Annotated in this window: 37 protein-coding genes and 1 pseudogene; 6 read left to right on the top strand and 32 right to left on the bottom strand. The window is 41.9% G+C overall.

What is annotated here, in order from left to right:
- On the bottom strand, positions 1 to 1,130 hold a 1,130-nt coding region (locus tag RHS_RS19445), incomplete at its 3' end, for an alkaline phosphatase (RefSeq protein WP_047834103.1).
- Positions 1,131 to 1,496: 366 nt separating this feature from the next.
- Here RHS_RS19445 and RHS_RS19440 point away from each other — a divergent pair.
- A complete protein-coding gene (locus RHS_RS19440; RefSeq protein WP_047834102.1) occupies positions 1,497 to 2,564 on the top strand; it encodes an iron-containing alcohol dehydrogenase family protein in 1,068 nt (355 codons plus the stop codon).
- Between the two features lie 172 nt (positions 2,565 to 2,736).
- Here RHS_RS19440 and RHS_RS19435 read toward each other — a convergent pair whose 3' ends face one another.
- The 6 genes from RHS_RS19435 to RHS_RS19410 all read right to left on the bottom strand — a co-directional run bounded on the left by RHS_RS19435 (position 2,737) and on the right by RHS_RS19410 (position 7,529).
- The gene (locus RHS_RS19435; RefSeq protein ID WP_395023020.1) at positions 2,737 to 3,387 is read right to left on the bottom strand and encodes a hypothetical protein; all 651 of its coding nucleotides are present in this window, start codon (positions 3,385 to 3,387) and stop codon (positions 2,737 to 2,739) included.
- A gap of 208 nt (positions 3,388 to 3,595) precedes the next feature.
- Positions 3,596 to 4,360 (bottom strand): ABC transporter permease, encoded by a 765-nt coding sequence (locus RHS_RS19430; RefSeq protein WP_047834101.1) that lies wholly within the window; start codon positions 4,358 to 4,360, stop codon positions 3,596 to 3,598.
- The gene (locus RHS_RS19425; RefSeq protein ID WP_047834100.1) at positions 4,357 to 5,274 is read right to left on the bottom strand and encodes an ABC transporter ATP-binding protein; all 918 of its coding nucleotides are present in this window, start codon (positions 5,272 to 5,274) and stop codon (positions 4,357 to 4,359) included. Before RHS_RS19425 ends, RHS_RS19430 begins: the two co-directional genes overlap by 4 nt.
- The gene (locus tag RHS_RS19420) at positions 5,274 to 5,474 is read right to left on the bottom strand and encodes a PLD nuclease N-terminal domain-containing protein (RefSeq protein ID WP_027295910.1); all 201 of its coding nucleotides are present in this window, start codon (positions 5,472 to 5,474) and stop codon (positions 5,274 to 5,276) included. The genes RHS_RS19425 and RHS_RS19420 overlap by 1 nt, the downstream gene beginning before the upstream one ends.
- 64 nt (positions 5,475 to 5,538) lie before the next feature.
- Positions 5,539 to 6,657 (bottom strand): helix-turn-helix domain-containing protein, encoded by a 1,119-nt coding sequence (locus tag RHS_RS19415; RefSeq protein WP_047834099.1) that lies wholly within the window; start codon positions 6,655 to 6,657, stop codon positions 5,539 to 5,541.
- A gap of 80 nt (positions 6,658 to 6,737) precedes the next feature.
- Positions 6,738 to 7,529, bottom strand: coding sequence for an IclR family transcriptional regulator C-terminal domain-containing protein (locus tag RHS_RS19410; protein ID WP_047834098.1), 792 nt, complete (start codon positions 7,527 to 7,529; stop codon positions 6,738 to 6,740).
- A gap of 359 nt (positions 7,530 to 7,888) precedes the next feature.
- Between RHS_RS19410 and RHS_RS19405 the strand changes: the two genes are divergently transcribed.
- Positions 7,889 to 8,932, top strand: coding sequence for a sugar kinase (locus RHS_RS19405; protein ID WP_047834097.1), 1,044 nt, complete (start codon positions 7,889 to 7,891; stop codon positions 8,930 to 8,932).
- Here the strand turns inward: RHS_RS19405 and RHS_RS19400 are convergent.
- The 11 genes from RHS_RS19400 to RHS_RS19350 form a co-directional block, all read right to left on the bottom strand.
- Positions 8,929 to 10,296: an MATE family efflux transporter gene (locus tag RHS_RS19400; RefSeq protein WP_330373638.1), complete on the bottom strand. Its 1,368-nt coding sequence runs from the start codon at positions 10,294 to 10,296 to the stop codon at positions 8,929 to 8,931. The genes RHS_RS19405 and RHS_RS19400 overlap by 4 nt on opposite strands.
- 61 nt (positions 10,297 to 10,357) lie before the next feature.
- The gene (locus RHS_RS19395) at positions 10,358 to 10,942 is read right to left on the bottom strand and encodes a DUF2284 domain-containing protein (RefSeq protein WP_047834096.1); all 585 of its coding nucleotides are present in this window, start codon (positions 10,940 to 10,942) and stop codon (positions 10,358 to 10,360) included.
- A gap of 92 nt (positions 10,943 to 11,034) precedes the next feature.
- A complete protein-coding gene (locus RHS_RS19390; protein WP_027295905.1) occupies positions 11,035 to 11,601 on the bottom strand; it encodes a nucleoside triphosphate pyrophosphatase in 567 nt (188 codons plus the stop codon).
- A gap of 27 nt (positions 11,602 to 11,628) precedes the next feature.
- Positions 11,629 to 11,973 carry a phenylpyruvate tautomerase MIF-related protein gene (locus tag RHS_RS19385; protein ID WP_027295904.1) on the bottom strand — a complete coding sequence of 115 codons (345 nt, stop codon included), beginning with the start codon at positions 11,971 to 11,973 and terminating at the stop codon, positions 11,629 to 11,631.
- 49 nt (positions 11,974 to 12,022) lie between these two features.
- The gene (locus RHS_RS19380; RefSeq protein WP_044289640.1) at positions 12,023 to 12,565 is read right to left on the bottom strand and encodes a nucleoside-triphosphatase; all 543 of its coding nucleotides are present in this window, start codon (positions 12,563 to 12,565) and stop codon (positions 12,023 to 12,025) included.
- A complete protein-coding gene (locus tag RHS_RS19375) occupies positions 12,555 to 14,552 on the bottom strand; it encodes an FUSC family protein (RefSeq protein WP_052377967.1) in 1,998 nt (665 codons plus the stop codon). Before RHS_RS19375 ends, RHS_RS19380 begins: the two co-directional genes overlap by 11 nt.
- A gap of 66 nt (positions 14,553 to 14,618) precedes the next feature.
- Positions 14,619 to 15,260: an NAD(P)H-dependent oxidoreductase gene (locus tag RHS_RS19370; protein ID WP_047834095.1), complete on the bottom strand. Its 642-nt coding sequence runs from the start codon at positions 15,258 to 15,260 to the stop codon at positions 14,619 to 14,621.
- Position 15,261: 1 nt separating this feature from the next.
- Entirely contained in the window at positions 15,262 to 15,759 is a 498-nt protein-coding gene (locus RHS_RS19365) for a hypothetical protein (protein ID WP_047834094.1), read from the bottom strand.
- 132 nt (positions 15,760 to 15,891) lie between these two features.
- The gene (locus tag RHS_RS19360; RefSeq protein ID WP_044293609.1) at positions 15,892 to 16,749 is read right to left on the bottom strand and encodes a MerR family transcriptional regulator; all 858 of its coding nucleotides are present in this window, start codon (positions 16,747 to 16,749) and stop codon (positions 15,892 to 15,894) included.
- 88 nt (positions 16,750 to 16,837) lie between these two features.
- Complete coding sequence (locus RHS_RS19355) at positions 16,838 to 18,325, bottom strand: tagaturonate reductase (RefSeq protein ID WP_047834093.1); 1,488 nt, start codon at positions 18,323 to 18,325, stop codon at positions 16,838 to 16,840.
- A 112-nt stretch (positions 18,326 to 18,437) separates the two neighbouring features.
- Positions 18,438 to 19,919, bottom strand: coding sequence for a UxaA family hydrolase (locus RHS_RS19350; protein ID WP_047834092.1), 1,482 nt, complete (start codon positions 19,917 to 19,919; stop codon positions 18,438 to 18,440).
- 228 nt (positions 19,920 to 20,147) lie between these two features.
- Here RHS_RS19350 and RHS_RS19345 point away from each other — a divergent pair, with 228 nt between their 5' ends.
- The 3 genes from RHS_RS19345 (at position 20,148) to RHS_RS19335 (ending at position 23,874) form a co-directional block, all read left to right on the top strand.
- A complete protein-coding gene (locus RHS_RS19345) occupies positions 20,148 to 21,155 on the top strand; it encodes a LacI family DNA-binding transcriptional regulator (RefSeq protein ID WP_047834091.1) in 1,008 nt (335 codons plus the stop codon).
- A 27-nt stretch (positions 21,156 to 21,182) separates the two neighbouring features.
- Positions 21,183 to 22,607, top strand: coding sequence for a glucuronate isomerase (gene uxaC, locus RHS_RS19340; protein ID WP_047834090.1), 1,425 nt, complete (start codon positions 21,183 to 21,185; stop codon positions 22,605 to 22,607).
- A gap of 157 nt (positions 22,608 to 22,764) precedes the next feature.
- Positions 22,765 to 23,874: a DUF362 domain-containing protein gene (locus RHS_RS19335; RefSeq protein WP_027295896.1), complete on the top strand. Its 1,110-nt coding sequence runs from the start codon at positions 22,765 to 22,767 to the stop codon at positions 23,872 to 23,874.
- A gap of 155 nt (positions 23,875 to 24,029) precedes the next feature.
- Here RHS_RS19335 and RHS_RS31400 read toward each other — a convergent pair whose 3' ends face one another.
- From RHS_RS31400 to RHS_RS19290, 10 genes and pseudogenes are all read right to left on the bottom strand, one after another.
- Positions 24,030 to 24,410: a hypothetical protein gene (locus RHS_RS31400; RefSeq protein ID WP_052377965.1), complete on the bottom strand. Its 381-nt coding sequence runs from the start codon at positions 24,408 to 24,410 to the stop codon at positions 24,030 to 24,032.
- Positions 24,411 to 24,492: 82 nt separating this feature from the next.
- Positions 24,493 to 27,492: a glycosyl hydrolase gene (locus RHS_RS19325; RefSeq protein ID WP_047834089.1), complete on the bottom strand. Its 3,000-nt coding sequence runs from the start codon at positions 27,490 to 27,492 to the stop codon at positions 24,493 to 24,495.
- A 20-nt stretch (positions 27,493 to 27,512) separates the two neighbouring features.
- The gene (locus tag RHS_RS19320) at positions 27,513 to 28,364 is read right to left on the bottom strand and encodes a carbohydrate ABC transporter permease (protein WP_052377964.1); all 852 of its coding nucleotides are present in this window, start codon (positions 28,362 to 28,364) and stop codon (positions 27,513 to 27,515) included.
- A 10-nt stretch (positions 28,365 to 28,374) separates the two neighbouring features.
- The gene (locus RHS_RS19315; RefSeq protein WP_044293600.1) at positions 28,375 to 29,283 is read right to left on the bottom strand and encodes a carbohydrate ABC transporter permease; all 909 of its coding nucleotides are present in this window, start codon (positions 29,281 to 29,283) and stop codon (positions 28,375 to 28,377) included.
- Positions 29,284 to 29,395: 112 nt separating this feature from the next.
- Positions 29,396 to 29,548: pseudogene (locus RHS_RS31395) on the bottom strand (DUF6783 domain-containing protein); the annotation flags it as partial.
- A gap of 27 nt (positions 29,549 to 29,575) precedes the next feature.
- Complete coding sequence (locus RHS_RS19310) at positions 29,576 to 30,946, bottom strand: ABC transporter substrate-binding protein (protein WP_027295893.1); 1,371 nt, start codon at positions 30,944 to 30,946, stop codon at positions 29,576 to 29,578.
- Between the two features lie 167 nt (positions 30,947 to 31,113).
- Entirely contained in the window at positions 31,114 to 32,628 is a 1,515-nt protein-coding gene (locus RHS_RS19305; protein WP_047834088.1) for a response regulator, read from the bottom strand.
- Positions 32,609 to 34,336, bottom strand: a complete 1,728-nt coding sequence (locus RHS_RS19300; protein WP_027295891.1) for a sensor histidine kinase — start codon at positions 34,334 to 34,336, stop codon at positions 32,609 to 32,611. The genes RHS_RS19305 and RHS_RS19300 overlap by 20 nt, the downstream gene beginning before the upstream one ends.
- Positions 34,337 to 34,500: 164 nt before the next feature.
- Positions 34,501 to 35,424 (bottom strand): YitT family protein, encoded by a 924-nt coding sequence (locus RHS_RS19295; protein WP_044289637.1) that lies wholly within the window; start codon positions 35,422 to 35,424, stop codon positions 34,501 to 34,503.
- Between the two features lie 89 nt (positions 35,425 to 35,513).
- Positions 35,514 to 36,908, bottom strand: coding sequence for a glycoside hydrolase family 140 protein (locus tag RHS_RS19290; RefSeq protein WP_047834087.1), 1,395 nt, complete (start codon positions 36,906 to 36,908; stop codon positions 35,514 to 35,516).
- Between the two features lie 189 nt (positions 36,909 to 37,097).
- On the opposite strand from RHS_RS19290, the gene RHS_RS19285 reads away from it, so the two are divergent.
- The gene (locus RHS_RS19285; RefSeq protein WP_395023010.1) at positions 37,098 to 37,907 is read left to right on the top strand and encodes a glycoside hydrolase family 43 protein; all 810 of its coding nucleotides are present in this window, start codon (positions 37,098 to 37,100) and stop codon (positions 37,905 to 37,907) included.
- Between the two features lie 19 nt (positions 37,908 to 37,926).
- Here RHS_RS19285 and RHS_RS19280 read toward each other — a convergent pair whose 3' ends face one another.
- The 4 genes from RHS_RS19280 to RHS_RS31390 form a co-directional block, all read right to left on the bottom strand.
- The gene (locus tag RHS_RS19280; protein WP_027295890.1) at positions 37,927 to 38,262 is read right to left on the bottom strand and encodes an AraC family transcriptional regulator; all 336 of its coding nucleotides are present in this window, start codon (positions 38,260 to 38,262) and stop codon (positions 37,927 to 37,929) included.
- A complete protein-coding gene (locus tag RHS_RS19275) occupies positions 38,263 to 39,336 on the bottom strand; it encodes a Gfo/Idh/MocA family protein (RefSeq protein WP_395023007.1) in 1,074 nt (357 codons plus the stop codon).
- 570 nt (positions 39,337 to 39,906) lie between these two features.
- On the bottom strand, positions 39,907 to 49,026 hold the full coding sequence (locus tag RHS_RS19270) for a family 43 glycosylhydrolase (protein ID WP_047834086.1): 9,120 nt from the start codon (positions 49,024 to 49,026) through the stop codon (positions 39,907 to 39,909).
- A 97-nt stretch (positions 49,027 to 49,123) separates the two neighbouring features.
- Positions 49,124 to 54,337: a family 43 glycosylhydrolase gene (locus RHS_RS31390; RefSeq protein ID WP_395023003.1), complete on the bottom strand. Its 5,214-nt coding sequence runs from the start codon at positions 54,335 to 54,337 to the stop codon at positions 49,124 to 49,126.
- Positions 54,338 to 55,272: the final 935 nt, after the last annotated feature.

Raw genomic sequence — 55,272 nt, 5'->3', positions numbered from 1 at the left:
GATATTTTCTGGTTTGTCAGGTTTGTCAGATAAGTATCGTAATCTGTTCCTGCATATCCGATTGTTAATCCACCGGTTTCATGGTCACCGGTTACCAGAATGAGTGTATCGTCCGGATGTTTCTTATAAAATTCTACTGCTGCTTCCACCGAGTCACTTAAGGCTTCTGTATCGTTGATGGCAGATCCTGCATCATTTGCATGACATGCCCAGTCAATCTTACCACCTTCAACCATCATAAAGAATCCAGTATCATTGTTCAGAACGTCAATTCCTTTCTGCACATAGTCTTTTAATGAAAGTTCGTCTTTTACTGCATCCAGATCATAAGACATTGCATCTGCATCTGCCAGATGTTCTGCTATTACAAGTGATTTACCATCTTCTGCTTTTAACTTCTTTACTTCTTCCTGGGTTTTAATTACCTTATAACCTGCGTCTTCTGCCAGTTTATAAGCATCTGTCTGATCTTCTTTTTCTCCTGTCGGGTCAAGAAGTGCCCCTCCTGCAAAATAATCAAAGTTACTGTCTACCAGCTCTTTTGCAATATCATAATAGCTGTTTCTGGAAGCCTGATGAGCATAAAAAGCTGCCGGAGTAGCATGGTTTAAATTAACCGTCGTTACAATACCTACCTTATAATCCTTTTGCTTTTTTAATTTTTCAGAAATCGCCTCAAACTTCTTTGTCATGGTTGTATCCATGTTAATGGTTCCGCTGTAGGTTTTATTTCCCGTGGAAATAGAAGTAGCTGTTGACGCAGAATCCGGAGCAAAAGAAGTGCTGTCATAGGTCTGTGCTGTCCCAGCTACCGGAAAATTCATAAATGACAATGCTTTTGCCTCAATTTCGCCTTTATTTTCTGTCGTTCCCAGATAATCTGCCGTTGCCTGGATTTGAGGATAACTCATACCATCGCCTATAAATAAGAAAATGTACTTTGGTGTCTTAATCTCTGCATTCTCTGCTGCCTTACTGTCTGCTTTCGTTTCAGATTCAGCTGCCTTTGTCTCTTTCTCTGTCTGTGCCGTTGTTTCGGTAGCATGTCCTGTTACCGAAGGAACTGCCGTAATTGTTGGGACTGCCAATGCCATAGCTAACATCACTGCACTGATTTTCTTCAATTTCATAATCTTTTTCTCCTCTTTTTGCTTGATTATTTACTTACATGAATAATCTATCAGAGAAGTGTAAGGAGCGGTTTTGTGCCTTGTAAAGAATTGGTAAAAATAAAGCGGGCTTTGTAAAATTGATTTAACAGTGTTTATACTGCGGCAAAGAGTTTGTTAAGGGATTACTATTACGAATATATTGGGGGGTAAGTGAGAAAGGAACGCTTTGTAGATAGATGCCGTGCGTGGAAAGAGAAGGGGGTGGACCATGACAGGCGTTTGGAAGGCTTACTGCAATGTTTAAAAATTCATTACCGCAGATCCTGTTCGTAATGATATATTTGTGATAGAATAAAAATTATTGTACCATAGGAGGATCAGGAAATGTATTTTTATATGCCAACAAAAATTTATTGTGAAAGTAATTGTGTCCGGAACCATGCTAAGGATTTGTCTACCCTCGGCAAAAAAGCTCTTATTGTAACCGGAAGACGCTCTTCAAAAGAAAACGGATCCCTGGCTGATATTCAGGATGCTCTCTCAAAGGAAGGAATATCTTATGAGATATTTGACCGTATTGAAGAAAATCCTTCCATTGAAACCGTTATGGAAGCACGGGACTTCGGAAATGAGTCTGGTGCTGACTTTGTCATTGGAATAGGCGGCGGTTCACCGCTGGACGCAGCCAAAGCTATTTCCCTTATGATGAAACAAATAGATAAAACAGAAGATTATCTGTATGAGAAAGGCTCAGATGATGCTTATCCCGTGGTATCTGTTCCTACTACATGTGGTACGGGATCAGAAGCGACTCCTTATGCCATACTAACCATTCACAGGAAGCGTACAAAATCCAGCATATCTCATCGTATCTTCCCGGTTTTGGCTCTGTGCGATCCTAACTATTTAAAGAACCTTCCACCTTCCGTACTTGCATCTACATCAATCGATGCTTTGGGACATTTTATGGAAAGCTATATCAATAACAATGCAACTTTCTACAGTAAAATGCTTTGTAAAGAAGGGATGCATCTCTGGTCTTCTGTTAAAGATGTCCTTCTGGGTAAGCCGGCATGTGATGCTGACTATGAATCACTGTTAAATGCTTCTACACTTGCAGGCATGGCAATTTCCCATACCGGAACTTCACTTCCCCACGGACTCAGTTACTATCCAACCTATGAGACAGGCGTACCTCACGGAAAAGCCGTTGGCTCCTTCCTCCCTGCTTACTTAAGGGCTGCAAAAAATTATCAAAGCGAAATCCTGTCACTTTTAAATTTCCCGGACACAGACGCATTTACTTCTTATGTCAATCAAGTTTTAGGCAGCGTTATGATCAGCGATGACCTCAAAAAAGCCGCCGTGAATGGCATGTTATCCAATCAGGGGAAACTGGCAAATTGCCCATTTCCTGTAGACGAAGATGTTATGTGGGGGATGTTTGAGTAAATCATACTTATGTATATCTATGGTATATTATTACTTACTATCACGAATAGATAAAATAAAACGACAAGTATTCTGTGTGTACCGAATGCTTGCCTTTTTATTTTTATATATTCAGCCATGTTCCTACCCTTTCGTAAGATTGTCGGAAGTAAGGTTGTATCTTTGACATCCCCTACTTCCCCTTCCTTCCCTTACCCACAGCAATCCACACCAGATGAATCAGAAATCCCCCCAGTATAATTGCTGCCATATAAACCACAATCACAAGTGAATTTGGCAAAAAACCTTCCAGATCTCGAAATACAACCTGGGAAAATTGCCTGTATGGATTGATATAAAACATGTCGATCTCATTTGTGAACAGTTTCGATACTACTGTATTGATTATTTCAGCAATAACTGCAGTGATGACGAATATTTTTATAACGCCAAAATAGTCACGCACTGTCAATTTTGAAGAATATCGAATTCCTGTGTAAATGCCCAGTGTAATTAATGCCAGATGCCAGCAGATGGAGTGCAGTGTCAGTATGAAAAGGGGATAGCACATGCCGGAGGTGTCTGCAAATGCAAATATGCCTCCCAACAGATTGATATCCATTAAAAAATGGATGTATGCTTTTTTATTTTTGAGAAAGGGCAGAATCAGGCATAAATACATAGGCAGGCTGCATAACTGAAACGGGAAATACCGCCAGCTGTAGCTTCCATCATTTATTACGCTTATCAGCAAAATCTGTTTGATGCACTCTGAAATGAAGAAACAGACACCAAACCAGAAGATGATTTTGCAGCTTTGATCAAACTTCTTCTTTATCTGCATTCTATCACCCCGCCTTATATCTTCCATCCCTTAATTCTATTAATCGGTTGACAAGATTATTATACTCTCTATCTGATTCCTGGTCTACGTCATGAATCGACAATATTTTTAACAATTCCGTAAAAAAAGAGCAAAGACGGAAAATCATCTTTGCTCTAAAACGTTCCTCATACACTATTAAGATAAATTACAAGAGGCTCTCTTTCACTTAAATCCTCTTTTTACGAAATATCATCACAGCTCCACCTAAAAATACAATGCTTAATCCTGCTGTAACTCCCACCGCTGCCATTGCATCTGCAATCTGGTATTCTGAAACAAGCATTCCAACATTATTTGAAATCAGGAGTATCGGATTATATTTTTGTAGAACCGGCAGCATATTTAACATAAATAAGATTACAACAACTGCACCTACCCCCAAAAGGCTGGTATAACTGTTCTTGCCTACTGTAGAAATCAGGAGCAGGAGTGTCAGCAGAAATATACCAAACAGCCATAAACACAAAACTGCAAACCAAAGATGATAAATATCATTCTGTTGAAATAAATACTTCGTATATCCATACGTTGTGACAAAACAAAGTGCCAGGCATATCGTCCAGATGAACGCCGCGGATGTGAATTTTGCCATAATGACAGCATTTCTGGAAAGGCCTTTGGTAAGGATATTGATCAATGTTCCTTTCGACAGTTCACTGGATAGAATCCCGCTGAATACCAATATCAGAGCAATGAGTCCCATAGAGGTATTATTTTTGAAAAACTGCATATACGAATCCATTGCCGTTGGATCCGGCATTGTAATCTTCATGCCTTCAACAGCAAAATTTTCTAACAGCAGCGGTGTCAGTTTCGCAGTCAGGGGATTCATCATTCCAAATATAAAAAATACGATTATGAGGATGAAAAGACGATAGGTTCTAAGCTGCTCCAACCACTCTTTTTTCAGAAAAGCTATATATCCTTTCATTTCACCACCTCCATAAATAAGGTTTCCAGATTTGGTTCCTGCACCTCGTATTTCAGAACCTGTATCTGCTCTTTTAAAATCAGGGCTAATATTTGAAATCCACTCTTCTGCACATCCTGTACCCGAATTGTTAAGGATAGACGGGACCGGTTAACATCCATGATTCCTTCTGTCAGCCTAAGCATGCCCTGAACCTTTTTGGCATCTTCCTCATTCATTAATTCCAGAATCATTTCATCTCTCTTATGGCCGGATTTTAATTCTTCCAGACCTCCGCAAAGAGCCAGCTCTCCGTCATGCAAAACTGCAACCCGGTCACAGATGCGCTCTACATCAGATAAAATATGTGTGGAGAACACCACCGTCATCTGGGATTTAACTACCGATAATATATCCAGTATTTCTTTTCTCCCAACGGGATCCAATGCCGACGTAGGTTCATCACACAGCAGCAGTTTAGGGTCATTTAATAATGCCTGCGCAATTCCCAGACGCTGTTTCATCCCCCTGGAATAACCGCCGATTTTCTGCTTTACATCTTTTAATCCTACGATTTCCAATAATTCCCCGCTCTTCTCCAGAATCTTCTTGGCCGGCATTCCTGACACTTCGCCGCAGAGTTTCAGATATTCTTTTGCCCTCATATAATTATAAAACTCCGGTACATCAGGCAGATAACCGATCATGCGGTTTGTTTTTGTTTCTCCATAGGAAACCCGGTTTCCGGCTATCCGTATCTCTCCTGCATCCGGCTGCAGCAGTCCCAGAATCATTTTCATTGTGGTTGTTTTCCCGGCACCATTTTCCCCAAGGAATCCAAACACACTATGCTCGGGTACCTGAAAGCTGAGATCCCTGATGACTGCATGGCCGTTAAAACTTTTCTTTAAGTTTTTAACCTCTAAAATGTCCATTATTCTTCACCTCTGCCTATGGTAAAATACAATATTGGTCCGATAAACTGAACAATTAGTACAACAACTGCCCATATGACCTTATTTCCAAAACGGTAGTGGGGATGTCGCAGCACATGGATAAGCGCTGTGATTGCCAGTGCCAGCTCTGCTATAATTACCGGTATCAAAAACGGCAGAAACTCCATTAATTCTTTCATGTTATTCTCCTCCTGACCGGAGCATTCCTGATACGGCTCCGGATATTGCGTAAAGATAAACTAGTTACGATTGTTTTAAAAGCTTTAATCTCAGCTGATGAACAATATGTTTAAATTCATCTGTTTCAAAAAGAGGTGCAAGCCGGGGATTCTTTTCTACTGATTCCATCAGACTGTCCTTTACTACAGACTCACACCTTGGCATATTCGTACCCAGCCCCAGCATATCAAACCAATTTTCCATCTGATCAAAATACTTGTTTCCCTGAAGCTTCAGCGGAAATATATCTCCGGTGAAAATATCCGTGTATTTCTGAAGCATAACCAGTGCTTTCTGCTCCTGTCCATGGGATGCATATGCTTCTGCAGCCAGAAGATACATCGGTGCCAGACCTCCCGGGTGCATCTCCAGAAGCCCCATTGATTCTGCAATCTGAGTAAAACTATGCATCCACATATCCACCTTTTCTTCACGGTCTGCATATTCGATTATCAGATTTCCAAATCCTGCAAGCGCCAGCAGAATATTCTGATATATCATCGTTTGAAGTACTTCTATTGCCTTATCCTTTTTCCCCAGGCGATCCAATGCAGATGCCAGGATGACTTCCGGTGAAGCCTTTGGCCGGTTGCAGTCTTCTAATAAAATCATTGCTGCACTTGGGTTATCTAAGTACAATTCACAGCCTGCCTCCATATAAACAGATACTCCGAGCAGATACTCATCATTGGTTTCTTCTCTTACATGAATCATAAGATCTCTTACCATTACCAGTACCTCCCGGCTTTTTTCCGGTGAGTCCGCCAACATATTATGATTGACCAGCAAACTCCCCATCTCCACCAGAAGGGCAGGGCAGGCATAGTATTTTTTAATAATCTTTTCACACTCTGCTAACACTTTATCAAATGGCTTTTCTGAAAAATCCTTGCATAACTTTACATACAATCTGCGTATATCCTCCTTCACCATCTGGGGTTTATAGTCAATCAGGTCATCTATACTAATATTAAAATAAGCGGCTAAAAGGGGAAGTAATGTAATATCCGGATAACTCTGTCCGGTTTCCCATTTTGATATGGCTGCTTTTGACACGCCCAAATATCCTGCAAGCTCATCCTGGGTGATTCCTTTTTCCTTTCTTTTCCCAACCAGGATAGACGCGATATTAATTTCTCTCATAAAAATCACCTCCATACACGTAGTATAATGGAGGTGATTCAAAATTACAATGGATATGAAGTTGTCAAATTTTTCATTAGTCAACCATTAGTTGACTCCCGATAGCCAAACTCCCGTGATAACTGTTCCCTTACTCCCAAAACCTTTTCCGCCAGCTCGTCAATTCTGGCATCTGTCATTTTTATGGCTGGTGCCGAAATACTAAATGCATTCTTAACTTTTCCCCGGTAGTCGAAAATGCAGGCCGCAATACAGCGCACACCGATTTCATTTTCCTCATTATCCAGGGCATATCCCCGTTCACGGATTTTCTTTAATTCTTCCATGAGATCTTCTAATGAAATAATGGTATATTCTGTCTTCTTTTCAATGATACTGTTTTCCCATATAAACTTCACTTCCTCTTCCGGAAGCTGCGCTAAAATGGCTTTTCCCACCCCGGAGGAATACATTGGCCTGGATAACCCTATCTGAGATGCCATCCGGATCGCACTGTCATTCCGTATGATAGGTGTCACCTTATCTATATACACGACCTCGCAGCCTCTGCACTCTACCAGATGCACCGTCTCCCTGCACTCATTTGCCAGCTTCTCCAGATAAGGGTGTGCAATTGTCACCTCGTCCATGCCGGCAAGGGCCCTGCTGGATATTTCCATTAATTTATAAGTAAGGCGGTATTTATTATTCTCATCCTGGGCTACGTATCCCATGCAAATCAAAGACAACAACAATCTGTGGACCGTACTCTTATGAAGTCCGATACGGGTACTCAAATCAACCAGTCCAATTGGCCCCGTTCCGGCTAACGTTTCCATCACCATAAATATCCGGTCCGCTGACTGTATAGGGTTTTTCTGTTCTTCACTCATGATATCCTCCATTCGCTGCAGGCATACTGCAGATACTATAAATGTTTATATTAAATCTTTACTTCAAGATTCAGACTTTATGGACTACTTGAGCGTGTCTTAAAATTCATTTCATCATTAAGCACTCCCTAAAAAACGGATCGTACCTCTTGATAAAATCAATTTTAAAACACGCTCTAATATATTTTAACATTAATGATATGGGTTCGCAATATAAAAGTTATTTACCTATTGACATTTCAAGTGATTCTGGCTAAAATTATTCTAACGGTTTTATTTTGTAAAACTATGTTTTACATTATGAAACATTGTAGTTTAAATAGAAAATATATGATAAATTTAGCAAGGGGGATTACAAGATGTTATGTGAGAATTTTTCTGAAGTAAAAAAAGATTTTGATTTACTGGCACTGGGTGAGCTGCTGCTGAGACTTTCGCCGCTTGGAAATGAACGCCTTTCCAGAGGTGATACGTTTTTAAAACAAATGGGAGGCGCAGAATTAAATGTGGTTTCAGGGGCATCTCTTCTGGGGCTTCGAACAGGAATTATATCAAAGCTCCCCTCAAACACCATTGGTTCCTTTGCTAAGAATCACGTTCGTTTCTGCGGAGTCAGTGATGATTATCTGACTTATGACGAAAGCAGAGATGCCAGACTTGGTATTTATTATTATGAATACGGGGCATACCCACGCAAGCCGGGTATTGTTTACGACAGGATGAACACCTCTATAAATAAAATTTCCATTGATGATTATCCGGATTCTTTATATCAGTCCACCCGTTGCTTTCACACCAGCGGGATCACTCTGGCACTTAGCGAAGGTACCTGCCGTACTGCCATTGAAATGATGAAGCGGTTCAAAGCAGCCGGCTCTCTGATCTCTTTTGATGTGAATTTCCGTGCCAACCTGTGGAGTGGTTCCCAGGCCAGAGACTGTATAGAACAGATCCTGCCATACGTTGATATTTTTTTTTGTTCGGAGGATACTGCCAAGCTTACATTTTTAAAAGAAGGTTCCATCAGGGATATTATGAAATCCTTTACCAGGGACTATCCAATTTCCATTGTCGCATCTACCCAGCGTATTGTACACAGTCCGAAGATTCACACTTTTGGATCTGTGATCTATAACGCTAAGGACGATGCATATTACGAAGAAAAACCTTATGAAAACATTGAGGTTGTAGACAGAATTGGCAGTGGCGATGCTTATATCTCCGGTGTACTTTATGGACTTTTAGCCCACAGCTTCGACTGCCGGGCTGCTCTTGAATACGGAAATGCTACCAGCTCCACCAAAAATACGATTCCAGGCGATCTTCCATCTTCTGACCTGGCTGAGATAGAACGAATTATTCAGGGACATCATTCCTCCATCCAGACGGAAATGGATCGCTAGAGCGTATTCGAAACACCCTGTTCCGGAAGCCATTTTCCCTTCCAGGCGTACAAGATTACTCCGAGCATGGCAAAGACCCAGGAAACCGGATATCCCCAGAGTACTGTTTCCAGATCCGGATAAAATAAAACCATGATATTTACCCACAACATCCTGATTCCTACCATACTTCCTACCATCAGAAGCATAGATGTTACTGCTTTGCCTGCTCCCCGAAACACGCCTGTCATTACCTGTGCTACGGTCAGTGTTACGTAAAAAGGTGCCACCGTCCGCAGCATCAGGTAACCATTCTGGTTTACCGCTACATCTGATGAAAATACCCGAAGGGGAATTTGCCCGAATAACAATAGCAGTATTGTGACAGCCACGGTGTATGTGAGACCGATCATCAGCGTATTTGCTGCACCTTTTTTCACACGTTCCCGTTTACCGGCGCCTACATTCTGCCCGGTAAAGGTCATTGCCGCCATTCCAAAGCTCATGATTGGAAGTATTACAAAACCATCTATTTTCATATAAGAACTGCAGCCTGCCATTGCATCTGCTCCGAAGCTGTTAATATTCGCCTGAACAACTACATTGGAGAAAGATATAATGGCATTTTGTATACCACTAGGAATTCCCATCATTAACACGCGTTTCAGCATGATTCTGCTGATACCAAGTTTCTTCAGATGCAGGCGGTAGATATCATCATCCCGCATTAAAGCACGAACAACCATAAATGCAGATACAACCTGGGATATAACAGTTGCCCAAGCAGTTCCTGCAACTCCCATATGAAATACCACTACAAAAATAATATCCAGGATAATATTGACTACCGATGAAACACACAAATAATATAAGGGACGTTTTGAATCCCCCACACCTCTTAAAATACCCGCCCCCATATTGTAAAGTATGTTAAATACGGAACCACAGAAGAAAATGCGCAGATATGTGATTGATTTGTCCATGACCTCCTGCGGGGTTCCCATAGCAACTAATATCTGAGGGGATAAAACGACTCCCACTCCGGTCAGAACGATTCCGCCAATGATACTGATGGTAATAGAAGTATGTACGGCCTCCTGCATTCCCTTTTCCGCCCTTGCCCCATAGTACTGGGAGATTACTACTCCGGCACCCGTTGCGATTCCCATAAATAACCCCACAATCAAATTGATTAAAGAATTGCTGGAACCAACTGCTGCAAGCGCTTCTTTCCCAATGAAATTCCCCGCGATGATAGAATCCACTGTATTATATAACTGCTGAAACAGATTCCCAATTAGAAGCGGAATGGAAAACAGAAGAATTCCTTTTATAATTTTTCCCTCTGTCATATCTTGTTTACTGGATTTTATTGCACTTTTCAATTTTCAAACTCCCTTCCCATAAAAAAACTACCGCGTAAGCAGCAGTTTTTCGCCATTTTATCTAGGAAACATTTATCTTTTCACCAAGGTCTTCAGTAGTAAGCAGACCATTTACCAAAATAAAATGCTCCGGCATTCTGCCTTCTGTCATCCATTTCAATTCCAGCCCCAGCAAATCTTTTGTTGTCTTACCCACATTCCCTCCCAGAGATTCTATAGAATAGCGCATTTGACCGGGCTTACAGCAAGGTTCCCCTTTTAAGCGGAGGCATTCTTTGCAGTAATCACAGTTCCCTGCTGAAAGACTTTTACTTCCAGGGTATTTATCTTCCAGGCTGTGCATCATTATTGACAGTTTCTTTTTTTCGCTGCTCAATTCATTCTTTAGGAACCCTTTTAATGTTTCCTGGGTATGGGAACACTTTGTCTCCTCTTCCGGTATGATGATTCTGGTACCAATTACATATAGATAATTAAATTTATTCCAGTAATCCTTCACATCAAAGTCGTATGGGGGACATGACCACTTTTTCCCGTAGTCCGGACAGGCCTTGCAGCATTCTAAAAACTTTTCAATGTCCACATAATCCCTCAGATATTCCTGTACCGTTATCCTGTTGGACAACTGCTCCGTCGTATAATTCATCTTCCATCCTCCCTTTCACTGCTATATCATGGGTGGTTAAATTCCCGGACATTTCCTGCCTGCTATTTTATACCCGGGGATTCCTTACCTGGTTATTTACTTTTCAATTCCTGATAAAGTCGCGCTATAGGAAGTCCCACAACGTTGTTATAATCTCCGTCAATTTTTTTAATATAGATTGCCGCCCGGCCCTGAATACCATAAGCGCCCGCTTTATCCATTGGTTCTCCGGTTGCAATATAAGCTTTGATTTCCTCATCTGTCATTGGGTACATAATTACATCGGTTCTTTCTGAAAACGTTGTAACCTTTCTTGTCCCGGACTGTATTTCAATCAGGGTAACGCCGGTATATACCTGATGAGTATTTCCCTGCAGAGTCTTAAGCATTTCCTCTGCCGCTGTTACATCTTGCGGCTTTCCCAGAATTCTGCCACTAACAGCCACTATGGTATCTGCACCAATGATGACTGTGTCTTCTTCTATCTGTGCTGCCACTGCTTCTGCTTTCATTGCGGAGAGTTCCTCAACAATTTCATCCGGCATGGATTTATCTGTAATCTCATCCGTATCACTTGTAATAACCGTAAACTGATACCCGGCCTGAGCCAGCAGTTCCTTCCGTCTGGGAGAAGCAGATGCCAAAATTATGTTCTTCATAATAACTCCTGTCTGCTGCCCTGCAGCTTAAAAATTAATACCATTCCAGCCCCAGTCCTTAATTCCTTCATAAGTTATATAAGTTCTTTCTGCCGGAATCTGCAATTCCTCTGACAGCAAATTACAAATAGCCTCTGTCATTTTCTCACAGTAATCTCTCTCCACCTGTCCAAAAACTTCCACCTTTACATAAGCTGTGGCTGCCTCCTGATTTCCTTTAAAATACATCTGGCAATTATCCTCCAGATCAACCATCAGCCAGCTTTCCGTCTTTCCCGGAATGATTTCAATAATTTTACCAAACTTACTTTTTAATGTCTCCGACTGCGCCTCTGTCATGGAAACGGATACTCTTGTTTTTATATATGGCATAATAATACCCTCCTTTTCTATACAATAAATCAAGTATGCAATAATCTCATTATATACGATTATCCCTGCACTGCAACAGAAAATCTTTCATTTTTAGGAAAATTTCCTCCCGGTTGTCTTTGGTTACTTCTAAAAGAACCACCTTTTTATGCTGTTTAATCTGATCCAGCCAAGTACCTTCAAATCCTTTTCTCACTACACCGGTAACCGGTGTCTGTAAATTCAGTATCTCCAGTATTTTCTCTTTGAACTTCTCTGCCATGCCCTCGAAACGTCCGCACTCATCCATTATAATACAATCTGCATCTGGCCTGACGCTTCCCAGAATTTCTATACCCAGCCGTTCAATCACCCTGGTTCTTATCCGGGGGATCCCATCCTGAAACTGTACAATCACATTTTCTTCTTTCCATACCTGCGGCCCGGATGCCGGAACCATATACAGTGACCGGTTCTGATCTTCCCGGTTGTCACCAAAACAAGTGATGAATCCACCATATGCCACTCCTGATTCTTCCAATGCACGCCTGATAATCGTCGTTTTCCCTACCTGAATATCTCCTGTTAAAAACAAATGACACCTATTTTCCATGTACACAATACCTCACAGCATCGGGATTGGCATCTTCCAGCTGAATCAATCTCTTTGCATTTTCTACATATTTCATCATTAAATGCGTCAGATACGCCTCATCCAGCGGAAAGTCGGGTATCTCTTCTGCTGAAGATAAACTTTTTCCCTGGCCATGCCAATAAACACGCTGTATATTCCGAAAGGTTATCTGGAGCTGCTTTATATACTGATGCAAAATCACTCTCTTTGGTTCATCGATTTCCCCTGACTGTACTATGAAAATCATCTGTTCCGCTTCCGCAGACATTTTCCACATTATGTCCAGCATTTTACGATAGAAATCCACATTTACTTCTTCAACCGGTTTCGCCAGATACTGTTTCACCTGATCCGCAACCAGGTAAAAATGGGTCAGGGCTTCGCTGGTTACCCCATAATCTATTACACGCTGTGTACTGATATCCAGAATTGACAGATAGGAATTCTGAATCCGGAAAAGTTCCCGGACATTCCCTCTGAATTGTCCTTTTAAACTGGTTGGAAATAAGAAACGGTTGACCAGCAGTACAATGAACACTGCCAATATCAGATAGGCGATACGCAGTTCCACTGCGGTAGCCCCGTTCATCGTAATCGAAGCCATAAAAAGTGCAAAACTGGTAGAGAACACAGCCTGTATACGGGTTCCCGGAGTAGTACAGTACATCAGTGTTACCATCAGTGTTGCAAATATAAAATGCCATACGATACCCGAAAAATAAGATACGGTAAAAAACACAAGAATACAACCCAGGAATGTGCCAATCAATCGGTTCTTAACCCGATAGGCACTATCTTCATACATTGGCTGTATCATTAAAAAAGCATTAAGCGGAATCCAGTAGGCATGATTAATATTCGTCAGCTGACTGATTAAGAAACTAACCATGATTACAATAGACAACCGCAATGCAAATCTTACCTCAAAAGCATCCAGACGCATTTTCTGCCTGTGTTTCTGAAAAATATAAAAATCTTTTGGAAGCTTCCAGGATTTTCGAAAAGAAGGCTTTTCATTTCTGGCTGCACCATCCAGAATGAGCACCAGCAAGTGTAAAAAGTTCCGGAAAAAAATATAGAAAAAACCATCTGTCTGATTCTCACCAACCTCATTTAACAGGTTGCTGGCCTCCTGAATCAGTGTTTCATTATCCTCTTTGTTAAAAGAGTTCTGAACCTTGTCAAGGTAATCTGCCAGCCGGCAGAGGATTCCATCATACTCTTCCCGGTGTTTCCCGCATTCCTCTTCATAATTTGAAATAAAATACGCCGACCTCTGGAATAAAAGGGCAAACATATAATGCAGTTTGCTCTCCCCCTGCATTTCAAATGCCAATTGCCGCCCATCGTATGCGAGCTTATGCAAGGAACTCTGAATATCCAATATTTCCTTCTGCATATGTTCATCCTGGCTTCCTTTGGTTATCAATCGAAACTGACATGCCAGCAGGTCCATGCCCTTTCTCGCTGCCCGGTAATCCTGCGGCCTTCGGTGAAGCAAAGAATAGAGAGCCAGTGCCCCGCTTAAAACGGTCAATGAGTAAAGCATTACCCCAAGTAATGGCAGGATTCCGTCCCAGCCTACCGGTGCCAGCTGTAAAAATACAAATGCCATGGCATATGTAAAATATCCCTTCTGGTTAAACTGTGTCGTCTGGAGATAAACGAGAAGAAAGGGTACTACAAAATTCAATATGATACACAGGGGTATATTTAAGGTCGCAAAAAATGCCAGGATACACAGAAGAAACATCTCCAAAACAAGCCCGCATACGCCCCTTATTGAAAAATTCTTTTGCCGCCGGATCTGAAACGCAGTAGTCAGAAAAGACACAATAATGGAATATCTCGTTCCAAATAAAAAGATAACGGAATAAAAAAGAAATAAAAAAAATAAGATAACAGGCAGAGCTGTATCCCATTTTTTCTTAAACAAAAAAATATTATTTTTCATTGCTGAAAACATTATAATCACTCCACTTCAAATACTTATTATACTCCTGTATTTGAAAAAGCGCTATAGGGAATATGCTTAAGCAAAGGGTTGATCTAATCTGTTTTCATACGCATTATTTTCCCGAAGCATCTTATTCCACATGATATGATCTACTCCGGTTTTACAAAGAAACTGATAAAATCTGCATTGAGATTTCGTAAGCTTATAGGGTTTTGCCAATTTTTGTACTGTTTCTTTGTGTAATGTTCCTGTCTCCTGGAAATAACTTCCCAGCTTTTCCAGATTCTTAAATAATTTGCGATTCATAAAATCAGGCACCATGGACGTACCTGCCGCACCACATCTGGCTGCAGTTCCAAGATATTTCATATGCAGCCTTTTCGCCTGTTGTTTCATACAGCGTCTGGCATAATCAGCATGGGCTGAACCTGCAAATCCCATTTGTACGATGCATCCCAGAGATTTATTCTCTGTATTCTGTACATTTAGTTTCTCAAATAGTTTCATTACCGGTCCCGGCATTGCATGTACATAAAGGGGCATTAAAATCAAGACCGTGTCAAATTTTTTTATTTTCTCTGCAATTACTTCCGGATTTTTTTTTTGTATGCAGCTCACCATGGGTATTTCTTTCATGCCCTTTACGAACTGCGTTATAAATATTCCTGTATTTCCTTTTTCTCCATGAGGAGAACCATTTATAATGAGAAGTTTCATCTTATCTGCCCTCCTTATATTCGGAAATCGTGCCAATACATTTAATTTTCCAGTGAAATTGGACGCAGACTCTTTTGAAATATTCAATGAACAGCTTCCGAGCCTCATTTGATGTAAACGTATCCTGATAATAGATTTCTATTACAGGCGTTTTATCATATCTGGCAACATGCATTGCTTCGCCGGAAGTATATTCAATATAAGGAAGAACGGAAACTATCATACGGTCCAGCAGCGATTTCAAATTGCCGCTGGCAAAACCGCAGGACTCTTTTAACAAAAAAACTGCCCGGTCTGCTCTAAAAAAAGCATGATAAAAATCATCCAGATCCTTTTGTACACATCTTCCCGGGGTTTTCAGCCAGCAGGCCCAGCAGCCAAGGCAATCCCTGATCATAACCCTGTTAAGATCCAGTATATAGGTGTCTGATTCCTTTCCCTTTGCCGGTGTGTGGAAATCATCCCACTCCTGGCAATCTTTAATTATAACTGTTTTCATTGTATTTTCACCTGAGCTCATCTGAGCTTTCCAATCTTAATGATACAGTTACTATAATGCTGGTGGTTACCACCAGGTCAATACTTTATAAATTTATAATTGTATTAATTCATGGTTTTATGAATTTATGTTTTATGAATTTATCGGAATCCAGCACTCATAATAATTTCTGGGATTCAGACTTCCCACAACACAGATTCTCGTCCTGATATATACAACCCCTTTCATCTCCAGTTGATTCTCACAAGCCCATCCATTAACCAAATGATACATTCTTCCCATGGTATCATAATCATCCATACCTGATTCTACCACTGTATAAATGCTCTTTCCGGATATCAGGTATTGTTTCTCAGGGTCCTTTTTCCCCTCTGCCGGTTTTATAATCCTCATTTTGGATTCTTTGTATCCATTTTCATCAAAAGTAACTTCCCTGATCATATTGCTGATAATATCTTCTCTTTTTAAATCAATATTTGGAACTACATGCTCCGTATAATCGGAAAATGCAGACATGTAATCAATCGAATCCACAATTTCGTATAAAGGCAGTTCACAAATGCCGTATTGATGAAGATGTCCGGATAAATTCTTTATAAACAACTGATCCTGTGCCAACCGTTCTTCCATTAACTTCAAGCGCTCTATCTCTTCTTTTAGCTGACATTGCTTCCTGGAAAAAATCTCATGAACCTGTGAAATATCATCCTGATTAATCAGTTCCTTAATCTCTCCGATGGCAAAGCCATGTTTCTTGTAATAATCAATAGCCATCAAGCGGAAAATATCCAGGATCGTAAATTCCCGATAACTGCTTTTTCTGTCTTTATTAGGACAGATCAGCCCCTGTTTTTCATAATACCGAAGTGTCTCTCTCGTGATTCCCAGGCTGTTATAGAGTACTCCCGGGTTATAAACATGGCCGATCCGTTCCATTTCGGGCTGGTCAATTGCAGTAAAACTTTGCTCGATCAATTTTTTTCTGTCCATGAATACCTCCTGTGACGATTCCAATAGGTCAATGATATTACTACTGTATCACAGGTTATCCCTAATTCCAAGACATGGTGTCATTTACTTATATACACTCTTTCATCACTTCATAGCTTCCATTTCGCAGAATTTTGTCCAAATATCCTGCCACGGCATCTTCAAACCCTTTGATATCCGTCAGATCTTCACCCCAGAATTTCGTATTTCTGCAAACTGCATTTGCCAGCATTTTTGCGTTGTCGTTACGATGTTCATAAAAGAACTCCAGTACTTCCCTGTCATCCCGGATCAGATATCTGTCTTCTCCTCTGACTGCTTCCAAACCATTTTCGGTCAGATGACTGCCACGATAGAACGCGATGTAAAATGCGAAGGATGCTGTAATGCATACAGGCAGCTTCCCGAACTTTTCTACATATCCTTTCAGGGATGGCATGACTCTGGCCTTCCACTTGGATGTAGAGTTCAGGGATATATCCAGAAGTGCATGGTCCACAAAAGGATTATTAAATCTTTCTGTTACAGCTGCTGCAAATTCTTCCAGTTCTTTTTGTGGAAGTGATAACGTTGGTATAATTTCATCATAAATAGTCTGATTCATAAATTTACAAATGGTCGGGTCATTCATACAATCCCGTACAATATTCTGTCCTGCCAGGTATGCCCCCAGAACCATTGAAGTATGAGCACCGTTTAAGATACGCACTTTACGCTGTTTGTATGGTTTATGGTCATCGCAGATAATGACGGGAAGCCCTGCCTTTTCAAATGGGAGTTCTTCTTTCAGGCTCTGTGGCCCTTCAATGACCCAGAAACCAAATACTTCTCCCGTGTCGATTAAGTTATCTTCATAGCCCATTTCTTCACACAGCGCCTGTGCTTCATTTTTGGGATAACCAGTTACGATACGGTCTACCAATGTGGAACAGAATATGTTTTCAGACTTGATCCACTGGGTAAATGTTTCCCCAAGATTCCACTGGTCTGCATACTGAAGGACGCACTTCTCCAGTTCTTTTCCGTTATTATCAATCAATTCACAAGATAAGATGATGAAACCTTTTCCTTTTTCCGTCCCGTAATTCAGAAAACGCTGGTATAAGAACTGTGTTAGCTTTCCCGGATAGCTGGATGCGGGACTGTCGGTAAACCGGCAGGCCGGATCATAGACGATCCCTGCTTCTGTAGTGTTGCATGTGATAAAGCGCAGATCAGGATTCTTGGCACATTCCAGTACCGCATCAAACTCTTCATAGGAATTCAGACATCTGCTGACACAGGAAATCACTCTTTTATCATTTACTTTCTGACCATTTTCAAATCCACGCAGAAACAGGGTGTATAATCCTTCCTGCTCATTTATTCTTTCCGAAAGCCATGGAGATGAAATTGGTTGGCAAAGCACTACTTTTGACTGAAACCCTGCTTTTTCATTCATCATATCAATCCAGTAATCCACAAATGCACGCATAAAATTGCCTTCGCCAAATTGTAAAACTCTTTCCGGCGCCTGCTCCAGCAGATACCCCTCATACCCCTGTTCTTTTAGTACCTCATAGCTTAATTTTTTCATATTTTATATCCAACCCTTCCTAATTATAATTAAATAAACATGCTATTTATAACTGAATACACATCTATTTTGCTTACGTTGTATCTGTACTGCCGGTTCATCCTGCTTATCATTACAGGGTAACACCCTGTTTAAATATTGCCATATCGTGAAATCCTGCTTTTTCCGCCTTTACCTGTTTTCCGGAAGCTACATCCAATACATAGCAGAATAATTCTTCAGCCATTTCATCCAATGTCTTCCCTTCTGCCAATTTGCCGCAGTTAAAGTCGATCCAGTTGTCCTTTCTGGTACTCAGATCTGTGTTGCTTGATATTTTTACCGTCGGTACCGGCGATGCAAACGGAGTTCCTCTACCGGTAGTAAACAGAACAATGTGCGCGCCGCCTGCCGCCAGTGCCGTAGACGCTACCAGATCATTTCCCGGAGCACTGAGCAGGTTCAGCCCTTTTTCTTCTACTGTCTCACCATATGCCAGAACTCCCGTAACCGCTGCTTTTCCACTCTTTTGTGTACAGCCCAGGGATTTATCTTCTAAAGTGGAAATTCCTCCTTTTTTATTTCCCGGAGAAGGATTTTCATAAATTGTCTGATTGTGGCTGGTGAAATAATTCTTAAAGTCATTGATCAGATCTACTGTCTGATGAAATAACTGCTGATTCTTACAGCGGTTCATCAGAAGTGTTTCCGCACCGAACATCTCCGGCACCTCTGTTAAGATCGTGGTTCCTCCTTTTGCAATCAGCATATCGGAAAAAGCCCCAACTACCGGATTTGCTGTAATTCCGGACAAGCCATCCGAACCACCGCATTTCATACCTATGACCAGTTCCCCGGCATCTATTTTTTCTCTGCTGTCACGTCCGGCATATTCTGCTATTTCTTCTATTAATGACAGCGACTCCTGGATTTCATCTTCACAGTCCTGAGCCACCAGAAACCGCACTCTGTCCTCATCAAAATCTCCGATATATTTCTTCAGTTCATCAATATTGGAATTTTCGCATCCAAGTCCAAGAACCAGGACCCCACCTGCATTTGGATGATTAACCAGATCAGCCAGAATTTTTCTGGTGTTTTCCTGATCTTCTCCCATTTGGGAACAGCCGTAAGGGTGCGGAAAAGCAGCAACCGCATCAATGGTTCCCTGTACATATTTCTGGGCTTTTTGTTCAATTGCATTCGCCACATTATTTACACAGCCTACCGTTGGGATAATCCAGATTTCATTTCTGATTCCAACTTTTCCGTTTTTCCGCCTATACCCCTCAAAACTGGCACCTGTTCCGACCGGCATATCTGTTGGTACTTTTTCATAGGTATATTCCAGCAGTTCACCCAGCCCGGTCTGAATGTTATGAGTATGTACCCAGGCGCCCGCTTCAATTGCATCCTTTGCTATACCAATTGGACTTCCATACTTTATCACCCTGCTGCCTTTGCTCATCTGTTTCAGTGCAAATTTATGACCTTGCATGATATCCTCATTTAGAATCACTTCTACCCCATCTATGATGCAAGCCATCCCTTTCTTCAGGGGTTTTAATGCAACAGCTACCGTGTCACTCTGATGAATTCTGATATAATCCTGCATAATACCTTCCTTTCCTTCACTGTTTCTGACTTTTCTTATTCTTCATCCTAATTCCATGTCTTAATTATGTAAGTACTTACATTTAACTTACATCAAATAAACTTTTGTGTCAACAAGATTTTTTATTTTTCAAAATATATCTTGATTTTATAGTATTAAACTATTATAATGACTTTAATTCCATTTTGTAAGTATTTACATTATTCTCAGGAAATCGAGGTAGCCCAGATGAACATCTATGATATTTCAAAAAAAGCCGGTGTATCCATTGCTACCGTATCCCGCGTGTTAAATGGAAACGAGAAAGTCAGTGCAAATACCCGTCAAAAAGTCTTAAGAGTAATGGAAGAGGAAAGTTACAGTCCAAATGCCTTTGCAAGGGGGCTGGGTCTCAATACCATGAAAACTATTGGTATTCTCTGTGCAGATTCTTCTGATGCCTATCTTGCAAGTGCCGTTTATTATCTGGAACAGGAACTTCGGCGTTTCGGCTATGATGCACTGCTGTGCTGCACCGGATATGACCTGGATCAGAAAAAGAAATATCTTGAGATATTGCTTTCCAAGCGGGTAGATGCCATTATTTTAGCAGGCTCTACTTTTGTAGAACAGGCAGATAAAAACAATGAATATCTCCGCTTTGCTGCCAGAAAAGTCCCGCTTATTCTGCTAAACGGACATTTAGATGCTCCCGGAATTTACAGTTCCCTCTGTGACGATACCGCAGCAGTTGCGGGTGCCACAGAGAGGTTCCTGGTCAGCGGAAGGAATAAGCTGCTCTTTCTCTACCGGTCCCAATCTTACAGTGGACGTCGAAAGCTGGCGGGTTTTCTAAGCGCACATAACAAAAGAAACATACACGTGGAAAATTCACAAATGATCTGCTTTAACGGTTCCATACAGGATATCAAAGAACGGCTGCTCACTCATTATGCAAACTGTTTTCCATTTAACGCCGTAATCACCTCCGATGATGAACTTGCTATCGGCGTGCTGAAATTTGCTAAAGCTGCAGGACTTTCCATTCCCCGGGATCTGTCTATCATTGGATATAACAATTCAAAAATTGGAATCTGCTGTGATCCGGAACTGACTACGATTGACAATAAACTGGAGTTTTCTTGCAATCATGCGGTCTCTGTTTTAATGAGCGTTTTAGATGGCAAGAAAGTACCTGCTAAAACGGTCATTACCGCTGAAATCATTTTGCGGCAATCCACAGATGATCACTTTTAATTCAAACCCTTAAGGAGGATTTTAACTATGAAACAATTTATGGACAAAGAATTTTTACTTTCAACACCCACTGCCAGCAGGCTTTTTCATGAATATGCAGATACTTGTCCTGTGCTGGATTATCATTGCCACATTAACCCCAGGGAAATAGCAGAAGATAAACAATTTTCCAACATAACAGAAGTATGGCTGGGCGGAGATCATTATAAGTGGCGCCAAATGCGTTCCAATGGAATTGATGAATACTACATAACAGGCGACGCATCTCCCCGGGAAAAATTCCAGAAGTGGGCGGAAACGTTGGAAAAAGCAATTGGCAATCCCCTTTACCACTGGAGTCATCTGGAACTTCAGCGCTATTTCGGATATACCGGCATCTTAAACCGGGATACGGCAGAAGAAGTCTGGAATCTCTGCAATCAGAAATTACAGGATCCTTCTATGTCCGTCCGTAATATTATTAAAATGTCGAATGTAACTCTGATCTGTACAACGGATGATCCCATTGATACACTGGAATGGCATAAGATGATCAAAGAAGACAGCAGTTTTGATGTTGCAGTCCTTCCGGCATGGCGCCCGGATAAGGCTATGAACATAGAAAAAGCAGACTTTACAGAATATCTTGCTAAACTTGCAACAGCAAGCGGCACACAAATTAAAGATTTTGCTTCCCTGAAGGATGCGCTCAGAAACCGGATGGATTTCTTCCATAATAATGGCTGTCTGGTATCTGACCACGCTTTGGAATTTGTTTACTACAGCCCGGCTGATGAATCCGAGATAGAAGCCATCCTGAAAAAGAGACTTTCCGGAAATACCGTTACAAGAGAGGAAGAATTAAAGTTTAAAACGGCATTTATGCTTTTTGCAGGACGGGAATATCATCGCCTTGGGTGGGCTATGCAATTGCATTTTGGATGCAAAAGAGATAACAACTCCTTAAGCTTTCGCAAGCTTGGACCGGATACCGGATATGACTGCATTAACAACTATGCTCCTTCTGCTTTGGCTGCGGATTACCTTAATGCCCTCATCTGCACAGACCAGCTTCCAAAAACGATCCTGTACTCCCTGAATCCTAATGATAATGCCTATATTGACGCTATCCTGGGATGCTTTCAGGATTCTTGTGCTATTGGGAAAATGCAGCATGGCAGTGCATGGTGGTTCAATGATCACAAACAGGGCATGACCGACCAGATGATTTCCCTTGCAAATCTTGGATTGTTAAGCAACTTTATTGGGATGCTTACGGATTCCCGCAGCTTTTTATCCTACACCCGTCATGAATATTTCCGCCGCATCCTGTGTGATCTGATTGGAGGCTGGGTAGAAAATGGAGAATATCCGGAAGATTATCAGGCATTAGAAGAAATCATTAAGGGGATTTCATATAATAATGCCGTACGGTATTTTGGATTTGATTTAGAAAATACACAGGAATCATAACTTAATTCACAGAAATTTTCCCGGGCGGCGAACAAAATCATTTGACTTAAAGTATGCTTTAAGTATTATAATTTATTTAACACAGCTTCTGTGCCCGCCTGGCAAATCATAATTCTGGTGCGCATCTGGAAGCAATAACGTTATCAGGAGGTAATCTATGGGAAAATCCAAGGTATATTTTACAAACTTACATACCAGAAACAATGACAATCTACAGCAAAAACTTGCACGTCTGATTAAAAAGGCAGGCATTGGCGATATTGATTTTAACAAAAAATATGCGGCAATTAAAATTCATTTCGGCGAGCCGGGGAATCTGGCTTATCTACGTCCAAACTACGCAAAGACCGTAGTGGATGTGATTAAGGAACTGGGTGGTAAACCGTTTCTCACAGACTGCAATACCCTTTATGTGGGGGGACGCAAAAATGCCCTGGACCATATCCAGAGCGCTTATGAAAACGGATTTTCTCCTTTTTCCACCGGATGCCATATCTTAATCGGTGACGGATTAAAGGGAACAGACGAGACCCTGGTTCCTGTAGAGGGCGGCGAATATGTGAAGGAAGCAAAAATCGGGCATGCTATTATGGATGCGGATATTTTCATCACACTGACACATTTTAAAGGCCATGAAGCTACCGGCTTCGGCGGAACTTTGAAAAATATAGGGATGGGATGCGGATCCCGTGCCGGTAAAATGGAAATGCACAGTGCCGGCAAACCATTTATTAAAACAGATGAATGTATCGGATGCGGCATGTGCAGCAAGATCTGTGCTCACGATGCAGCCGTTGTCACAGATAAAAAGGCTTCCATTAACCATGATAAATGTGTAGGATGCGGCAGATGTATCGGTGTCTGTCCCCAGGATGCCGTTAAAGCAGCCTCAGATGAATCCAACGATATTTTAAACCGTAAAATCGCAGAATACAGTAAAGCAGTGGTAAGCAAAAGACCGCAGTTCCACATCAGTCTTGTCATGGATGTTTCACCGTATTGTGACTGTCACGGCGAAAATGACATACCAATCGTTCCGGACGTGGGCATGTTCGCTTCTTTTGATCCGGTTGCACTGGATGTTGCATGCGCAGATGCAGTAAATAAACAGCCTGTAATTCCCGGAAGCCTTTTGGATAAGAGCACAGACCACTCTCATGACCACTTTCATGCCGTTAGCCCGGATACTGACTGGAAAGTTGGTATTGAGCATGCCGTTAAGATTGGGCTTGGGAATAAAGAATATGAATTAATTGAATTAAAATAAAAGCAGGCACAGGGTATGATAAGTGCCCCCATTGCACCAACGACAGATATCAGGATTTAAGCAGCAAGATAAATTAGAAATATGACACCCTGTTCCAGTCTGTCAAAGCGCTGTTCTCTCGGGAAAACAGCGCTTTTATTTATTTACATAATTTATTATCTAATCCACCATATGATCCCCATTCCAATCAGCACAATGCCCAGAATCCTGCCTATAAGAATACTCTTCTTTACGCCTGTCAGCTGTATCGTCTGAGGCGTACAGAAGGGAAACAGGGTTATGGCTGCCCCCAGAATTACAATCATCAGGCAGACGACCCATTCCCCCAGAATAAACGATGCAAAAGTACAAAGGATCATAGGTACAAATATCAATACCAGAAACAGTTTTTCATACTTCTTCGCAAAGCTTAGAAAATTTTCGCAATCCTCTTTACACTTTTCACCACAAAAAGTACAGGTTAGTCCATCTATTTTTTCAATAACAGCATTTTCTATCCCTTCGGGAATTTTTTTATTGCAGTACATACACTTCATAGTTCAAACCACTCCTTTTTCAAAGAACTTTTCCGTTATGTACTTAGAATAGCTCATACTTCCGCTGATTGCAATCCCCTGTTTACTTTTGAGTTGGTGTGGTAGCAGGATTCATCTGGATTCTGTCTGATTCACTGACACCGCCACATCCAAATGGTACAAATGAATACCTCTGTGTCCATGTAGTCTCCTGGGTGATATCGGGATTAACAATCTTATCCTCATATCCATAAATTCCTTTAAAGGTATTTGGTCCAACATAATTATTCTCACCCTTCATGTGATGATGGGGTCCAAGCAGATTCCGGTTCGTTCCAAGAAGCAGTACTTCTACCTGATTCTCTCCATCCACTAGCATCTCTGTAAGATCTGTCTCATAGGGTTCCATATATAGCAGTTTGTCTTTGCCATTGCAGCTGACTTTTACTGCTGCAGCGTCTACCCTGTTCAGACAAATCCACTGATGCATACCTGCTTTCTTTTTAATGGTTGTTCTGAACTTAAGATTTCCCCTGTAAAACCACAGACCCTGGGGGGTCACATCTGCGCTTCCATTTAATTTTCGGTAGTCTGACAGTATAAATCTTTCCGGGTCTGCGGTCCAATGTGTTGCTTGTCGCCAGTACCGTCCCAGGATATCTACTGAAAAATCTCCTTTTATATATATCGCCTCCGGTTCCACGGGATAATAAAAACGATTTACTTCTGTCTCAAACAGCCCTTCTACATCCTTTATATTATTCCCGGGCAAATAATATCTCAGAGTAATGGTATTCCAGCCCTCTGTCACATATTCGCCCAGTTCATATTCGTGGATTTTACGGTCCAGATACCAGCCTCCCCGACAGCTTGTAATGGATGCTTCATTACACCAGATACCGGTACAATCATCATCCTCTAAAGCTGCTATAAGTGGTGACTTGTTGCTTCTTCCATCAAAAAATCGATATTTGATATAGATCTCCCGGGCGTTTTCTCTGTTAATATGCTGATACAGCAGCGGATGCATTTGTACCACCTGCATCTCTTCGGAATAATGCTGTCCATCCAAGGAAAAGGACGCATAGTCCAGTGTCAGGGTATTCTCTCTGTCAGGTTCCCAGGTACCATCCAGCCGGTTCATAGATATTTCCTGATCTTCCTGACAGCTGCCTATTCCATCCTGTAATTCCATCAATACTGATTGATACCCGCAAAGCTTCAGTGATACCAGCGTCTCATCTTCTCCCCGGACAACAGCAAGCTGAGTTTTCTCTCCCGTTTCCGGATTCACTGTAAATGCGCTGCACTGACCTGCAACCTGTACGGTCAGTTCCCTGCAGCTGTCAACATATCGGTTCCACACATATACATAATCAGAAACATCCCGTTTTACAGCCACATGGAGACCATGGGCAAGATAGAAACCATTCTTCTCCAATACGGCTATCTTACGCTTATAATGAAGGGCTGCAAAACATTTCTGCCAAAAATTTCTGCTGTTCTGAATGACATGGCACTCATGTATCCAACTGCCTTCCCCCTGTAATCCCGGAACCTGGCTGGTAAATAAGACAGTCCCACCGTTTTCATGAAATTTCTGAAGAAGTTTCCAGGTATATTCCTCTAAGATTTCTGCCTTTGGAACAATCACATATCGATATGCACAATTTCCGATTAAAAATCTGTCACCTTCTACACTTCCACAGTCATGGATTACCTCTTCATCTCCCAGGTCAAATCCCACCTGTATATCAAGCAGATTCTCCAAAAGTTTTCGATAAGAGGCTGCATATTCTTCCTCAATGGCGTTTTGTTTCCCGTGATATAAATACATGGTTTTCAGCGGTGTGAGTACCACCAAATCTTCTGCCCATATCCCCTTTCCCATATAGGCACCAATCCCCTCCATCCACTTTGCCACGTGATAAAATTCCTCCCACCATGGTTCCTGGTAAGAGTAAAATGCTGGATAATCCCTTTTTCGGATTCCTTTGATAGAATGAGGACCAATATGCAGAACCGGAACATTAATTCCTGCCGCTGCCTGCCAGCCCCAGATATGACACATCTGCTCAAAGCTAATATTCCATCCTGCACAGCCAAAAGTTTCAGAAAGTACTTTTTTTCTGCCATACTGCTTTGCTGCACTGGTTACCTGTTTTGTCAGAAGAACAGGTGTAATCCGCCTCCCTAAATGGTCAATCCCAGGCATCTGCATGTATTTATATTTCGGCATGACCCCTGCTGTACTGCTCATCTGATGTATAAAGCTGTCTTCCCCTGGAAAATGCCCGGTAAATATAACTCCATTTTTTTCACACCAGTCATAGATCTGACCTGCAAAATTCTGCTGCATCATCTCCTGTACGGTATCCCAGTAATCTTTTCTGTATTGGTCCGTAAAATCTGTATTCTCTTCAAAAAGATACATATTCCTTAAGAAGGAATACCCATTGCGCTTCTGGAAATATGCTTCCAGCTCCTCACTGTAAGGCAGTCCCTGAAAACTATACTGTGGCTCGTCTGTAAAGAATCCGGGAACAACCGTTCCAAAATACTCTCCCAGTTCCTTTTTATATCGTTCATGTGTTACCTCTATGAACTTTTTTGTCACTTTCTCAGACAGTAGATCTACATAGTCAGGTTCTGTCATATAACAGAAGAACAACTCACTTTCCGATTCTTCTGCCGGTTCATAACCCTCTTTTGTTTTACGGAAGGATGCAAGGAAATGACTTTTCACAACCTCTTCTCTATTTCTTGTTGCTGCTAAATACTTTGCCTGGTATATGACGCCGCATCCATTGACAAGTCCCCCGGCAAATCCGCTGGGCCAACCATCCTCATCATAAATCCAGGCTTCCATCTGTAGCTGCTTTGCTTTTTCAGCTGCTGTACGGCAGGCATGGAACCATTCGTCAGATAGATATGGTGTAATAAGACCCGCTCGGGAATGCATAAAAAATCCTTTTAGACCCTGATCATAAAACTCCTGGATTCTCTGGCAGATGCTTTCATCATCCATTTCCTCATTCCATGCCCAGAAGCTTAAGGGAGCATAAGCGTTTAAATCCAGTTCCGGTAATTGTTGTCGTTCCATTTTTTTCCTCCTTGTGTGTCTTATTCCTTAACTGCTCCGCCGGTGAGCCCTGCCACAATCTGATTTGAGAACAGGAAGTAAAGCACCACTACAGGAACAAGGGTAATTACAACGGCGGCAAATGCATAATTCCAGTTTTTCAGAAAACTCTCCATATATTTATAAACACCCAGGGTAAGCGTTCTCACATTTGCCTTACCCAAAAATACCAGCGGCATATAAAAATCGTTCCAAATCGTAACCGAGTTAATTAGTGCAATGGTTGCCAGCACTGGTTTACAAATCGGCAGTATAATTCTCCAATAGATTGTAAATTCTCCTGCTCCGTCCAGTCTGGCTGACTCCTCCAATGCCTCCGGTATGGTGCTGAAAAATTTGGAAAAGACAAACACGGGAAAGGACATTCCTGCACCGTACAGCAATATTAATCCCAACAGATTATTTAAGAGACCAAGACTTCGCAAAATAATAAACAGTGGAAGAAGCCCCAGTTGTATAGGAAACATCAGGCCAAGCATAAAATAAGTCTGTACTGCACCTTTCATTTTAAATTTATAACGTGAAAGACCGTATGCGGTCATAGAAGCCAGAAAAATTAATAGGGAAATTCCACCCACAGTTAATATGATACTATTCATGAAATATCTCAAAAAATGATCCTGCGTCAATACCCTTTTGAAGCTATCCAACGTAAATTCCGCAGGTATACCAAAAGTATTTTTAATCAGTTCCCCTTTTGACTTAAAAGAATTTAATACTGTAATTCCAATAACTAAAATTGTGCTTAATGTTACAATAAAGAGCATTACGGAAAAGATGCCTCTGACCGTTTTTTCTCCTGCTGACCGGATAATTTTCTTTTCTTTATTCATTTTCCACCTCCTAATACTCGTATTCTACTTTAGACAGCAGCCTATTCTGAATCATGGATACTGTGAAAATGATGAAGAACATGACCACACTGATTGCTGATCCAAATCCCATATTCGACTGACCATTCAATGCACTGCCGAAGGTGTAACGGTAAAATACCATATTTACAAAATCCAGGGAATTATTTACTCCTCCGGTAGCACCTCCCAGGATATATGGAAGGTCAAAAATACCCAGTGCCCAGATTGTACTCATTATGATATTCGTAGCACAGGACGGAATGGACAGTGGTATTACAATTTTATACAGACGCTGCCAGTCATTACATCCATCAATCATGCTTGCCTCAATAACAGAGTCCGGAATATCCTGCATGTTCGCATAGAATATCATCATACCGGTACCGATCCCCTGCCACATAATTACAATTACCATCAAGGTAAACGCAAGTTTGGGGTTGCCAAACCAACTGCTTTTTTCAAGCCCCACAGAAGTCAGCATTTTATTCATAAAGCCGATATTAGGATCAAATAGTATAGTAGCAAAGAAACTGACTATGGTTGTACTGATTACATAGGGAAGAAACAGCATGAAACGATAGTATTTATGGCCTTTGATTTTAATGTATAAAAGATATGCAAGTCCAAACTGGATGGGTGTTATAATAACCAGAACTACAACCATATATTTGATATTATTTTTCAGAGCGTGAAAGAAAGTAGGTGAAATCCGGGAGTCCGTAAGAAGTACCCGAAAGTTTTCCAGTCCGGTAAACTTCATTTCCCCTAGCCCTGACCATTCATGTAAGCTGATAAACATAGCAAAAAATATTGGTACAATGATGAATACCGTATACATAATAAATCCCGGGGCTATGAATCCAATATACGGTCTTTTTTTCCTAATTTTATTCTTCATATTTATACCCATTGCATATTACAGGCTTACCTGCAATACTGCCACAAAAAACAGGTGAAAGAATCACAGTGTGGCTGCCTTTCCGTTTTTAAATTTTCTTTCACCGTTCCTCCTAAAAAGGATGCCCAAAGAATGATTCTTGGACATCCTCGAGAGCGTGTTGCAAATTGCTTTCTGACCGCTGCGCGTCACAGTTTGTGGGAGCTTTGTCCCGAAGGAAGGGCACGCAGCGGGCTACGTAACCTGAATCGGGGACAAATATGCCGCAAAGCGGGGCGCTTTTTAAGTGATATTACTGCATGACTTCTCCAAGATTATCCAACAATTCCTGGACCGTCATAGCTTTCGATGCTACTTTTACGGAATCTTCCTCCCATACACTGGTAGCAGATGCACCCTCTTTATTATATTTTGACAAATTTGACTGCCAACTGGTAAACGTTTCATCACAATCAGAAATTTCTTTAGCCACTTCATTAGAAGATTCAATTTTAGGGCTTCCGGAAACACTTCCCAGGGTTTGTACCCAATTGGTCTGCGCTTCCAGAGTAGCACAGTAGTTTAAGAATGCCATTGCGGCCTCTTTATTTTCTGTGCCGCTGTATGCAGAGAATCCATTAGCAAAGGTTCCTACCATACCTGAGGTGCCTTCTTCACTTGGAATCTGGAATGCTCCCAGATTTAAATCCGGATTATTTTCCTGAAAAGACGTGGTACTCCAGGAGCCTCCCACAAACATTGCTGCTTCTCCCGTAGTAAATGCCAGACTGGAACCATCATCATCTACTCCCAGCCATCCGTCTCCAAAATAGCCCTTGTCTGCCCATTCAAGCATTTTATTCAGAATATTCCCGAACCGTTCATCATTTGCTTTTGAACTGTAATCAGCTAATCCTCTGGTGTATTCCGGTTCTAAAGCAGATCCCATTGGCTCTACAAAAAACAGGAGCGGCCAACTTGTCATACCGGATAAGGAAATTGGGATTTTACCGCCCTCATCCAGGGCAGCCAGCAATTTTTCATATTCGCTGAATGTTTTCGGTACCTCTAAGCCAAGTTCATTGAAGATATCCTTATTGTAATAACAGGTTCTGGTATCAAATGTCATCCACGGTACGGAATAACGCTTACCGCCTATGGTTGCCAGGCCATAAGAAGATTCCTCCAGATCACCCATGTCAACAGCATCTGTAATATCCATAATTGCTCCCTGGGACACATATTCTGCCATCTGGGCCGTAGCTGTTCCATTTGTCCAGAAAATATCCGGTGCCTCACCTGCCTGAATTGACGTAGCCAGCAGGCTGTAATACTGATCGCTGGGTTTCACCTCATATTCTACCTCAACATCCGGATACTTCTCATTAAAGCCCTCAATCAACTGGTCTAAGGCATTTTCAAAATCCGTACTGTGTTCCCAGATAATAAGCTTCCCTGAAATATCAGCTCCTGCACTTTTCTCTGTATCTGCACTTTGTCCTGTTTCCGTATTCGCCTCTGTTTCTGTTCCTTTCTCTGTCTGTCCCTGTTCCACTGTTTCTGCTGCCAAAGTCTCCTTAGCAGTCTCCTGTACTTTTTCTGTTTCACCCTTACCGCAACCACCAAGCATGGTTCCAATCAGCGCTGCACTGAGCAGTCCGCATAAAATTTTTCTGTACTTCATTTTCTATCCCTCCATTTTTTTGTGCTCCGGAACTTTTGATAATTCTATTATAAATTTTTATACAAAATAAGACAATGAACATTCTTTTTCAAAAAGTTCATTGTCTTATCCCTCTTTTAACACAGCTGTTTATTTTCGTACAAAAAATTCACAATCTCACACAGGATTCACTTTTTTAAACCATTTCTGTATTCACGGATCGTAATACCCGTAATTTTCTTGAACAAACGGATCATATAATTCACATTATGAAACCCGGTAAGCTCCGAAATTGCCTCCAGAGAATAGGATCCGCTATGAAGATACTCTTTAACTTCTCCTATTCGTTTCTCATTGATATAGTTTATAAAGGTAGTGCCTGTATACTTTTTAAACATCTGGCAGAAATAGTTAACACTCATATAAAACCGCCCTGACACCTCAGCCAGCGTCAGCTGCTCTTTAAAATGTTCATCGATATATCTTAAAACTTTAGGAAAATCATCTGATTGATCCAATTTTTTTAAAATTGCTGTTATAAATCTGCCTATATGATCTATGGTAATATTCTTAAGAACCTTCATGCTGTATACGTCATATAATTCCTGATAGCTTAGATCATATTCCATGAATGCCTCTTTTTCCCCTTCCAAATGATAAAATTTTATCACATCACTTAACAAAACATGGAAGCTTTTCAGTATTGTTTCCTTTATACTCTCCGGCAATACTTTACGTATCCTGCACTGTACCAGATAGTCTTCCAGTTGTTCAATGAACCTTCTCATCCCATCCTCACTTATCAGACTTTCTATATCCAGCTGCAGATCCAGATAGCACTTCTCTGATGGAATATCTGCAAATATTTCCCGTTTATCATAGAAACGGTATTCAAGATTTTTAAGCGCTGTCTCATAATTTTCCTTCATCTGTCTTTGGTCATCAAACAGCCCGCTGATTCCCATAGCTAAGGACCGGTTCACATATAGCCTGGTATTCTGCTCCAACCTGTAATAGACACCGGATACCCTTTCCAGCCGGTTGCTATCCTCCATATCCTTCATAAATTGGAAGATTAGAAACATCCTTCCCTGACGATCCCGCAAAAGAGTGGCACATCTCGTCTGAGCTACCGCATCGTCCAGGACCTGAAACAGCATGTCCTCATCCAGATTCTGCGTTTTCTCTCTGCCGGAATCATCATATTCTTCCCAAAGCTTCAATGCCGCAATCTGATACATTACCTCCTCGCAAGAAGGTTCTCTATCCGGCCATATCCCAGGTTTTTCCTTTTGGGACAAAGACACTGCCGGAGCTTCACTGCCGGTCTCACTCTGTTTCTTTTTATAGATTTCCCGAAGCTCATTGACCAGAATATCCTCACATACCTCCTGCTTGAGCATGTATTTATCCGCGCCCAGATCCATGGCATCCCGTACATATTCAAAGTTTTCATGGCAGCTTATAATAACAATGCCGCAGTTATAATTACATGCCTTTAGCGCTTTGATATATTCCAGTCCACTCATCTGTGCCATCTCAATATCAGTCAGAACGATATCCACTTCATCCCGTTCCATATATGCCAAAGCTTCCTTCGCCGTTGCAAAAGTACCTTTTACCTCAATATCCTCGTATCCTTCCAGATAAGTCTTTATTCCTAAACGAACCAGTACCTCATCATCAACAATCATTACTTTCATTTCTGAATCCCCCCTGCTTCTCAACCGGCAGCAGATAGCTGACCTTGGTTCCTTTTCCAATCACACTCTCGATCGTCATACCAAAAGGTTCTCCATACTCTAGTTTAAGCATCTGCTGTACATTTTCCAGTCCGATTCTCGTGTGCCTGGTATCCGGATCTCTTTTTTCCTTTAATTGCCCTACCTCAAATCCCACTCCATTATCTGTAATTTCCACATGCAGATACTTATCCTGATAAACCCTGATGCAAATCATTCCAATTTTTTCTGATTGATTCAATCCATGAATAATTGCATTTTCTACGATCGGCTGTAATAGAAATCTTTTTATCTGCAGATCCATGGTATCTTCATCCGCCCGGATCATCAAGTCGAAATTTAAAAATCGGGCTTTTTGTATGTTGGCATAATTTTGCAGAAGCTCCATTTCATCCCTGATCGTATTATTTTCATCTGTCCTTTTTGACATATTCATAAAGATCTGAATCAATGATTCTATCATCTGTCTTATATTTTCCTGCTTGTTAATCACCGCAATCCATTTAATTGTGTTCAGTGAATTATAGATAAAATGAGGACTCATCTGCATCATCAGCGCCTGCATTTTGAACTCATTTTTTTCTTTTTCCTCTTCTTTTACATCCTCCATGAGGTGTTTCACTTCCTGAACCATGGTATTAAAATGATCTGTCAGCTTTTTCATCTCACCTGTTTCATGACTGTCCAACTGAATATTCAAATCACCTCTGGCAAACTGGTCCACTCCATAGGTAAGATTATTTACCGGAAGAAAAATCTGTTTTTTCAGTATCCTGAAAATTAATACCATAAACAGCAGTATCACGCACAATGACCCCCAGAACACACTGGCAATGCCCTGAAATTCCTGTAGAATCGTACTTTGGGGCATAACACTTAAAACTACGTATTTTGTATCATAGGATGTTCGGAACACCAGCAAACTTTTTTCACCTGCTATTTTCTCAGTGGTATGATTGTTCTTTTTGATACTTTTCTTATAAATCTGCGCTATTTCTCCTACCATATTCGGATCTTCTTCCGGCGACCAGACGAGTGTTCCATCTGTCAGCATAAGAAAATTTCGGGACCCACTTAGAAAATCCGTCCTTTTAAATATATTTTTCATCAAAGCTCCACTCATATAGAACCAAAGGACTCCTGCTTCTTCTTTGTCTTCGTTATAAAGCACTCTTCCTGCTATTAGTATTTCCCGTCCACGTCCGGAATAGGGGTGCACATTTTCCATGGGCAGCCAGACAAACCTCCCATTTCCCGCAGATACCTTTTCATGATATTTTTCACAGACTGCTTCCTGTTCGATAAATTTTTTACCTGTCACATACGTTTGATCCGGCCCTTCCCATATGGCAGTCAGAAGACCACTGTTTGTATTAATCAGATTATCCAGCACTTTATGTACCCTTTCCCTGGCAAATACATTATCTTCATTTTCATATCCATTGTAGTAAACCGACATCGACAGGTTTTGATACCCGGAGCAGATGTCATCCAACTGCTCCTGCATGGAATATAAATTATTTGTCTGATTTTCAATGGACATTTTATAAGCATAGTTGGAAATAGTTCTATAAAAAATGATGAAAAGCAATAGAAACGGGATAATAACCAGACATAGAAAGCTGATTGTAATCCGGTTTCTTATAGATAAGTTACGAAACCTCCCCATTCAGAAACCCCCCTTTTGACAGCATTATTTCTTTCAATATAACTTGAATCTTCAATAATTACAAGAGAATATATGACTCTCTTCGGTGAAATTTCTAAAGCTATCCGACTTGTTTAATCGGGTGAGCTGAGTAAAGAACGCTTTGCGAATGGGGATTGTGTACTCTATGCTTTTTGCATCGCATTTTGCGGGAAATCCAGTCTGTTCACCCGGTCCATAGCTTCTCCTATCTGCCTGGTAGTAAACCCTTCGCCATGAACTTCATTAGATTCCATTACGATTAAAAACGATTTCGGATCTGCAGCTTTTACGGCTTTCTGAACAAAATACATTTCTTTATTATTGCAGGCACATAAGACGACCTGGCGCTCATCCTGCTTGTAGCCTCCCATTGCATTCATAATAGTAGAACCTCTGCCGCAGCACTCTTCTATCACCTCTGTAACCTCTTTTCCATGGTCGGTAACGACGATTGCCAGCTTTCCGGCATTGATTCCGTACATTACTTTGTCTACAGCCAGGGCAAAGATGAAGTTAATGATCATACCATAGATAATTCCATCTACATCTTTGAAAATAATACCGCCTGCCAATATAATTCCCACATCAGTTAAAAATGCAATTCTTCCAAGAGGCAGATAGGGCTTCAAAGCTTTCACCGCCATGATAATGAAGTCCGCACCTCCCGTAGAAGAGTTTGCCATATAAATAATTGCATATCCAAAACCACCGAAAACTCCGGTGCAGATAGCTGCCAAAAGCCTGCTTCCCTGATATACAGGCAGTAAAGGACCAATAAAATCGATCATCAGTGAAGAAATGACCATACAACGCAGTGACCGGAAGAAAAATCCTTTTCCCAGTAAACGGTAGCAGATCAATGCAACCGGAATATTCAGTACTATCGTAGTTGCTCCAACCGGCAGATCAAACAGACGGTATAATATAATGGATATACCGGAAAATCCGGTCATTGGAAAGTTCGCGTGTAATGCAAAATTGTAGATGCCTATAGCGATTAAAAGACTTCCCAAAAGTTCGATCCCTATAGTTTTAAAAGTTGATTTTGTGAAAATTTTCTCTCTCATTTCAGAAACCCTCCTAAATTTAATATAATTTACAACGAAAAAAAGCCATTGCGAAATATAATAATATAATTCGCAATGGCTCTTGTCTATTACACAATATCATAGGATTCCGGATCTGTCAACACCAAAACCCAATCTCCATGACCCTCTCCTTTAAAAGGAGGATGAAATTCCATTTGCTTTTGATTCATCTTTTGATTCATCTTTTGATTCATCTTTTGATTCATCTTTTGATTCATCAATTGTCCTGCAAAACTGTATACCCCAGTTTCCGGATCCATCCAGTAGGTATCTAAATTATTAGGATAGGCAGATAAATCCAGCGTAAAAGGTTTCCCCAGATAAGAATAGCAGATTATAAAATCTTTTCCGGCAAATACACTGACTCTCTCGTACTTTTCTCCCTGACCGGATACCAGAAGATGACTCGCGGGAACACCATTTTGATAATCCACCTGTTCCATCAGATTTTTCAAATGCTTCATTTGGGAAGATCCTGCGTTATGTATTGCTTCTTTCCATTCCTGTTTCACCCCGAATGCCCCTTCTCCGTCTTTTTTTGTATAGAACTGCATAATGCTGTTATCCCCGTAAGTGTGCCCAAATGCACCTTCTAATACAGACCAGTAAGCATATCTGCGGACATCCCAGGACTGCCAGTATCCCTGGGTTTTATCATGTAACCCCTGCAGTACCTGTTCATAAGACGGCTCTCCGTCAATGGTCGGTTTTATTGGAATCAGGCTATGGTCACGTTTTACATATTTCCAATTGTCTTCCCCGTAATTATCCGGGTTCTTTCCATTATCATCCCAGGACTGCATCACAAGCTGGTCATATCTGCGGTGCCCCGACTGGAACATATTAAAATCCAGCCATTCTTCTTTGTGAAACCAAATGGAGGATGAAGTCCTTCCAAAGGGATGAAACGCTACAAGCTGTCCCTTACACCCCTGTTTCAGTCTTGAACCAATTCTGCAGAATACTTCCGGCGCTGCTTCCCCTTTCACATCTCCTCCTACCAGCCAGATAATATTGGGTCTGCTGCCAAATCGATCAATTAAAAAGTCCAGGTAGGCATCAGCATTTTCCAGGTTCAGATAGCCTCTTGCCACATTTCCTCCCCATGCAGGAAGCAATGCCATATACAGGCCAAGTTCCTCCGCCATATCAACCATTGCTTCTGTTCTTTTCCAGTAATTCCCCTCCAGATCGCAGACTGCGAAATCTTCATTTACAAGGGCATTACTTCCATCAATGTTCTTCTGCGGCCACTCATGAATCAAAGTGGTCTGGATTACGTTATATCCCTTTTCTTTACGGTTTCTCAGATATCCCCAGGCTTCCTCCTCCGTTAAGTGGCTGAACATCAGCCAGGCTGTATCTCCAAGCCAAAAAAAAGGTGTTTCCCCATTTGCCAGATATCTTCCGTTGCTGCTTACGCATAAGGTCCCCTTATCCCAGGGTTTCTTATTATCAATCATAGCTTTTCTCCTGCTTCTTCATTTTTATCGCACATTATAATTATTAATAGTATATCAGACAACTTTGTAAAGTTCTAATAATTTTGTTAGTATTCCGTCACGGTTTCTATTATACTAATTAGAAAACACTACCTGAATTAGCCGCAATTCACACCCGGCTTTGCGGCATAGGAGGCTGCCATGTATATTATGAGTTACTCAAAAGACGAGACACAATCCCTCTATTTAGCTTCCAGCGAAGATATGTTTCACTGGAAAGATTTAAATAACGGGGCACCTGTCCTGGATCTGAAAGACCAGGGTAAAATTATCCGGGACCCTTATTGGTTTATGGATAATCAGGGACTTTTCCATGTACTTTTCACAGATAACTGGAACAGCACGACCATCGGCCATGCCATATCACGGGATCTGCACAGCTTTGAATTGGAAAGCTTTATTCCTGTCATGGGAGATAACAGCGACGTTGCCAACTGCTGGGCTCCTGAAATATTTATGGACCATGAAACCAATGAATACGTACTGATCTGGTCATCCAGTTTTTATTCCAGGAACACAGACAAACGTATCTCGAATCGAATTTTCAGCTGCCGCACAGTTGATTTTAAAAGCTTTAGCAAACCGCGCAAATTTTTTGATCCCGGACATCAGGTCATTGATGCTACGGTTACTTTCAAAAACGGAATCTATTATATGGCTTTTAAAGACGAACGGGGACATAACAGTCCCGACTCTCCCTACTGCGCCATACGTACTGCTATTTCTACCAAAGCAAACGGACCTTATTACAATATATCTGCCCTGCTGACACCCTGGCGAAGCGAAGGTCCGATCCTGGTTCAGCATAATTCTGATTTTTATATGTTCTACGATTCCTTTGGTGACCAATGTTACCGGGGGATCAGAAGCAGCGACTTTGAGAACTGGACTGATATTTCAGACCAGATGGAATTCCCCGAAAATTGTAAACACGTATGCATTCGTGAATACAAAATGTAAAATGCAAAGCCTATCCTTTTTAAGGGCAGGCTTTTTGTCTGTTATTTTTATACATGCTGGGCGTTACCCGGTAAGTTTCTTTAAATTGCCTGGAAAAGTAGGAGAAGTTGTAGTACCCTGTCTCCACTGCCACTGCTCCTACCGGAAGGTTGGTATTATCGAACAGCCTTTTGGCTTCTTTTAGTCGCAGCATATTAATATATTGGTTCAGGGATATTCCGTTTTCCCTTTTAAATATGTGTGAAAGATAGGTAGGATTGAAATAAAGAGCGGCTGCGACATCATCTCTTTTAAAATCTTCGGAAAGATGTTCCATTACATATGCCTCTACCTTTTTTATCATTGCAGCATTCATCTATCGGATACACTCCATTATATCGGATACTTTGACCACATTTCCTGTCTTCATAGCCTGCTCCATAGCAGCCATAACCGCCAGCGTATGTATTCCTTCCTGTAAATCCGGCTTGGGTGTTATGCCCCTGTTCATATCTGATGCAAAATGTTCCATGTAATTCTGATATTCACCTGCATGGTGGCTTTCATTTTCAAACCGGAAATAATATCCATGCTTATCTGCGAATTCCTGCAATTTAGCTGTTTTTTGAACCGGCTCGAAATTAGTGTAATATTTCAGCTTCGGATAGCCTGCCCGGCTGATTCCTTTGGAGCCGCGGATGGTGCAGCTGATGGATTGCTCTACGGCGCTTCCAAGCGTTGGTGCAGCATAGGCACCGGTTACACTGGCAAATCTGCCGTCTTTGTTTTTTAAGATAAACTTTAACGTATCGGGCACATCAAGATCATAGGATCTGGTATTCTCACTGACTACACCCAAACCATACACCTCTTCAATTTCCGGCAGATACCACACTGCAAGATCTACTGCATGTATCATAAAATTATACATCCAGGAAAATCCCTGCTGATGGCTCCAGGCACGTTCCAGAAACCATCTGGAATCGCTGATGTAGTGGGTTTCAATTGTCTCCACTTCTCCGTGTTTTCCGGCTTCATAGTCCCTTCTCTGCCGCAGAGCCGGCTCAAAATACCGGGAACTCTGTCCCACAAATACAGCCTTGTTCGTCTCTTTTTGTACCCGGATCAATTCTTTTGCTTCATCCAGATTAATCATCAAAGGTTTGGTACAAATAACATGCTTTTCGGCTAACAGAGCCATTTTAATATGTCTTGCATGCAGCTGGTCCGGCGTATAGATTCCGATAACATCAATCTTCGGATCTTTTAGCATCTCTTCATAACTGGTGGTGTATTTATCAATTCCAAACTCCTGACAACGCTCTTTGCACAACTCTTCATTTAAATCACAGATATTTCCCAGTTCCCACATCTTGCTGTTTAATACTGCAGATATGACACTTCTGCCTTCGCCTAATCCTAAGACACCCATTGTAAATATATGATCCATGTTCCAACCCTCCTGTTTGCTTTTTCTTAGCATAACAAAACAGCGGGATAATTGCTTGTAACATGTTTGAAAATTCTTGCACTATCTTTGGATTTATGTACAAAATGAAATTTTGATTTTTGCTTTCTCTATTAAAATATAAGTCTTATATCTAATAGGATATGCAATAGAATGACTGTATCCCAATATTATAGTTTCATATTTGAACTAGTCGAATGATTCTTCATATATTAAGTTGCTTTATAATCACTATTTTAAAATCCCTTAAATACTACTATACATATTATATTTTATAAGTTATAATATATATGCTGTTGACTCTTTCCAGCAGGAAGGAGGTGCTCCTATGCAATACATATTAAGCTTTTTAATATCCGTGATAGCAGGTATTATTTGCTACTATATTTGCAAATGGTTAGATGGAAATAACAGCAACAGCTAACTAAAAAATCCCCCGCAGAAAGCACCTGCGGGGGATTTCTTTGTGCAACTACGCACATACATATTAGCTTTTTAACTGATTTTATCATAGCGCAGATAAACAGATTTGTCAACCCTCCGTTTTACATTTTACTTTACCGTAATCTTACATTTTGCACTCTTACCATTGCTGCTTTTAACGGTAATAGTTGTTGTCCCATTCTTTTTTGCCTTTACCAGACCCTTGGAAGTGACTTTTGCTACTTTTTTGTTGGAACTGGTCCATTCCAGCTTTTCTGTTGCAGTAACCGGATATCTTACGGCTTTCAGAGCGAGGGATTTTCCTTTTGGGATCTTCAGCTTCTTATCCAGCTTGATGCTCTTCGTGACTACTTTCCCGGTCTGTACTTTGACATTCAGTTTCACCTTACCGCCTAAAGTACTTGTTACGGTGATATAAGTACTTCCCTTTTTCTTTCCGGTGATAGATAATTTACCTTTTTTCACCTTTACGGATACCAGTTTTTTATTACCGGACTTGGCTGACCGTATCTTCTCACCCGCCGGGGAAGAAGAGCTTATCTTTACTGCAGTGGTTGTTTTTTTCACCTGTAAGGTGATGGCTCTGGCATTTAATTTAATTACAGGCGCCTTTACTGTTATAGTACAGCTTGCTTTCTTTCCTCCGTCTGCAGTACATACTGTAACCACTGCTGTTCCCGGTTTTCCTGCCAGGATTATACCGTTCCCGTTCACAGAAGCTACCGACTTATTGGATGAAGTCCAGGAAACTGCCTTGTTGGATGCATTGGAAGGAGTGATAACTGCCGTCAGCGTCACTTTTGATTTTACCTTCATGGTGAATACTTTTTTATTTAGCTGCACTCCCTGCACGGAGATCTTCTCAGGTACCGGAACTGCCTTCTTTGGCTCCAGCTTCGCAATTGCATTTTTAAGCGCTGCCGCGGCCTGGTCTGTTTCACTTTGGGAAGCATCTGCTTTATTCATTACCGCTTCTGCTTTCGCCAGAGCTTCCTTCATCACTTTTACAGAAGCTTCTGTATACTTGGCAGTGTCTGTCTTCTTTGCATTTTGAATCAGTTCTTTCAACGCTGTCTTATCTGCTGCCTCTTTACCGCTGATATAGACGACTGCCTTGATATTCTTATAGGCAGGATCCAGTTCTTCTTCGGCAGTCATATTGAAGAGCAGCGTCCCATCGAAAGCCACATTTATACTTTTGACTACGGTATGGCGGCAAGGGTCAAACAGTCCTCCGGCACCGGGTTTGCCTGCATGTGGGTCCGGATATGGACGCGCATGGTAGACAAGTGCCAGGTTCCCATATTCATCCAGAACCACGGAATTATGTCCTCCGCCGACGTGCCGGCCTCCTCCGATGGATCCGTCTGCCGTATCATAGGAACTGAGTACCGGATAATTAATATTGGTCCAGCTGTCCGGATTCATGATGTCACTGCCTTTATCCGCCATCATCAGACCAAGGGTGTAAAATTTATCAACCGTAGCCGCCGAATAGCTGATATAAACTTTATCTCCATAAGAGAACAGATACGGTCCTTCTACGACTAACTGGTCATTTCCCTCCGGATTATTTACTGTAATGGAACCTTCATAGATGCCGTACTCCCAGGGCCACTGACCAGATTTAATTAACTGCGGACTTCCCTCGGGCTGAGGAATCACACCTTCACCGCCCTTTGCCTTTATGACATAAAGATTTGCAGCACTTGGTATTATATAGTACCCCTGTCCCCCTTCATCTTCATAATAAGAGACATCAAAGGATGCATTTGCCGGAGCCGGGAGGTTCATTTCGATTGGCGTCCCCCACTGGTCAGCATTCAGCATGCCGCCGTTCTTCATCTGCTCTGCGCTTCCCTCGTAAGGAATAAGTATGGACCTGCTGCACCATCCCCAATCGGTGTCATTTTTAATTCCTGCAGTACCAAAATCATGTGCTCCTACGATACAATACCATTTTCCATTGATTTTATGGAATTCAGGAGCCCAGATAAAGGAACCCCATCGATCACCAATTTTTGATTCCATAATGTAATGCTCATTAGCTGCTTTCAGTCCTTCTATTGTCTTTGCACGCCGGATATCCAGCTTTCTGTAGGAATTATTACGTGCATCACTTTCGTTATTCCAGTTCATGTTTTTCTCATAATAGGAACCGGTTGAATAGTAATAACCGTCATCTTCATTATAGAAGATATGGGGATCGGCACGTTCCTCAATAAATGGATATGCATAGGAATCCTGCTGTACTTCTCCGGATATTTCATAGGTTCCTGCCTGTCCGTTTGCGATCTTATCCAGATCCTGCTGATTCCATTTTACCCCCAGGTTCTTAGTGCTTCCATCGCTGTAGTCTGCGGTCACCGTTTCCGGCAATGTTACCTTGTCCCCGGTATTTGCCCGGATAACGACGGACTCAACTCCTGTATTGCGGATGGTTTCGTATTTCTTTGTGAATGCCTTATATTCTTCCCTGTCTGCTTCAAATATGGCAGACTGTTCCATCACTGCATTTTCCGGAACTGCTGCAGACACCGCTACCTTTTCATAGTCTGCTTCTTCTGTTATGACAGGTGTGGATCCTGCATTCAGATTACTCAGCATACTTATATAAGAAGTGCCCTGCTCATCCTTCCAGAATATTTTATAGCATTCTGCCATGGAATCATAAACCACATCCGGATCCTGTACTTCCTTACCTTCCATATTCAGAACCAGATACCTTTCGTTTTCAAAGCTTGTGGTTTCCCTGGTATCCCAGATATAAATTCCATCCTTCTTATTATTTCCCGATGCTGCTGCCCCCAGACTTCCGTCTTGATAGCGGAACAATACCGGTGAACCCATCTGATTGTCCGGATTTGTTTTCTGGTCTTTATCCCATTTTACATATAACACCGCCTTGCCTTTATTCAATGGCATAAAAACATCGGAATTTTGATCCCGCGCTGCCAGGAATAATGCATCGGAACGTCTGCTGTCGGATGCAGCCAGAAGATCTCCTTCTCCTGTATAAAGGTTCCCGCCCTTTACTACGTAGCTTAAAATCTGCCCTCCTTCTGCCATAACTGTCGCCTGTTTTGTGATCACGGTATCCCCGATCACAGCTTTTACCATAATCTCCTTGTTTTCCTGATCTCCGGCGGGGCGGTGAACAGTACCGTCTGCATCGATTACGCCCTTTGGTTCACTTGACCAGATGACTGCCTCTCCATTTACTTCCGTCTGCATATTGCAGGAGATATACTTAGGAATACTCAGTGCGGTCCGGTAACGCCCTGCTGCTGCATCTTTTTCAGATGCTATTGTCAGTTCATATACGGATTCTTCTGCGTACGCACCGCTGCTGATCACTGCTGTCAGCGTCACCGTCGTTTCATCCTTTTGGAAGTGTACCGTTCCGTTTTCTTCTACTACAGCAGGCTGGCCGGATTTCCATTTAACGGTGCATTCTCCTGCCTGAACAGGAAGGTCCAGGTTCCCGGTCACAGATAATCCATTCCCTATTTTCAAGGATGCCCTTGCCTCTTTTACTTGTTTAACCGGCAGGGATTTCTGATATAAATCTGAAACTTCTGACATATTGAATTCTCTGCTATAGATTCTCAGGTCACAGAAATTTCCTGCGAAGGTATCATCTGCATACTCCGATGCCCCAATATATGCCGACAGTTTTTCTCCGAAGTCAGCTACTGTCTTGTTATGGATTTCTGATGTTCCTACTTTCTTTCCATTCAGATATCCGTTTATCCGGTCTTTCGTAATTGTCACCGTATAGTAAGCCCACTGGTTCATATAATCCAAAGTACTGATACTGTTCTGGCTGGAGTTATTGATTCCTACCTCGGTAGTCCATGGATTCGCCGTGCTGCCGGCAGCCGGATCTGTAAATACCGCCTTATAATAACCATCCGTATTACAGGGATTCAAAATAAAATAATCCGCCGGATAAATTCCTGTCTTCTTTTTTCCGCTAAAGGAAAATGCAGCTGTATTCATTTTCGTATTCTTGTTTTTGATCCACATGGAGATGGTTGTACTGTTTTGTCCGTCAAACAGCCCTGCCGGCAGTGTCACATAATTTTTATCGGACTTTGCTCCCCCATCAAGGCACAGTACACCATCTGTAAAATGTGTTCCTTTGCCACCCATCACGGCATCTTTTTGTTTGCCGGAAGCATCTTTACCGTCATCTTCCAGTTTGTAATGCGCCAGCAGGTCTTTGCTGATATCTAATTCCGGATCATCTCCTCCCAGCTCTTTAGCACTTAAAACCCGGTTATAAACTTTGACATTATCAAAGGATCCCTTAAAATAAGGATCGTTACTATAAAAAGATTTGCCCAGATAAGCCAGCAGATTCGATCCCAGATCACTGACAGATCGCACGTAATCCCGTTTGTCAGCCAGAACACCATCAATATACAGCGACATGCTGTGACCGTTCATTACGATTGCAACCTTACTCCACTTGCCCTGGTAAGAACCATTGATCTGAACATCCCGCTCTTTCCCGTTACCCTGAGTGGTTATGGCATTTCGGATATTCCCGGGTTTGGTTCGGAGGAACATATACTTGCTGCTGTCCTGTCCCATGCCGAATGTAAAGAAGAAGTTGCTTGTGATCTCCGGCTTTACATCCATTTCTATCGTCATTTCATCGCAACCGTCAAAAAGCCCTCTGGGGAATTCTGCATAGGTTCCGCTGCTGCCGTCCAGATATAATACCTGCCCTTTTTCAGCATCCTTTTTGAAAACTGCATTACCATATGTCTTGCCGTGGTTTCCATTTCCGGAAACATCAGTAATTGTGCCATCTGATTTTTCTTCAAAATTATATTCCAAAACTGGCTCTTCCTGCTGTCCCATGTTTGATTTTACAATCCACTTTTCCTGCAAGGCATCGAATTCTTCCTGCGTTACCGGAATCACAGTCCCGTGCTTTGCGCCGGTAGGCATCAGATAGGTGTCATCCTTCATGAGATGCAGACTGTTTTCTGCACCAATATCCTCTGAAATAAAAGGTATATAGCCTCTTTTTGCCCCTCCATATTCATCAACCAGGGCACACCATTTATTTTCATTCTGAAATCGGAACATTGTAGGACCTTCATAATAGCCTTTGTAACTTTCCAGCTCTGTGTTCTTTATTTTTTTAAATACAGATCCTCTGTTTTTTTCTCCATCCCCATAGCTGAGTAACTGATCCGCAGATTCCAGCGTAACATATGCCTCCCTGTCATCCTTAATCAGGCGGTAATATTTCTGCCCCACCTTTAAAATGGAAGCATCTATATTGCCATTGGGGTCATCCGAATAAACTTCAGGTTCGGTGAATGTATAAAAGTCCCTGGTCTTTGCAACATAGATTCTGCTCTTTTCATACTGGTCTGTTTTCACGGAACTGGACCAGTAAACCAGATATTCCCCGGTTATTTCATCATAAATTGCTTCCGGTGCCCATACGTGGTCTGCCTGTATGGAACTTCCCACATCTACTGCCCGGTGGTTTGTCCAGTTTACCAGATCCCTAGATTCCCAGATGATCAGGTCTTTGCTTCCATCTCTGGAAGTCCACCACTGGTTTCCATACCTGCCATTTCGGATATCCAGATCTGTAGCGATCAGATAAAAACGGTCACCTTCCGCAGAACGGATAATATAAGGATCCCGGACGCTTTTATCTCCCAGCGCAGAAGTTAATACCGGATTATTTTCATTCAGATCACTCCAGGTAATTCCATCTTTGCTAAGAGCAAAGTAAATCTGCTGGTCATCCATCCTGGATTCATCTCCGCTGAAATATGCATACAGATATCCCACATAATCCTTAGCTGCTTCTTTTGCTTTAACTGTCACGTTAAATGTCTTCGTATCCTCAAAAGTCCCATACCGGATCACCGCACGCAGGGTAACTTTCTGATCCTTACTACCTCTTGTCACCGTTCCGGCAGGTGTAGCCGCATAAGCTTTATTTTCAGAAGATACTGCAGAAATTACTTCTTCTTTATCAGAAATCCAGGTGATCTGCGAACCATTTTTTCCCTCAGATGAAAGGGTCAGATTTCCTTTAACAATATTTTCTGTTACGCCATTCAGCGTCAGCGCCTCCTTATCGGCAGCAACGATCCTTTGATCTTCCGGCACATCCCCTTCTTCTACAATAATGGTTCCTGCAACCGAACGGTATTCCTCTTTTAATTCCCGGTCAACGGTCATACCCAGTACAGGAGTCCCATCAGCTGCCCAGTGAACACGTCTTGCACTGGCACTCCTGGTCCCTCCATTTGGTTTCATGTGATATACAAATAAGTCATTGCCATCTTCATCTACGGTAAAAGCGCTGTGGCCCGGACCGCCCTCCCCTGCAACACTTTCCGCCTGCAATATGGGGTATCCGGTCTCCTTCCAGCTTGCCGCATCCAGCAGGTCACTTTCCGCAGCTGCAGTTAACAGCCCCACGCAATAGGTATTGCTGACGCTGGAACCTGAAAAAGTCATATACACGGTTCCATCCCTTTGAATCACATAAGGACCTTCATCAACGGTGGCATCAAAACGGTCCCATCCATACTGGGGACGCAGTATGCACATAGGATCGCTGGTCAGCTGATATGGATTTTCTTTATCAATGGCTGCAATATAGAGATCGGATGTTCCAAATCCCCTGTCACTTGTCATCTCACGCTGTGCCCAGCACACATAGGAAATCCCGTTTACTTCAAAATAAGTCATATCCAGTGTAATGCCGTCTTCATAGAGATAGCTTCCATCCTGTTTACGGACTCTGACGGCCTCTTTCCAGTCATTCTTATTCGTCGGATTTCCGCCTTCTTTTAATTCCATAATACTGGATTGTACCTGCTTCCAATCATCACCAACGGCAAGGAAAATGTATAACTTACCGTTTATTTCATGGAGTTCCGGAGCCCATCTTGGTTTTCTCACATTTGGGATCAGTTCATGGTCTGTGGCACCAAACAGTCCCAGTGGTGTATCGGCTTCCCGGATGTTAATCTGGGACTGGTTTGCCGTTTCCCCGGTTGCTATAAAATAATACTTTCCATTATAGAAATAGATGTCCGGATCAGCTCTTCCATTCAAAACCGGATATTTGGTCAATTTGGCTGTGCCGTTTATCTGATAGGTGCCCGCTTTGTTAAAATTAATTGACTTTAAGCTGTTGGCATCCCAATTCACTTTGATCTCTTTTTCTGTTCCGTCACTATAATTAGCCTTGATAACGGAAGCAATATCATCCTTTGTAAGTTTCTGGCCTGCCTTTGTGGCAAACTGAAATTTTTGTTCTTCTATTCCTGTATTTTCAATTGGAAGCAGTTTAGCAGTAAGCCCTTGTGCCTCAGACATGGTTACCGGAAGGACATTGCATGGTACAGCTCCCGCGATTTGAGCAGATACTGCTATGTTCTCCCTGCCTGTTATTTCTTCCGGTGCACTGATCTCTACAAAGTCTGCCGTGGTGCTGCAGTACAACCTGCCGTCAGAACCCTTCCATGTGATCCGATATACTTTATTTACACCGTCGTACTCACACCTGGGTTCCGTAACTGCAAGTTCCGTATGTAAGGAAATCAGTCCATAATCTTCATATTCCATAAGATCATCCGTTGTATAAAGTAAAATCTTTCCTTTTGCATTTTTGTCACCTGCAGCATCAGTGCGCACAGCGGTTACGCCTATTTTTCCGTCCGCCATACGAAACAGATACGGACTGCGCAGACGCTTTGTAGTTCCTGCAATGGTGTTTGCTTCATTTTCTTCCAGATCAGCTTTTGGATAAAGGATACCTGTATTGTAATTTAAAGAAGTATACTCACCTCCATCCGCACTGTAAGCCAGATGCATACTGTCAGTTAATTCCGTATTGCCGTTTCGGGTATAGCTCATAACGTAATTTGCGGTTTTTTCCATTACCAAAACCACAAATTCTTTATATGCCAGCTGATCGCCCTTTGCAATAGCTGCTTTCAGCTCTAACTGCATGTTCTGATCCTGAGCCGTAATTGTACCATCGCCGGCAATCACCGACGGATCGCTGCATTCCCAGCTTACAGTAATTCCATCACCCAGACTTGTGGGCAGCACGGTTTTATCCGTGATGGCATACGGCACATTTACCCGGCTCATGGCCTCCGCCAATACTCCGTCTGCTGCTATTACGGTTACCTCAAATTCTTTTGACACCGTTTCCCCATTTCGCATAAGTACTGCCGTAAGGGTTACATTCTGTAAGGTGTCTGACAATGTCACTTTTCCTGTATGGTCTATTACCGTGGGATCGGATGATTCCCAGGTAATAGACACATCATTTCCAACGGTTTCCGGAAGCGTAAGATTGGCAATCACTTTGGAGGTATCTCCAAGAGTGAGGCCTTCCTTTGCTTCCAGCAGTTCATTTCTGTTAAATGCAGTTTCATACAAACCGTTAACTTCCGTATCCCCCAGACATTTCCCATAAATACGCAGGTCACGGAAGGAACCTTTAAACAAAGGATCCTCCAGATACTCTGACTTGCCGATGAGGGATACCAGTCCTTCTCCAAAATCAGATACACTTCTTGTCAGGCTGGCAGTACCGATATGCTCTCCATTCAGATATGCAGTCAGTGTTTTGCCACTCCCACCTTCTCCCGCCGTATCGAGAACCACCGTATAATAAGCCCACTGGTTCATATATTCAGTTGTGGAAACCGTATTACTGATTCCGGCTTCCGTATTGTAAGGTGCCGATTCATTAATAGAATCCGTCAATACCGCTTTATAGGTACCTTTGGGATTACAGGGATTCAGTAATAAATAATTGACGGGCAAAACCCCTTTTGCTTTTGTCCCAAAGAAGAAAGCAGCGTAATTTCCTTTTGTATCATTATTTTTAATCCACATGGAAATCGTTAACTGATCCTGATGATCAAAAATCCCCTGGGGCAGCGATACATAATCGTTACTGTTTGACTTTCCTCCGGGTAAATTCAAAGATTCCCCCGTAAACGTCACCCCTTCTCCCAGTACTGCTCCATGATATTCATTCCCGGACACATCAAGGGCATCCGTTTCCAATGGATAATGGGCAATTAACTCCTGGTCTGCCTGGAAAACTTCCTCTGCCCTTACGTCCGGCATACTTAGCTGCGGCAATGCAGTCACCGCCATAATGCCTGCCATTGCCCCTGCTATCATTCTGCTGACTATTTTTTTCTTTTTCATAAACAATTCTCTCCTGATAAACTTTACACACCAAAATTTGTCCATAGATTAGGTAATGAATGGAATCAGCAGTGTGAAAGCGTTTTTCTTTCACACTTTATCTCACATGAACCTTGCATTTTGCTTTCTTACCATTGCTGCTGATAGCGGTAATCGTTACATCCCCTTTCTTTATTGCTTTTACTACCCCTTTGGAAGTAACTTCCGCAATCTTTCTATTGGAGCTTTTCCATGTGATTTTACTGGTTGCAGTTACAGGTGATTTTACTGCTTTCAGCGTCAGCCTTTTCCCTTTCTTTATAGTGACTTTTTTATCTAAGGTTAATTTGGATACGTTTACTTTCTTTTTCACCGTTATTTTAACTTTAGCTGTACCGCCGTTGGTGGTGGTTACCGTCACATAAGCTGTTCCTGTCTTTTTGCCTTTTATCGTGAGCTTTCCATTTTTAACAGACACGGATGCTATATTTTTCTTACTGCTTTTTGCCGACTTTATCTTTTCTCCGGACGGCACTGATGATTTCAGTCGTACAGCCGTAGTAGATTTCTTTGCCTGCAGCGAAAGTCTGCTGTAGGTAAGTTTGATAACCGGCTTTTTCACTACTACTTTACATACTGCTTTTTTGCCACCGTCAGCAGTAGTTACCGTAATATAAGCCGTACCGGGCTTTTTGGCTGTGATTTTTCCATTTTGTTCTACCGTCACTTTTCCACTGTCTGAGGTGCTCCATAACACCTTTTTATTAGCTGCATTTTCCGGTAAAACGTTAGCAGTAAGAACCATATTTTCTTTTAGCGTCATGGTTAAGGACTGTTTATTTAATGTGACACTTTTTACAGAGACAGGCTGGGGCTTAGGAGCCGGATCCGGTTTTACTTCCGGAACTTTTACCAATGCAGCCCGGGCAGTCTGAAGATTTAAAAGTGCGGTATCTACTGTTTCCTGGTCAGCGCTTTCTAAGCCCAGCACTTCTTTTGCATAAGACAGCGCATCCGCATACTTCGCCCAGCTCTCTTTGGTATAGCTGTCTTTCTGACCTTCTCCGATTGCCTGGTTTATTTCAGCCTGCAATTGATCTTTATTTACTATTTCCGGTTCATCCTCTTTCATTTGAACAGATGCCATGCCTTCCATTGTAGGAGTGATTGTCATATATCCGTCTTCATCAAAGAAGATTTCATCGATACAAGTCTCCCGGTGTTTTCCAAGTCCATCGGAGTCCAGGAAAATATCCAGCGGTGTATAGAAACGATGGTAGGACATAAAATAGCGATCCTGGCCTTTGCCGTCTTTTACATGAAGGACGGATTGATGAGCACTGCCCAGTATTCCTTTTTCCGTATCTTTTTGCAGTAAGGTTCCACGAAGACTGATTGCACTGTCCAGCGTGTCTGAGACACCATAATTCACATGGTAATTCGGACTGTTTGCATCATCACAGGACCATGTCCAGTGATATTTACCGCCTGCTTTAGTAATTACCACAGACTCCCGGAAATCTCTAAGATTATTAATCTGCTTTAAGGTTCCTTCTTTCACACTCATCATGTCATCGTTCAGTTCTACAATCGCCGCATTTCCATTGCCAAATGTCATATAGACTTTCCCGTCATCATCTGTAAAGATGGAAGGATCGATCGCCTGGCCCATGCTTACCCCCGCATCTTTGCACATCTGTACTGTAACGAGTGCCTCCCCCTTATCGGTATAAGGTCCCTGGGGATGATCCGCCTGTGCAACACCGATGGCAGACTGCCCATTTGGAAACTTCGCACAGTAATAGAAATAATATTTCCCGTTTCTTTCTTCAATGGTTGGCGCCCATGCACTTCCCACTGACCACGGTGATGCTGCAATCTGCACTCCTTTGTCATTCAAACCAGGTTTATCATTTTCCACATCCATAATGATGCCTTCATCCACCCAGTCCACCATATCTGTTGAAGAAAATGCATGGAAGACCGTTCCGCTCCAGGAGGGGTATCCATCTGTTGTAGGGAATATCCAGAATTTTCCGTCCATATAATCAATGTCCGGATCTGCATACTGTCCTGGCAGTACCGGGTTATTGGATACCACCGGTGTTTTTATCGTCCATTCCTCTTCCTTATCTCCTTTTTTCACCGTTATCACACAATCCCGGCTCAAATCCAGGGTACCGCCGTTTTCCCATTCCCGGCTGCCATTCCAAACGCTTACTTCTTCTCTTGTAAATGTCAGGGTTACAGGTACCTTTGTAAGCTCGCATCCTTTTCTCACGTAGGATGTAATCACTTTATTTTCAATGTCCACTTCGGTACGAACAGCGCTGTGATCATCGGTGCCACGGTAAGTAAGTGCCGTATCCCGGTCCGGTGCAGTTCCTACCAGACCATCTGCAACAAGACCTACACCTGCCTCTTCTGCAATTTCATCTGCCGACAGTGCTCTGTTGTAAATGGCTATATTGTCAAATCCTCCTTTGAAATTCCGGTCTGCACTATAGAAAGATTTTCCAAGATAACTTTTCAGATTCTTCCCTAATTCAGTAACTGAAGTAGTTAGATTCTTGTTTTCACCTGCCAGGATGCCATCTACGTAAACGCGCATCGTATTCTTATCTATAACTGCCTTCACATTGTGCCACTGCTTCACAGCTGCTCCGCCCAGTGTGTGGGATACAGCAGATTCATTGCCATATGAGGAGCGGGTAATTGCACTTCTCAAAGTATTTCCTCTCATTCTCAGGAAATAGTACCGATCCGTATCCTGTCCAAATGCAAAGGTAAAGAAATTCCCGTCCGACAGTTCCGTCATGACATCCATAGAAATTGTCATCTTATTCCGTCCGTCAAAAAATCCATCCGGTAGTTGTGCCCATGCGTTTGTTCCTCCATCCAGATAAAGATAATTCTGATTTCCTTCCCCTGGATCAGCATATGCTTTTACTGTTGCACCGCTTCCATAAATAAGGTCGTTTTTCTCCTCAAATGTGTACTGCAAAACAGGATCTTCCTGTTCTTCTTCGGTATTTTCTTCTGCATCATCCGTATAGGCTTTCATAAGAGCTGCATACTCATCATCTGTAACAGTAAGAATCGTCCCATGACGCTTTTTTAAACTGTCAAAATTAATATCGGTGGCCGCCGTCCAGCTCTGGGTACTCATATCCCCGAGATTAGTTGAACGAAATGGAAGATACCCCTTTCCTTCTGCATACTGATCGCACATTAACCCCCATGTATCCACCGGATTGCCATCTGCATTATTCAGGCGGTCATCCTCGCAATATTTAAAAAATTCTGGTCCCTCTAACTTTCCACCACTGTAATTATTATTATTGAAAATGTTACTTAAGGTGCCGATTATTTCCCAGCCATCATAAATCGACTTACTCTTCTCTATGGTAATCTGCCCATCACCGGAAGCACGATAATATGTATCCCCGTCTTTGATCATAGTTGTATCAATTATCGAATGATTTTCTCTGCTGATCCACAATTGTGGTTCTGTAAAGGTATAGAAGTCCCTGGTTTTTGCATAGTACATTTTCATAGGATCGCCGCCGACTTCCGCTGCCATCTCGGAAGATGCCGTTGCCCAGTATACTACATACTCTCCGGTATTATCATCATAAATCGCCTCAGGAGCCCAGGCACATCCCCCTCCGGGAATTTTAGATGCAACATCTGCAAGTCTTGGCTCACTCCAGTTTACTAAATCTGTGGATTCCCAGATAACCAGTTTCGTGCTGCCCTTTGTAGTGGCCTGTGCATTTCCCCAGCCGCCCCTGTTCTTTATGCTCAGGTCTGTCGCCAGAAGATAGAACTTGTCGCCTTCGGGAGATCGTATCAGATATGGATCACGGACACCCTTATCTCCAATATCAGAAGTCAGAACCGGCTTTCTATTATTTAGATCTCTCCAATGGCTTCCGTCTTTACTTGCTGCAAAATAGATCTGCTCATCACTGGTGCTGCTTTCAGATCCGGTAAAATGAGCAAAAACATAAGAAGTATCTTTTCCCCGTTCTTCCGGTTGTTTTTTTACGGTAAAAGTGAAATCCTTCGTTTCCGCATAAGTCATGCCGTTATAGGAAAATCCGGCTGTTAAGGTTACTGCTGTATCCTGATCTTCCGGTCTGGTTACAACACCCGCCGGTATCACACTGCCATCTTCTGCCTTCCCTTTGGCTACGGTTACAATACTCTTATATTCATCTGCTGTGGTCCAGCTTATATTACATCCATTTTCAGTCTGTGACGGCAGCGTAATATTTCCATACACTTCTGTGTAAGGCAGTTCAAGGGATTCATAGGCTTCCGGGAAGAGGGAATCTGACCCTTTTACCGTGATATGAAATTCCTTCACGGCAGTGCTATTTCCATAAGACGCTGCAGCGTTCAATGTCACCTGGACATCCTCTTGTGGAACTGATACAAGCTTTCCGTCATCACTTACAATTGAATCATCGGAAGAAGTCCACTCAATACTGCTTCCATTAACGCTTCCCGTATCCGGTAATGCAATGTCCCCACTCATAACCCCGGGTAATGTTATGGCATCCAGATCCTCTTTTGCCAATCCTTCCTCAGAAGTATCCCGAATCGTAGAATAGACATCAAATTGGGTTAATGTACCTTTAAATGCATCATCGGGCGTGTACAAAGATTTTCCGATATATCCGCAGAAATCATCCCCGGTTCCTTCCTTTAATAGCTTCTGAATGGAGTAACCGGTGTCCAGCACTTCTTTTTCTTCTCCATTCACAATCAGTTTCACAGTCCCGTTTTCAAAATCCAGCCGTACCGTAGAATATTGGTCAGCCACAATCCGCTGATTCTGTTTAAACAGGAGCTCATTGCTGGCATCTTTTATGCCGGCACGCAAGGTTCCGTCCCCCTGCATAGGATTTAAAAAAACGTAATTTTTTACATTTGGCCACTTATCTTCCATTGTACCCAAACACCAAAGCCAATGGCCAGCCTTTACCGATGTCTTAAAAGTTGCTTCTATTGCAAAAGATTCTTTCTGAATCAGCCCGGAAGGAATTTCAACGTATTTTCCCTTGTCACCGGAAAATTTCAAAATCTGATCCTGATTCTCCTCTGCAGCGAAATCACCATCCTCAAAACCTACCAGTTGAGCATCATTTCCAAATCCACTGGAATCCGTCAGTTTGCCATCTGCATGCCCCATGTCATAAGATGCAACCAGTACTCTTTCTTTTGCCGCCTCCAAACCAGTATCTTCTGCAGATACTCCCATTGATGGAATCACTGATAATACCATGCTGAAGCTCAGCAAAAATGCCATTATTTTTTTCTTCATGTGTTACCTCCCTCATAGTTTGAATTTAATATTTTCCATAAATATGAATAGGCGCAGTATTCAAATTTATACATTTAAGTATATCAGATTCACTTTTTAATAAAACGGAGGTTCTTATCAAGATGCTAAGATTTCTTAGCTAATCGGTCGTATTGGGAGATCGGGGATGATTGAGAGTTTTAATAAATTTGTACGTATTGTATTAGATAAAATTAGATTATAATGTGAAAATACAGCATTTGCAGATAGAAACCATCAGGTGTTTTTGTAATTTTTATACACAATATGTTGTTTTAATACTTTCCAGCGGAAAGGGGATGCTTCTATGCAATACATATTGAGCATTCTTATGTCTGTAATAGCCCCGGCATTATATGCTATTATATTTGTAAATGGTTAGATGAAAATAACCGCAGCCACTAACCTGAAAATCCCCCGCACACCACTGCGGAGGATTTCTTTGTGTAATTATGCACATACATATTTTGCATTTCTGAATATAGCATACTGCAATTATTTATGATTGTCAAGTCGCGTCGGCTATCTTTTTCGTTCAGATCTAGAGCGTACAGTTTATATAAGTGGCTTATGGCTCACTATAAATAAACTTATGAATCATTACTTGAAATAGAAACTTCCTGATGGTTTATTATATTGGGGTTTAGCTGAGTAATGACGCTTTGTAGATGTAGGTAGTGTACGGAAAGAGAAGGGGGCGAGCCAGGACATTGATTTGGAATGCTTACCGCAGAACTGGCATTTTCTAACCTTCCCAGAGTGCTTTTTGGCGGCACGCGGGCATTCGCTCCGAAATCCTGATGCATTTCGCAGCTCACTGCCCGCTTACAATCCGAGTGGGAGCCAGTACGTAATTGTACTCCGACAAAAGCACTCTGGGAAGGTAAGTAAATACTCAGCTCTGCTATACGCCTTCC

The sequence above is a fragment of the Robinsoniella sp. RHS genome (assembly GCF_001029355.1).
GTDB classification, from domain to species: Bacteria; Bacillota; Clostridia; order Lachnospirales; family Lachnospiraceae; genus Robinsoniella; species Robinsoniella peoriensis.
This window is presented reverse-complemented; position numbering and strand designations above follow the sequence as displayed.

Bases quoted from the DNA above. Each gene is read 5' to 3' on its own strand.
- RHS_RS19440 (WP_047834102.1), top strand. From the start codon at position 1,497: ATGTATTTTTATATGCCAACAAAAATTTATTGTGAAAGTAATTGTGTC.
- RHS_RS19435 (WP_395023020.1), bottom strand. From the start codon at position 3,387: ATGCAGATAAAGAAGAAGTTTGATCAAAGCTGCAAAATCATCTTCTGG.
- RHS_RS19430 (WP_047834101.1), bottom strand. From the start codon at position 4,360: ATGAAAGGATATATAGCTTTTCTGAAAAAAGAGTGGTTGGAGCAGCTT.
- RHS_RS19425 (WP_047834100.1), bottom strand. From the start codon at position 5,274: ATGGACATTTTAGAGGTTAAAAACTTAAAGAAAAGTTTTAACGGCCAT.
- RHS_RS19420 (WP_027295910.1), bottom strand. From the start codon at position 5,474: ATGAAAGAATTAATGGAGTTTCTGCCGTTTTTGATACCGGTAATTATA.
- RHS_RS19415 (WP_047834099.1), bottom strand. From the start codon at position 6,657: ATGAGAGAAATTAATATCGCGTCTATCCTGGTTGGGAAAAGAAAGGAA.
- RHS_RS19410 (WP_047834098.1), bottom strand. From the start codon at position 7,529: ATGAGTGAAGAACAGAAAAACCCTATACAGTCAGCGGACCGGATATTT.
- RHS_RS19405 (WP_047834097.1), top strand. From the start codon at position 7,889: ATGTTATGTGAGAATTTTTCTGAAGTAAAAAAAGATTTTGATTTACTG.
- RHS_RS19395 (WP_047834096.1), bottom strand. From the start codon at position 10,942: ATGAATTATACGACGGAGCAGTTGTCCAACAGGATAACGGTACAGGAA.
- RHS_RS19390 (WP_027295905.1), bottom strand. From the start codon at position 11,601: ATGAAGAACATAATTTTGGCATCTGCTTCTCCCAGACGGAAGGAACTG.
- RHS_RS19385 (WP_027295904.1), bottom strand. From the start codon at position 11,973: ATGCCATATATAAAAACAAGAGTATCCGTTTCCATGACAGAGGCGCAG.
- RHS_RS19380 (WP_044289640.1), bottom strand. From the start codon at position 12,565: ATGGAAAATAGGTGTCATTTGTTTTTAACAGGAGATATTCAGGTAGGG.
- RHS_RS19375 (WP_052377967.1), bottom strand. From the start codon at position 14,552: ATGTTTTCAGCAATGAAAAATAATATTTTTTTGTTTAAGAAAAAATGG.
- RHS_RS19370 (WP_047834095.1), bottom strand. From the start codon at position 15,260: ATGAAACTTCTCATTATAAATGGTTCTCCTCATGGAGAAAAAGGAAAT.
- RHS_RS19365 (WP_047834094.1), bottom strand. From the start codon at position 15,759: ATGAAAACAGTTATAATTAAAGATTGCCAGGAGTGGGATGATTTCCAC.
- RHS_RS19360 (WP_044293609.1), bottom strand. From the start codon at position 16,749: ATGGACAGAAAAAAATTGATCGAGCAAAGTTTTACTGCAATTGACCAG.
- RHS_RS19355 (WP_047834093.1), bottom strand. From the start codon at position 18,325: ATGAAAAAATTAAGCTATGAGGTACTAAAAGAACAGGGGTATGAGGGG.
- RHS_RS19350 (WP_047834092.1), bottom strand. From the start codon at position 19,919: ATGCAGGATTATATCAGAATTCATCAGAGTGACACGGTAGCTGTTGCA.
- RHS_RS19345 (WP_047834091.1), top strand. From the start codon at position 20,148: ATGAACATCTATGATATTTCAAAAAAAGCCGGTGTATCCATTGCTACC.
- uxaC (WP_047834090.1), top strand. From the start codon at position 21,183: ATGAAACAATTTATGGACAAAGAATTTTTACTTTCAACACCCACTGCC.
- RHS_RS19335 (WP_027295896.1), top strand. From the start codon at position 22,765: ATGGGAAAATCCAAGGTATATTTTACAAACTTACATACCAGAAACAAT.
- RHS_RS31400 (WP_052377965.1), bottom strand. From the start codon at position 24,410: ATGAAGTGTATGTACTGCAATAAAAAAATTCCCGAAGGGATAGAAAAT.
- RHS_RS19325 (WP_047834089.1), bottom strand. From the start codon at position 27,492: ATGGAACGACAACAATTACCGGAACTGGATTTAAACGCTTATGCTCCC.
- RHS_RS19320 (WP_052377964.1), bottom strand. From the start codon at position 28,364: ATGAATAAAGAAAAGAAAATTATCCGGTCAGCAGGAGAAAAAACGGTC.
- RHS_RS19315 (WP_044293600.1), bottom strand. From the start codon at position 29,283: ATGAAGAATAAAATTAGGAAAAAAAGACCGTATATTGGATTCATAGCC.
- RHS_RS19310 (WP_027295893.1), bottom strand. From the start codon at position 30,946: ATGAAGTACAGAAAAATTTTATGCGGACTGCTCAGTGCAGCGCTGATT.
- RHS_RS19305 (WP_047834088.1), bottom strand. From the start codon at position 32,628: ATGAAAGTAATGATTGTTGATGATGAGGTACTGGTTCGTTTAGGAATA.
- RHS_RS19300 (WP_027295891.1), bottom strand. From the start codon at position 34,336: ATGGGGAGGTTTCGTAACTTATCTATAAGAAACCGGATTACAATCAGC.
- RHS_RS19295 (WP_044289637.1), bottom strand. From the start codon at position 35,424: ATGAGAGAGAAAATTTTCACAAAATCAACTTTTAAAACTATAGGGATC.
- RHS_RS19290 (WP_047834087.1), bottom strand. From the start codon at position 36,908: ATGATTGATAATAAGAAACCCTGGGATAAGGGGACCTTATGCGTAAGC.
- RHS_RS19285 (WP_395023010.1), top strand. From the start codon at position 37,098: ATGAGTTACTCAAAAGACGAGACACAATCCCTCTATTTAGCTTCCAGC.
- RHS_RS19280 (WP_027295890.1), bottom strand. From the start codon at position 38,262: ATGAATGCTGCAATGATAAAAAAGGTAGAGGCATATGTAATGGAACAT.
- RHS_RS19275 (WP_395023007.1), bottom strand. From the start codon at position 39,336: ATGGATCATATATTTACAATGGGTGTCTTAGGATTAGGCGAAGGCAGA.
- RHS_RS19270 (WP_047834086.1), bottom strand. From the start codon at position 49,026: ATGAAAAAGAAAAAAATAGTCAGCAGAATGATAGCAGGGGCAATGGCA.
- RHS_RS31390 (WP_395023003.1), bottom strand. From the start codon at position 54,337: ATGAAGAAAAAAATAATGGCATTTTTGCTGAGCTTCAGCATGGTATTA.